55 protein-coding genes and 1 pseudogene are annotated in these 53,668 nt (G+C 70.9%); 31 read left to right on the top strand and 25 right to left on the bottom strand.

Annotated elements, in window-relative coordinates:
- Together AB0F81_RS02170 and AB0F81_RS02165 are read right to left on the bottom strand one after the other, a co-directional pair.
- A pseudogene (locus AB0F81_RS02170) lies at window positions 1-182 on the bottom strand (ATPase); the annotation flags it as partial.
- 590 nt (window positions 183-772) lie between these two features.
- Window positions 773-1,429 (bottom strand): response regulator transcription factor, encoded by a 657-nt coding sequence (locus tag AB0F81_RS02165; RefSeq protein WP_360189503.1) that lies wholly within the window; start codon window positions 1,427-1,429, stop codon window positions 773-775.
- Between the two features lie 227 nt (window positions 1,430-1,656).
- On the opposite strand from AB0F81_RS02165, the gene AB0F81_RS02160 reads away from it, so the two are divergent.
- From AB0F81_RS02160 to AB0F81_RS02140, 5 genes are all read left to right on the top strand, one after another.
- On the top strand, window positions 1,657-2,148 hold the full coding sequence (locus AB0F81_RS02160; protein WP_360189500.1) for a hypothetical protein: 492 nt from the start codon (window positions 1,657-1,659) through the stop codon (window positions 2,146-2,148).
- Between the two features lie 19 nt (window positions 2,149-2,167).
- Window positions 2,168-2,782 carry a 50S ribosomal protein L11 methyltransferase gene (locus AB0F81_RS02155; RefSeq protein WP_360189497.1) on the top strand — a complete coding sequence of 205 codons (615 nt, stop codon included), beginning with the start codon at window positions 2,168-2,170 and terminating at the stop codon, window positions 2,780-2,782.
- A 9-nt stretch (window positions 2,783-2,791) separates the two neighbouring features.
- Entirely contained in the window at window positions 2,792-3,265 is a 474-nt protein-coding gene (locus AB0F81_RS02150) for a MarR family transcriptional regulator (RefSeq protein ID WP_360189494.1), read from the top strand.
- Window positions 3,262-4,923, top strand: coding sequence for an MDR family MFS transporter (locus AB0F81_RS02145; protein WP_360189491.1), 1,662 nt, complete (start codon window positions 3,262-3,264; stop codon window positions 4,921-4,923). The genes AB0F81_RS02150 and AB0F81_RS02145 overlap by 4 nt, the downstream gene beginning before the upstream one ends.
- 84 nt (window positions 4,924-5,007) lie before the next feature.
- The gene (locus AB0F81_RS02140) at window positions 5,008-5,319 is read left to right on the top strand and encodes an antibiotic biosynthesis monooxygenase (protein WP_360189488.1); all 312 of its coding nucleotides are present in this window, start codon (window positions 5,008-5,010) and stop codon (window positions 5,317-5,319) included.
- A gap of 33 nt (window positions 5,320-5,352) precedes the next feature.
- Here AB0F81_RS02140 and AB0F81_RS02135 read toward each other — a convergent pair whose 3' ends face one another.
- Both AB0F81_RS02135 and AB0F81_RS02130 read right to left on the bottom strand, forming a co-directional pair.
- Window positions 5,353-6,171 carry a GAF and ANTAR domain-containing protein gene (locus tag AB0F81_RS02135; RefSeq protein WP_360189486.1) on the bottom strand — a complete coding sequence of 273 codons (819 nt, stop codon included), beginning with the start codon at window positions 6,169-6,171 and terminating at the stop codon, window positions 5,353-5,355.
- A gap of 49 nt (window positions 6,172-6,220) precedes the next feature.
- Entirely contained in the window at window positions 6,221-6,424 is a 204-nt protein-coding gene (locus AB0F81_RS02130) for a hypothetical protein (protein WP_360189483.1), read from the bottom strand.
- Window positions 6,425-6,711: 287 nt separating this feature from the next.
- Between AB0F81_RS02130 and AB0F81_RS02125 the strand changes: the two genes are divergently transcribed.
- On the top strand, window positions 6,712-6,909 hold the full coding sequence (locus AB0F81_RS02125; protein ID WP_360189480.1) for a hypothetical protein: 198 nt from the start codon (window positions 6,712-6,714) through the stop codon (window positions 6,907-6,909).
- A 7-nt stretch (window positions 6,910-6,916) separates the two neighbouring features.
- On the opposite strand, the gene AB0F81_RS02120 is transcribed toward AB0F81_RS02125, so the two are convergent.
- Both AB0F81_RS02120 and AB0F81_RS02115 read right to left on the bottom strand, forming a co-directional pair.
- Window positions 6,917-7,447: a DUF1360 domain-containing protein gene (locus AB0F81_RS02120; protein WP_360189477.1), complete on the bottom strand. Its 531-nt coding sequence runs from the start codon at window positions 7,445-7,447 to the stop codon at window positions 6,917-6,919.
- Between the two features lie 2 nt (window positions 7,448-7,449).
- Entirely contained in the window at window positions 7,450-7,701 is a 252-nt protein-coding gene (locus tag AB0F81_RS02115; protein WP_360189474.1) for a DUF6158 family protein, read from the bottom strand.
- An 85-nt stretch (window positions 7,702-7,786) separates the two neighbouring features.
- Here AB0F81_RS02115 and AB0F81_RS02110 point away from each other — a divergent pair, with 85 nt between their 5' ends.
- From AB0F81_RS02110 to AB0F81_RS02100, 3 genes are all read left to right on the top strand, one after another.
- Entirely contained in the window at window positions 7,787-8,218 is a 432-nt protein-coding gene (locus AB0F81_RS02110; protein WP_360189471.1) for a hypothetical protein, read from the top strand.
- 24 nt (window positions 8,219-8,242) lie between these two features.
- Complete coding sequence (locus AB0F81_RS02105) at window positions 8,243-8,566, top strand: DUF3817 domain-containing protein (protein ID WP_360189468.1); 324 nt, start codon at window positions 8,243-8,245, stop codon at window positions 8,564-8,566.
- Between the two features lie 350 nt (window positions 8,567-8,916).
- On the top strand, window positions 8,917-9,879 hold the full coding sequence (locus AB0F81_RS02100) for an NlpC/P60 family protein (protein ID WP_360189465.1): 963 nt from the start codon (window positions 8,917-8,919) through the stop codon (window positions 9,877-9,879).
- Window positions 9,880-9,933: 54 nt separating this feature from the next.
- Here AB0F81_RS02100 and AB0F81_RS02095 read toward each other — a convergent pair whose 3' ends face one another.
- Window positions 9,934-10,935, bottom strand: a complete 1,002-nt coding sequence (locus tag AB0F81_RS02095) for a sigma-70 family RNA polymerase sigma factor (protein ID WP_360189462.1) — start codon at window positions 10,933-10,935, stop codon at window positions 9,934-9,936.
- Between the two features lie 525 nt (window positions 10,936-11,460).
- Here AB0F81_RS02095 and AB0F81_RS02090 point away from each other — a divergent pair.
- Window positions 11,461-12,150, top strand: a complete 690-nt coding sequence (locus AB0F81_RS02090) for an SDR family NAD(P)-dependent oxidoreductase (protein WP_360189459.1) — start codon at window positions 11,461-11,463, stop codon at window positions 12,148-12,150.
- Here the strand turns inward: AB0F81_RS02090 and AB0F81_RS02085 are convergent.
- Window positions 12,135-12,824, bottom strand: coding sequence for an AAA family ATPase (locus AB0F81_RS02085; RefSeq protein ID WP_360189456.1), 690 nt, complete (start codon window positions 12,822-12,824; stop codon window positions 12,135-12,137). The genes AB0F81_RS02090 and AB0F81_RS02085 overlap by 16 nt on opposite strands.
- Before the next feature lie 140 nt (window positions 12,825-12,964).
- Here AB0F81_RS02085 and AB0F81_RS02080 point away from each other — a divergent pair, with 140 nt between their 5' ends.
- From AB0F81_RS02080 to AB0F81_RS02050, 7 genes are all read left to right on the top strand, one after another.
- Window positions 12,965-13,549 (top strand): nucleotidyltransferase, encoded by a 585-nt coding sequence (locus AB0F81_RS02080; RefSeq protein ID WP_360189453.1) that lies wholly within the window; start codon window positions 12,965-12,967, stop codon window positions 13,547-13,549.
- 1 nt (window position 13,550) lies between these two features.
- Entirely contained in the window at window positions 13,551-13,799 is a 249-nt protein-coding gene (locus AB0F81_RS02075) for a hypothetical protein (protein WP_360189450.1), read from the top strand.
- The gene (locus AB0F81_RS02070) at window positions 13,796-14,539 is read left to right on the top strand and encodes a metallophosphoesterase (protein WP_360189447.1); all 744 of its coding nucleotides are present in this window, start codon (window positions 13,796-13,798) and stop codon (window positions 14,537-14,539) included. The genes AB0F81_RS02075 and AB0F81_RS02070 overlap by 4 nt, the downstream gene beginning before the upstream one ends.
- A gap of 57 nt (window positions 14,540-14,596) precedes the next feature.
- Window positions 14,597-14,743: a GPGG-motif small membrane protein gene (locus AB0F81_RS02065; protein ID WP_360189444.1), complete on the top strand. Its 147-nt coding sequence runs from the start codon at window positions 14,597-14,599 to the stop codon at window positions 14,741-14,743.
- Between the two features lie 228 nt (window positions 14,744-14,971).
- Window positions 14,972-15,898 carry an MHYT domain-containing protein gene (locus tag AB0F81_RS02060; protein ID WP_360189441.1) on the top strand — a complete coding sequence of 309 codons (927 nt, stop codon included), beginning with the start codon at window positions 14,972-14,974 and terminating at the stop codon, window positions 15,896-15,898.
- Window positions 15,899-15,940: 42 nt separating this feature from the next.
- The gene (locus AB0F81_RS02055; protein WP_360189438.1) at window positions 15,941-16,660 is read left to right on the top strand and encodes an HD domain-containing protein; all 720 of its coding nucleotides are present in this window, start codon (window positions 15,941-15,943) and stop codon (window positions 16,658-16,660) included.
- A gap of 18 nt (window positions 16,661-16,678) precedes the next feature.
- A complete protein-coding gene (locus AB0F81_RS02050; RefSeq protein WP_360189435.1) occupies window positions 16,679-18,295 on the top strand; it encodes an alpha-amylase family glycosyl hydrolase in 1,617 nt (538 codons plus the stop codon).
- On the opposite strand, the gene AB0F81_RS02045 is transcribed toward AB0F81_RS02050, so the two are convergent.
- The 5 genes from AB0F81_RS02045 to xylA form a co-directional block, all read right to left on the bottom strand.
- Window positions 18,203-19,663 (bottom strand): MFS transporter, encoded by a 1,461-nt coding sequence (locus AB0F81_RS02045; protein WP_360189522.1) that lies wholly within the window; start codon window positions 19,661-19,663, stop codon window positions 18,203-18,205. The two genes, AB0F81_RS02050 and AB0F81_RS02045, sit on opposite strands and share 93 nt — an antisense overlap.
- A 91-nt stretch (window positions 19,664-19,754) precedes the next feature.
- Complete coding sequence (locus AB0F81_RS02040; RefSeq protein WP_360189432.1) at window positions 19,755-21,218, bottom strand: RICIN domain-containing protein; 1,464 nt, start codon at window positions 21,216-21,218, stop codon at window positions 19,755-19,757.
- A 2-nt stretch (window positions 21,219-21,220) separates the two neighbouring features.
- Window positions 21,221-22,651 carry a pectinesterase family protein gene (locus AB0F81_RS02035; RefSeq protein WP_360189429.1) on the bottom strand — a complete coding sequence of 477 codons (1,431 nt, stop codon included), beginning with the start codon at window positions 22,649-22,651 and terminating at the stop codon, window positions 21,221-21,223.
- 143 nt (window positions 22,652-22,794) lie between these two features.
- Complete coding sequence (gene xylB / locus AB0F81_RS02030; RefSeq protein ID WP_360189426.1) at window positions 22,795-24,195, bottom strand: xylulokinase; 1,401 nt, start codon at window positions 24,193-24,195, stop codon at window positions 22,795-22,797.
- A gap of 5 nt (window positions 24,196-24,200) precedes the next feature.
- A complete protein-coding gene (gene xylA / locus AB0F81_RS02025; protein WP_360189424.1) occupies window positions 24,201-25,385 on the bottom strand; it encodes a xylose isomerase in 1,185 nt (394 codons plus the stop codon).
- Between the two features lie 113 nt (window positions 25,386-25,498).
- Here xylA and AB0F81_RS02020 point away from each other — a divergent pair, with 113 nt between their 5' ends.
- A complete protein-coding gene (locus tag AB0F81_RS02020; RefSeq protein ID WP_360189422.1) occupies window positions 25,499-26,581 on the top strand; it encodes an ROK family transcriptional regulator in 1,083 nt (360 codons plus the stop codon).
- 59 nt (window positions 26,582-26,640) lie between these two features.
- Here AB0F81_RS02020 and AB0F81_RS02015 read toward each other — a convergent pair whose 3' ends face one another.
- Both AB0F81_RS02015 and AB0F81_RS02010 read right to left on the bottom strand, forming a co-directional pair.
- A complete protein-coding gene (locus AB0F81_RS02015) occupies window positions 26,641-28,350 on the bottom strand; it encodes a substrate-binding domain-containing protein (protein WP_360189419.1) in 1,710 nt (569 codons plus the stop codon).
- Between the two features lie 247 nt (window positions 28,351-28,597).
- Entirely contained in the window at window positions 28,598-29,656 is a 1,059-nt protein-coding gene (locus AB0F81_RS02010; RefSeq protein ID WP_360189416.1) for a lactonase family protein, read from the bottom strand.
- Between the two features lie 91 nt (window positions 29,657-29,747).
- On the opposite strand from AB0F81_RS02010, the gene AB0F81_RS02005 reads away from it, so the two are divergent.
- Both AB0F81_RS02005 and AB0F81_RS02000 read left to right on the top strand, forming a co-directional pair.
- Window positions 29,748-29,939 (top strand): hypothetical protein, encoded by a 192-nt coding sequence (locus AB0F81_RS02005; RefSeq protein WP_360189413.1) that lies wholly within the window; start codon window positions 29,748-29,750, stop codon window positions 29,937-29,939.
- Window positions 29,940-30,035: 96 nt separating this feature from the next.
- Window positions 30,036-31,097 carry a LacI family DNA-binding transcriptional regulator gene (locus AB0F81_RS02000; protein WP_360189410.1) on the top strand — a complete coding sequence of 354 codons (1,062 nt, stop codon included), beginning with the start codon at window positions 30,036-30,038 and terminating at the stop codon, window positions 31,095-31,097.
- 1 nt (window position 31,098) lies between these two features.
- On the opposite strand, the gene AB0F81_RS01995 is transcribed toward AB0F81_RS02000, so the two are convergent.
- From AB0F81_RS01995 to AB0F81_RS01980, 4 genes are read right to left on the bottom strand one after another with little or no spacing between them, the layout of a single operon-like run.
- Complete coding sequence (locus AB0F81_RS01995) at window positions 31,099-31,698, bottom strand: ATP/GTP-binding protein (protein WP_328466106.1); 600 nt, start codon at window positions 31,696-31,698, stop codon at window positions 31,099-31,101.
- The gene (locus AB0F81_RS01990) at window positions 31,679-32,065 is read right to left on the bottom strand and encodes a DUF742 domain-containing protein (RefSeq protein WP_360189406.1); all 387 of its coding nucleotides are present in this window, start codon (window positions 32,063-32,065) and stop codon (window positions 31,679-31,681) included. Before AB0F81_RS01990 ends, AB0F81_RS01995 begins: the two co-directional genes overlap by 20 nt.
- Window positions 32,055-32,477: a roadblock/LC7 domain-containing protein gene (locus AB0F81_RS01985; protein WP_196419524.1), complete on the bottom strand. Its 423-nt coding sequence runs from the start codon at window positions 32,475-32,477 to the stop codon at window positions 32,055-32,057. The genes AB0F81_RS01990 and AB0F81_RS01985 overlap by 11 nt, the downstream gene beginning before the upstream one ends.
- On the bottom strand, window positions 32,474-35,176 hold the full coding sequence (locus tag AB0F81_RS01980; protein WP_360189403.1) for a nitrate- and nitrite sensing domain-containing protein: 2,703 nt from the start codon (window positions 35,174-35,176) through the stop codon (window positions 32,474-32,476). Before AB0F81_RS01980 ends, AB0F81_RS01985 begins: the two co-directional genes overlap by 4 nt.
- A gap of 306 nt (window positions 35,177-35,482) precedes the next feature.
- Here AB0F81_RS01980 and AB0F81_RS01975 point away from each other — a divergent pair, with 306 nt between their 5' ends.
- Together AB0F81_RS01975 and AB0F81_RS01970 are read left to right on the top strand one after the other, a co-directional pair.
- Complete coding sequence (locus tag AB0F81_RS01975) at window positions 35,483-36,160, top strand: hypothetical protein (protein WP_360189400.1); 678 nt, start codon at window positions 35,483-35,485, stop codon at window positions 36,158-36,160.
- Between the two features lie 11 nt (window positions 36,161-36,171).
- Entirely contained in the window at window positions 36,172-37,065 is an 894-nt protein-coding gene (locus AB0F81_RS01970) for a hypothetical protein (protein ID WP_360189397.1), read from the top strand.
- A gap of 55 nt (window positions 37,066-37,120) precedes the next feature.
- Here AB0F81_RS01970 and AB0F81_RS01965 read toward each other — a convergent pair whose 3' ends face one another.
- Together AB0F81_RS01965 and AB0F81_RS01960 are read right to left on the bottom strand one after the other, a co-directional pair.
- Window positions 37,121-37,582 (bottom strand): hypothetical protein, encoded by a 462-nt coding sequence (locus AB0F81_RS01965; protein ID WP_360189394.1) that lies wholly within the window; start codon window positions 37,580-37,582, stop codon window positions 37,121-37,123.
- 160 nt (window positions 37,583-37,742) lie between these two features.
- Window positions 37,743-39,590: a M48 family metalloprotease gene (locus AB0F81_RS01960; RefSeq protein WP_360189391.1), complete on the bottom strand. Its 1,848-nt coding sequence runs from the start codon at window positions 39,588-39,590 to the stop codon at window positions 37,743-37,745.
- Window positions 39,591-39,679: 89 nt separating this feature from the next.
- Here AB0F81_RS01960 and AB0F81_RS01955 point away from each other — a divergent pair, with 89 nt between their 5' ends.
- Window positions 39,680-40,885 carry a cytochrome P450 gene (locus tag AB0F81_RS01955; RefSeq protein ID WP_360189388.1) on the top strand — a complete coding sequence of 402 codons (1,206 nt, stop codon included), beginning with the start codon at window positions 39,680-39,682 and terminating at the stop codon, window positions 40,883-40,885.
- Window positions 40,886-40,889: 4 nt separating this feature from the next.
- On the opposite strand, the gene AB0F81_RS01950 is transcribed toward AB0F81_RS01955, so the two are convergent.
- A complete protein-coding gene (locus AB0F81_RS01950) occupies window positions 40,890-42,305 on the bottom strand; it encodes a beta-N-acetylhexosaminidase (protein WP_360189385.1) in 1,416 nt (471 codons plus the stop codon).
- Between the two features lie 62 nt (window positions 42,306-42,367).
- Here AB0F81_RS01950 and AB0F81_RS01945 point away from each other — a divergent pair, with 62 nt between their 5' ends.
- From AB0F81_RS01945 to AB0F81_RS01930, 4 genes are all read left to right on the top strand, one after another.
- Window positions 42,368-42,916 carry a GNAT family N-acetyltransferase gene (locus AB0F81_RS01945; protein ID WP_360189382.1) on the top strand — a complete coding sequence of 183 codons (549 nt, stop codon included), beginning with the start codon at window positions 42,368-42,370 and terminating at the stop codon, window positions 42,914-42,916.
- Complete coding sequence (locus AB0F81_RS01940) at window positions 42,909-43,415, top strand: GNAT family N-acetyltransferase (RefSeq protein WP_360189379.1); 507 nt, start codon at window positions 42,909-42,911, stop codon at window positions 43,413-43,415. Before AB0F81_RS01945 ends, AB0F81_RS01940 begins: the two co-directional genes overlap by 8 nt.
- A gap of 62 nt (window positions 43,416-43,477) precedes the next feature.
- A complete protein-coding gene (locus AB0F81_RS01935) occupies window positions 43,478-44,086 on the top strand; it encodes an RNA polymerase sigma factor (protein WP_360189376.1) in 609 nt (202 codons plus the stop codon).
- A complete protein-coding gene (locus AB0F81_RS01930) occupies window positions 44,083-45,066 on the top strand; it encodes a hypothetical protein (RefSeq protein ID WP_360189374.1) in 984 nt (327 codons plus the stop codon). The genes AB0F81_RS01935 and AB0F81_RS01930 overlap by 4 nt, the downstream gene beginning before the upstream one ends.
- On the opposite strand, the gene AB0F81_RS01925 is transcribed toward AB0F81_RS01930, so the two are convergent.
- Together AB0F81_RS01925 and AB0F81_RS01920 are read right to left on the bottom strand one after the other, a co-directional pair.
- Window positions 45,050-45,625, bottom strand: a complete 576-nt coding sequence (locus AB0F81_RS01925) for an NADAR family protein (RefSeq protein ID WP_360189371.1) — start codon at window positions 45,623-45,625, stop codon at window positions 45,050-45,052. The genes AB0F81_RS01930 and AB0F81_RS01925 overlap by 17 nt on opposite strands.
- A gap of 152 nt (window positions 45,626-45,777) precedes the next feature.
- Window positions 45,778-46,731, bottom strand: coding sequence for a YafY family protein (locus AB0F81_RS01920; RefSeq protein WP_360189369.1), 954 nt, complete (start codon window positions 46,729-46,731; stop codon window positions 45,778-45,780).
- 65 nt (window positions 46,732-46,796) lie between these two features.
- Here AB0F81_RS01920 and AB0F81_RS01915 point away from each other — a divergent pair, with 65 nt between their 5' ends.
- The 4 genes from AB0F81_RS01915 (at window position 46,797) to AB0F81_RS01900 (ending at window position 52,442) form a co-directional block, all read left to right on the top strand.
- On the top strand, window positions 46,797-47,738 hold the full coding sequence (locus AB0F81_RS01915) for an ATP-binding cassette domain-containing protein (protein WP_360189519.1): 942 nt from the start codon (window positions 46,797-46,799) through the stop codon (window positions 47,736-47,738).
- Between the two features lie 2 nt (window positions 47,739-47,740).
- Window positions 47,741-48,487, top strand: a complete 747-nt coding sequence (locus AB0F81_RS01910; protein ID WP_360189366.1) for an ABC transporter permease — start codon at window positions 47,741-47,743, stop codon at window positions 48,485-48,487.
- A 42-nt stretch (window positions 48,488-48,529) separates the two neighbouring features.
- Window positions 48,530-49,615 (top strand): magnesium and cobalt transport protein CorA, encoded by a 1,086-nt coding sequence (locus AB0F81_RS01905; protein WP_360189363.1) that lies wholly within the window; start codon window positions 48,530-48,532, stop codon window positions 49,613-49,615.
- Window positions 49,616-49,856: 241 nt separating this feature from the next.
- Window positions 49,857-52,442 carry a lipopolysaccharide biosynthesis protein gene (locus AB0F81_RS01900; RefSeq protein WP_360189361.1) on the top strand — a complete coding sequence of 862 codons (2,586 nt, stop codon included), beginning with the start codon at window positions 49,857-49,859 and terminating at the stop codon, window positions 52,440-52,442.
- A gap of 307 nt (window positions 52,443-52,749) precedes the next feature.
- On the opposite strand, the gene AB0F81_RS01895 is transcribed toward AB0F81_RS01900, so the two are convergent.
- Window positions 52,750-53,436, bottom strand: a complete 687-nt coding sequence (locus tag AB0F81_RS01895; RefSeq protein WP_360189358.1) for a hypothetical protein — start codon at window positions 53,434-53,436, stop codon at window positions 52,750-52,752.
- Between the last annotated feature and the right edge of the window lie 232 nt (window positions 53,437-53,668).

Here is a 53,668-nt window from a genome sequence, read left to right as displayed (position 1 = left end):
GGGGCAGCGGCGGGCGCCTCCGAGGGCGGGGCCGGGGCGGCGAAACCCGCGTCCGGCCGGGCCGGCGGGCTCGCCCAGCCGTCCACACCCGTCACCCGGGGCGCGGCCGGCTCGAACGGAACCGGAATCCACGGCTCCGGCTGCGCGACGGCCGGCGAGGCCGGCGCCGGCGATCCGGTCACATTCGCTTCGGTACGAACGATGGGCAGCTCGGACGACGGGGAGGCGGCGGGCGAGCGCCTCCGCAGACCGGCCAGGCCGCCGCCGGGCTCGGAGGAGCGCTGCGGCAGCGGGGCCGGCCGAACACCCCCGATGGGCCCGTCACTGAACCCGAAGGAGATCCGCCCCGGACCGCCCGGTGACGCCGGCCCGAACTCCGGAGCCGCCGGTTCCGGCCTCGACCTCAACGGCGAAGGCGACGCAGACGCAGACGCAGGAGAAGGCGGGGCAGAAGAGGGGGACGCAGGAGAAGGCGAGGCAGGGGAAGGCGCCGCAGGAGAAGGCGAGGCGTCGGCGGACGGCGCGGTGATCTCCCCGGTCCCGAACCAGTCCACCGCCGGCTCGTTCGCCGGATCCGGGTTCTGCGCCCCGGGCCTGCGCCGGGGCAGCGCGCTGGCGCCCGGCTCCTCGTCCGTGCCCCCGGCCACCACCGGTTCGGACGTTGTACCGACAGCGGTTCGGTCCACTGCTTCCTCCCTGCCCCAGCGCCTCGGGTCGACGCCCCCGCAGGGAGTACGGATGGAACCGCCTGTCGGATGAGTGATCGGAAGGTTTACCGCGGGTCAGGACGCACAAGCCCGCGCCGCGTGGCGATCGCCACCGCCTCGAGCTGACTGTGCGCGCCCAATTTGGCCAGAACCGCTTTCTGATATCCCCGGCAGGTGTGCACGCTGATGCCCAGCCGGCGGGCCACCGCCCGGGCGTCCAGACCGGCCGCCATCAGCTGCAGCACCTCGTCCTCACGGGCGGTGAGACCGCCGCCGCGCGGTGCGCTCACCGGTGTGGTGCTGCGCAGCAGCCGGGCCAGGATGTCGGTGGAGACGGTCATCCCGCCGCCGTGAGCGGTGCGCAGCGCGTTCAGCACGTCACCGAGCGCGCCGTTCTTCGACAGGAACCCCGCGGCGCCGGCCGCGGTGGCGCGGCGCACCAGCGCCTGCTCCTCGCTGGCAGTGAGGATCACCACACGGGTGTCCGGTTGGCGCACCCGGATCAGCTCGGCGATGGCGATCCCGTCGGCATCGGACAGTTCCGGATCGAGCAATATCACGTCCGGCACGAGCTCGGCGGAGAGCTTGAGTGCCTCCGCCCCGGTCCGCGCATGGCCCACGCACCGCAGGTCCGGCTGCCCGGCGAGGGCATGTCCGAGCAGCTCAGCGAAGGTCTGGTGGCCGTCGACGACGAGCACTCTGATCGCCTCGTCGCTGTCCATACGTCACCTTCCTCTGTCGCCCGGCGGGCTCCGCGCAGTCTAAGGATTACCCGAAGGGAACCCCGACCTACCAACAGGCGGCCGTTGTGGCGCTGAGCCCGGCCGCGTCGGTACGGCCGACAGCAGGATGCCGCCAAGCGGCCGCGATGACCAGTCTTTTCGGTCGACCTTTACCCCCTCGCATTGGGGCTTGTCGCAGACGGCCGCCGGCAGCAGAGTTTTTGATCATGTACGACATCCAGCTCTTCGGCCGTATCGAGGTGCGCACCCGGGGCATCCAGCTCTCCGGGAACGACTTCGGCGGCGAGCGCCCGCGCCACCTGCTCGCACTGCTCGCGTTGCGGGGTGAGCGGTCGGCTGTGGAGCTGGCCGACACGCTGGGTGTTGCGCCGGCCACGGTGAAGGACGACCTGCGCGTGCTGCGGGAGCGGCTGGAGCCGGGCGCCCGGGAGCGCGACTCGGTCGTCGTCACCCACCGGGGCCGCTATCACCTGGCGCCGGAGCGGGTCCGGGTCGACGTCGCCACCTTCGACGCGCTGGTCCGCGCCGCCGCGGGCCGGCCGGCCGAGCGCGCCGCGCGCCCGCTCAGCGCCGCCGCTTTCCTCGCCTCCCGCCCGCTGCTGGAGGAGGAGACCGCGCCGTGGGCGGCCGAGGCCCGCGCCGAGTACCGTGCCAAGCTCGTGATGGCACACCTGGAAGCCGCCGCGCAGCCGATCTGATTTCCCGGACAATTTCCGGGTGCTGCCGACGACGACTCTCCAACCGGTCCCCCTCGCCCCGGAGCTCCAGCTCCATCTCGTCGACCGCCCGGTCGGGTTGTTCGACCTGACCGGCGGCGAGTTCCGCAGTGATGTGCCGCTGCCGTTCTGGGCTTTCGTCTGGGCCGGCGGGCAGGCTCTCGCCCGCCACCTGCTGGATCATCCGGAGCTGGTGGCCGGCCGCCGGGTACGCGACGTCGCCACCGGCTCCGGGGTGGCTGCGATCGCCGCCGCCCGCTGCGGCGCGGCCGAGGTGGAGGCGTCGGACATCGATCCGGCCGCGGTCGACGCCGCGCACCGCAACGCGGCCGCCAACGGCGTGACCCTGCGCGACCGGGTGTCCGACCCCGAGGTGGTACTCGCCGGTGACGTCTTCTACAGCCCCACGGTCGCCCCGGCGATGACGTCCCTGCTGCTCGCGGCCCGCAAACGGGGTGCCACCGTGCTGGTTGGCGACCCTGGCCGGGGGTATTTCCCGGAGCGACTGTTCGAGCTGGTCACCGAATATGTCGTGCCGGTGCCGGCCGTGCTGGAGGAGGCCGAGGCGCTGACCACCGGGGTCTGGAAAATGCGTTCACCACGCAACAAGTTGTAGGGTGCAACCATGCGGGAGCAGGACACCACCAGGCTGGCCGACGAGATCGTCCGGTTCATCAGGATGGGCACCCGTTTCCGGGGCATGCTGAAGACGGGCGAGCTGGGCGCCGAGTTCTCCGCGCTGATGCTGCTCCTCCCGCTGCGTTCGTCGGGCCCGATGCGGGTCACCGACCTCGCGGAGCTCAAGCAGGCCGACCCGTCGACGATCAGCCGGCAGGTCGCGCAGCTGGTGAAGGCCGGCCTGGCCCGGCGTGAGGCCGACCCGGAGGATGGCCGGGCCTCGCGCATCGCGGTCACCGAGACCGGCGAGGCCGCCTGCGAGCGGCTCCGCGCCGCCCGGGTGGCGCTGCTCGGCGAGGCGCTCAGCGACTGGCCGGCCGACCGGATCTCCGCCTTCGCCGGCCTGTTCGAGGAGTTCAACAGCTCGATCGAGGCGCTGCTGCGCACCGATCCCATCGCTTCCCCACGGGAGATTCCGTGAGCCATCCCGCCGCCGCACCGGCCGCGCCGCCGGTGGAGTTCACCCACCGCCAGATCCTGACGATCCTGGGCGGCCTGATGATGGGCATGTTCCTGGCCGCCCTCGATCAGACGATCATGGCGACCGCGACCCGTACGATCGCCGACGACCTGCACGGCTTCGACCTGCAGGCGTGGGCCACCACGGCGTTCCTGATCACCTCGACGATCTCCACGCCGCTCTACGGCAAGCTGTCCGACATCTACGGCCGGCGCCCGTTCTTCCTCTTCGCCATCGGTGTGTTCATCGTCGGCTCGTTCCTCTGCGGCCTGTCCGACACCATGTGGCAGCTCGCCGCGTTCCGGGCCGTCCAGGGCATCGGCGCCGGCGGCCTGATGTCGCTCGCGCTGGCGATCATCGGCGACATCGTCCCGCCCCGCGAGCGCGCCAAGTACCAGGGTTTCTTCCTCGCAGTCTTCGGCACCGCCAGCGTTCTCGGCCCGATCCTGGGCGGCTTCTTCGCCGGCGCCGACACGATCCTCTGGGTGGACGGCTGGCGCTGGGTGTTCTACCTCAACGTGCCGATCGGCATCGCCGCCATGGCCGTGGTCGCCAAGGTGCTGCACCTGCCGCACCACCGGGTCGATCACCGGATCGACTGGCCCGGCGCGCTCACCCTGATCCTCGCCCTGGTGCCGCTGCTCACCGTCGCCGAGCAGGGCCGGGACTGGGGCTGGGACTCCGGCCGGGCGATCGCCTGTTACGTCATCGGCGTGGTCGGCCTGATCGGGTTCATCCTCGCCGAGCGGGCGTACAAGGAGGAGGCGCTGCTGCCGCTGCGGCTGTTCGGCAACCGCACGGTCGCGGTCGGCTCGGCCTCCAGCACGATTCTCGGCATGGCGATGTTCGGCGGCCTGATGACCGTCCCGCTCTACCTGCAGATCGTGAAGGGTTCCTCGGCCACCATGGCCGGCCTGCAGATGATCCCGTTCGTGGTCGGCATCATGGCCGGCTCGATCGTCTCCGGCCAGCTGATCTCCCGCACCGGCCGCTACCGGATCTTCCCGATCGTCGGCAGCGTGCTGATGGTGCTCGCGCTGTTCCTGTTCTCGCTGGTCGGGGCGGACACCCCGCTGTGGCGCACGATGCTGGTCATGGTGCTGATGGGCCTCGGCCTGGGCAGCAACATGCAGCCGATGATCACCGCCGTGCAGAACGCGGTCTCCCCGCGCGAGATCGGCACCGCCACCGGCGCGGTGACGTTCTTCCGGTCGATGGGCGGCACGCTCGGCACCGCGGTCTTCCTGTCGGTGCTGTTCAACGTGCTGCCCGGCAACATCCGCGACGCCTTCACCAGCGCGCAGCAGACCCCCGAGTTCCAGGCCGCGCTGCAGGCCGATCCCGCCCAGCAGGAGCTGCTCAAGCACGCCACCAGCAGCGACGCGCTCAACGACACGTCGTTCCTGAACCAGCTGGCCGACGTGATCGCGCACCCGTTCAAGGTCGGGTTCTCCGACAGCGTGCACGTGGTCTACCTGATGGCCTTCGCCGTGATGCTGATCGGCCTGGTCGTGGTCCTCTTCCTGCCCGAGCTGCCGCTGGCGCAGCGCTCCGCGCAACAGGCGCGCGCCGAGGACGCCTTGCGCTCCCAGGACGGCGCCGGCCCGCAGGCCGGCTGAAACCCCCGTGGGGTACGGGTGAAGCACGCGCCCGTACCCCACGTCCGGGCGTGGGCTCTCAGCCGCGCGCAGTAGCGTGACCGCATGGCTGTTGTGAAGATCAACGCGATCGAGGTCCCCGAGGGCGCCGGCCCCGAGCTGGAGAAGCGTTTCGCCGCCCGGCACGGCGCCGTGGAGAACTCCCCCGGCTTCCTGGGCTTCGAGCTGCTGCGCCCCGTCGCCGGCGAGAACCGCTATTTCGTCTACACCCGCTGGGAGTCCGAGGAAGCCTTCCAGGCCTGGTCGAACGGCAGCGCCAAGGAGGCCCACGCCGGCGAGCGCAGCCGCCCGGTGGCCACCGGCGCCTCCCTGCTCGAGTTCGAGGTGGTCCAGCAGGTCCACAAACCCACCGCGTGAATTCACCCACCGTGGGCGACGCCCACGGTGGGTTCAGGCGTTGCGGGCGGCGGCGGCCACCAGGCGCTCGGCGACGGTGCGGCGGTCGAGGCCCAGACGCTGGGCGCTCTCCTGCAGGACGGCGTAGGCCTCCTGCACGCCGCACCCCCGCTGGGCGATGATCACGCCGACGGCCCGGTCCACCTCGGCGCCCTCGGTCAGGGCCTCGCGGCGGTGCAGCTCGCCGAGCAGCACCTCCGCCTGCCCGGCCACCGCCATCGCGGTGAGCAGCAGGTTCGGGTCCACGTCACCGGACCGGTCCAGATAGAGGCTGAGCGCGCCCACCGAGGAGCGCCGCACGTCCAGCGGGACCGCCACGACCGCACGGTGCCCGTCGGCCCGCGCCGCCGCGGCGAGGACCGGCCAGCGCTCGTCGCCCGCCAGGTCGCCGGAGGTCACCAGGGAACGGGTCCGCGCCGCCTCGAGCCCGGGACCGGTGCTCTCGGCGTACTGAACCTGGTCGAAGGTCTCCCCCGCCCGGCCGGCGGCGGCGCTGATCAGCGGCCCGCCCTCGCCGATGAGCGCGACCGAACAGCGGGCGACGCCCGGCAGCGCGCTCGCGCCGAAGGCGGCGAGCCGGTCCAGGGCCTGGGTGAGCCGGTCCGCGCCGAGCAGCTGAACGGTCAGCTCGTGCAGCAGCCCGGCCAGCTCGACCGGATGCGGCGCCGCGGTGGCGGGCGCCGGCCGTTTGACGCGACCGGGCCGGGTGGCCCGGCGGACGGCATCGGGCGTGATCGTGCTGTCGACGGGGGTGCGCCGGGTCAACCGGACGCCACGCTGGGCGGCCGGGACGCGACGTTGCGGGACGGACACGCGAGGGATATTGCCACGTCGATCATGAACTGTGGGCAGTGAGGTGCCCCTATCGAGCGGTTCTGTCCGGATAAACCGTCTCGTCCGAGCGACGTCGCTCGAGGAACGAGTCCGGAGCGGCGCCGGGATCGTCCTCCCGCTCGTCGGAGTCAGCGAGGATCGCCTCCGCCTGAGCCTTCGGGTCGGCGCTGCCTCCCGCCGTCTCCTCCGGCAGCAGGTCGGCGGCGCGCCGCTCGGTCCGATCGTCGGTCATGCGCGATCAATACCCGGGGAGCGAGCCAGGAAACAGCGCGCCGCTCCCCGGGCGAACCGGGGAGCGGCGCGGATGTAGATGCCGGTGTGCAGGTCGCCTCGCGGCGAGTGGCTCGACACGGCTCCAGCCGAACGGTATTCCGTGAAGGCTAAGGGTGAGGCCCGGGGACACTGGGCACACCGGCATCTGTTCACAACTGTCGGCAGGTTCGCAGGATTCCTGCAGTCTTTGTGACCTGGATTACAGGCCCGGTGTTTGCCCGCGGGCGGTCCGGGTAGAACCGCGCCGTGACCGATGACATCCGTGAGCTGGACCAGTTCCTGGACGACGCGTACGACGCCCAGGAACGACTGACCAGCGGTGACCTGCAACGGCGAGCGATCGCCGCGGACCTGCCGCCGGCCCTGCTGACCCGCGTCGACGCCCTGCCCGAGGGCGAGTACGCCCAGGACGAGGCCGCCGAGGCCCTGCGCACGCTCGGCTAGCCCTGGCTCATTCCTTGGCGATGCCCTCGGCTTTCTCCTTGGCGATCGAGTAGGCCATCTGGAGGAAGTCGGAGACGGCCGTCGCGGTGAGCGCGGTCGCCGCCAGCCGGGTCAGCCGGGGCGCCAGCACCAGGCCGCCGGTGAGCCCGGTGGCCACCCAGACGGCGAGGCAGAACGGGCAGGTGACCAGTTCGCCGATGCCGTGGCGAACGCTGCTGCCCTCGTCACGGACCTCCTCGTTGAGCTCGGCCGCGCCGGCCGGCTCCGCGTAGCGAGTGAACGGGGCACGCAGCGGGCTGGTCACGGCGTCCTTGGCGACCAACCGGCTGAGCTTGTGCGTGGCGATCGACAACAGCGCCACGTCGGCGATCGCCGGACGTTCCGGCAGTGGGCGCCCGCTCAACCGGGTGGCCACGGCGAGGGTGCCGGTGAGTGCGCCGAAGGCGCCCATCGCGGCGAGGTAGCCGTCGAGCGGGCGGTGCTCGTGCGGCGCGTATTGGCGGGCCACCCGGGACACCTTGGCACGCAGGAAGCCCATCCTCAGAAGTCCTGGGTGAGCCGGTGCGGGTCGACCTCACGGCCCGGGTACCGCGCCATGTATTCGGTCTCCAGCTCCGCGGTCCGCTTGAAGTGGTTCTCCAGTGCCGCGTCGGGCCCGTGCCGCAGGGTCTGCAGCCTGGTCCGGTAAAGGCTGCCGAGCTCGCGGAAGAGGTCCTCGTCGGCCAGACCCGCCGGGTCGATGCCGGTGTCGAAGACCACCGCCGCGCCGTCCTCGAAGCGCGCGTCCGTCATCGTGCACCTCCTTGTTTCGCTGTCGCTGACCACGACGGTTGCCCGTGCGGACCGATGCCAAACCCGCGCCGGTACGCTCGTGGGCATGAGAGGGCTGTGGACCCCGGCATGGATAGCCCGGCATTTCATCGCGCTGGTGCTGACCGCGGGGTGCCTCGGCCTGGGCTGGTGGCAGTTCAGCCGCGCCGCCGACGGCAACGCGGTCAGCTGGGGTTACATGTTCCAGTGGCCGGTCTTCGGCGGCTTCGTGGTCTTCATCTGGTTCCGGGAGGTCCAGGTGGCCCGGCGCCGGGCCCGCGGCGAGTCCACGACCACGGTGGCCGAGGAGGCGCCGGCCGCGCCCCGTCCCGCCGGCGCCCCGGTCACGCTGGGCCGCCCGGTGCGGGTGACGGCGCCGGCCGCGGCGGCGCAGGACAACCCCGATCCGGCCCTCGACGCCTACAACGACTATCTGTCCTGGCTGGCCGCCCACCCCGGGGCCCGGCCGGCCGACTACCCCGGCCGCATCCCCCAGTAACAGACGAGCAAGGAGACACCCGCCGTGCAGGGAGCCCTCACCCGCTACCGGATCATCGCCTGGATCGTCGGCGTGGTCCTCATCCTTCTCGTGGTGATCGGCATGCCACTGAAGTACCTCGCCGACAACGCCACAGTGGTCGAGCTGGTCGGCCCGTTCCACGGCTTCCTCTACATGGTGTACCTGGTGCTCACCTTCGATCTGGCGCGGCGGGCCAAGTGGCCGTTCAGCCGGATGCTGCTGGTGATGCTGGCCGGCACCATTCCGTTCTTCTCTTTCTGGGCGGAGCGCCGCGTCACGCACCACTGGCTGCCGAACTCCGCATACGAACCGGCACTGAGCGAATAGTCCGATATACCGGAGCGAAATAACGCTCAGCGGTGGCGGAATGACAGCCCGTTATCGGGATTATTCCCGCAACACCGACTATTGGTAGAAATCACTCGGCGAGGTCTTGATTTCTTTTCTTCCGTCGATAGGTTAATGCGGTTGGTCCGGTCCGCAGCCACAAACCCTCGGGTGGCGCCGGCCAACGCCGCCGAATCATCCGCGCCGGCCGCCGCCCTTCCCCGGGACGGCGGCCGACGTGACGGGAACCGGGATTCCAGCGGGAGGGCCTTCTTCCCGCCCGCAGCACCGCTGGGCCCAGGCGTCAGCATCCCCGGTGGGCGGCCAAGCGGAAGAAAGGCCCCTGACCAGTGCCACACCCCCGTACCCGGCTCCGGGCGCTCGTGGTCGCGCTGACGGCGTTTGCGATCACCATGTCGGGAGCGACGGCCGTGCACGCGGCCCCGTCCAAGACCGAGCTGAAGAAGAAGATCGACGCTGCTTCGGAGAAGCTCGAGGACGTCACCGAGTCGTACAACAAGATGCGGCTCGACCTGAAGGCGACCAAGGCGGACGCGACCAAGCTGGAAGCCTCGCTGAAGCCGACCCAGGCCGCCCTCAAGGCCGCCACCGCAAAGGTGAAGACCATCGCCGCCACCTCGTACATGCAGGGCAAGGTGGGCCCGATGAACGTCCTGGCGAGCGGCGACGAGAACGACCTGCTGCAGCGGATGGCCTTCCTGGACCAGATCGCCCAGGCGAACCAGCAGGACATCGACGCCTTCACCGAGACCACCGAGACGTACGCCGAGCGCAAGGCGGCCCTCAAGGTCACCCAGGACAAGCAGACCGCTCAGGTCCAGGAGCTGGCTGACCGCAAGAAGAAGATCGAGGCCGACCTCGAGGACCTGTACGACATGCGCGAGCAGCTCAACGGCAGTCCCACCGAGGACACCGGGGGCTACACCGGCAAGATCCCGGACGTGCCCGGCTCGGCGGGTAAGGCCGTCACCTTCGCCTTCAACCAGATCGGCAAGCCGTACGGCTTCGGCGACGACGGCCCGGGCTCGTACGACTGCTCGGGTCTGACCTCGGCCGCCTGGCGCGCCGCGGGCAAGTCACTGCCGCACAACGCCGCCGCGCAGTACAGCGCCACGGCCCGGATCAGCCGGTCCGACCTGCAACCGGGCGACCTGGTGTTCTACCGGTCCAACCAGCACGTCGGCATCTACGTCGGTGGCGGCAAGATCATCGACGCGCCGTCGGCCGGCCGGGACGTGCTGCACCGCACGATCGACATCATGACCCCCAACGGCTACGGCCGGGTCAAGTAACGAGCACAGCAAAAGGCCGGTGCCCCGATCGGGGCACCGGCCTTTTGTTGTCTGTCAGGCGGCCTGCAGGCCCTCGGCCCGGGCCAGCTCGCGGAGCCGGCCGAGCGCCTGGATCTCCAGCTGCCGGATCCGCTCCCGGCTGAGCGAGAAGCGCGAGGCCACCTCGGTCAGCGAGTGCTCGCGGCCGTCCTCGAGCCCGTAGCGGGCGCGCATGATGCCGGCCGACCGGTCGTCCAGGTGGTTCAGCAGACCCTCGATGCGCTGGCGCTCCAGGGCGTTGAGCACGATCTCCTCGGGCGACGGGGCGTCGCTGTCGGCGACCAGGTCACCGAGGTTGGTGTCGCCGTCGTCACCGACCGGCGTGTCCAGCGACACGGTGTCCTGCGCCCAGCGGGTGAGCTCGTTGACCCGCTCCACGGTGACACCCAGCGCCTTGGCGATCTGCTCCGGCTCCGGGTCGCCGCCCAGCTCACGGACGAGCTGGCGGGTGACGTTACGCATCCGGTTGACGTCCTCGACCAGGTGCACGGGCAGTCGCACCGTGCGCTCCTGCTGGGCGATGGCCCGGCTGATCGCCTGGCGCACCCACCACGTGGCGTACGTCGAGAACTTGTAGCCGCGCTCGTAGTCGAACTTCTCGACCGCGCGGACCAGACCGGTGTTGCCTTCCTGAATGAGGTCCAGCATCGGCATCCCGGACCGCACGTAACGCCGTGCGATCGAGACGACCAGACGAAGGTTGGCCCTGATGAACAGGTCCTTCGCGCGCTGGCCCTCGGTGACGAGCCGCTCCAGTTCCTCCCGGCTGACGCCGCGGCGAACCTCGCCCTGATCGAGCAGGTGCTCGGCGTAGAGGCCCGCCTCGATTGCCTTGGAGAGTTCGACCTCCCGCGCGGCGTCCAACAGCGGCGTGCGAGAGATCTCGTGCAGGTAGACTCCGACGAGGTCGCGCTCTTCGGCGACCTGGTCGGTACGCATCACGGTGTTCTTCTCCACGTTGCCCACGGTCCCCTCATTGCCGTCACTAACCCTGTTACGGGCATTACCTGCGTCCATCAGCCCTCTCCCGTAACGTCCGCAGCTCGTGCATTGCGGTTGCTGACATCTACACAACAAATTGCTGGCTGCACTGATTCCAGCTGGTGGGTCGAAAGTGTCACGAATGCCTGGGTCTTACCTGAGAGCCCAGTGCGCGGTCCCTGAGTGCGGTCTCTCGGCGCCCGTCCCGTAGACAGGCGGTACCCTCGGCGCGTCTCATAACACCATCGGCCTCTCATCGTCACAGCGACGGGCATCACCTGGGCTCCGCGACGCTCGTCACCCCCGTGTACGGGTTTCACGCCTGCGGGGTTCATGTGCAGCATCGGCCGCCCGATGACGGGCCTGAAACAAACGCCACCGCGAAATCCCGCACTCTGCGGGTGAGAGCGGGACCACCGGTCACAATGCGCCACGCCGAGCCTCAGTTCACTCGCCCACACGGGTGACGTCCCGGGAGGCTCGAACATTCCCAGGTGACACACGGTTCCCACCGGCAAGTGAGGAAAAGCACATCCCCGTGGGTGTGACAAGCTGCTCCGCATGACGGATTCGCGTACGGCTCTGGTGACCGGTGGCACGGGTGGTCTGGGTGGGGCGACGATCGCCGCGTTCCTCGCCGCCGGGTGGCGTGTGGTGGCCCCGGCACGGCCCGGGACGACCGGGCGGCTGCCGGCCGGCGCGATCCCGGTGGAGGCCGACCTGACCGTCGAGGCGGACGTGCAAGCCGTGGTCGCGGCGGCGGCGAGCGTCCCGGAGGCGCCGCTGCGAGCGGTCGTCAACCTGGTCGGCGGGTACGCGGGCGGCGGCCTGATCGCCGACACCCCGGTCGCGGAGTTCGAGGCGATGCTCACCACCAACCTGCGCCCGACCTACCTGACCACGGCCGCCGCGCTGCCGCACCTGGTGGCCGCCGGTGGCGGCTCGGTGGTCTGCGTCTCGTCGCGGGCCGCGCTCTCCCCGTTCCCCGGCGCGGCCGGGTACGTGACCGCCAAGGCGGCGGTGATCGCGTTCGCCGAGGCGGTCGCGGTGGAGTACCGCAAGCAGAACGTCCGCTCCAACATCGTGCTGCCCAGCGTGATCGACACCCCGGGCAACCGCGCCGCGCAGCCGGACGCCGACCGGAGCCGCTGGGTCAGCCCCGAGCAGATCGCCCCGGTCGTGCTCTTCCTGGCCTCGGACGCGTCGGCGCCGACCAGCGGCGCCCAGATCCCGGTTTACGGGCAGGCCTGAGCGGGTCGCGGCTCGGCTCGCGGGGCCGGGACGGCCGCGGGCCCGGCCAGCCCGGCCAGGGCCGCCCGGATCGCGGCGCTCACCTGGTCCGGCGTGCCGTTGGCGTCGACCACCACGAACGTCGGGTACTCCGGCAGCGACTCGTAGGCCTTCACGGCGGCCCGCAGGTAGTCCATCGACTCGTGGTCGTAGCCGCGGCGCTCGATCCGCTCGTGGGCGACCTCAGGGTCGACGGCGAGCAGGATCGTCACGTCCGGTCTCGGGAAGAGCCGGTAGGCCAGCCGGGCCCGGCGCTCGGCGGCCGGGCGGGCGCCGCGGGCCCGCAGGCTGGCATATTGGCAGACCGCGTACCGGTCCATCACCGCGATGTCACGCCACAGCGCGCGGCGCAGCAGGGTGCGCGCGATCGCCAGCCAGCGCAGCACCGACTCGATGCAGAGCATGGCGCGCCGGCCCACCAGCTGCTCGGCGTCCTCCCTGCCGAAGAGCCCGGCGACCCGGCCGACCCAGTGCCGGCCACCGGCGTTGCGACGGTAGACGGCGGGCAGCCCGGCAGCCGCCAGTTCGGCGGCCAGCCGGTGCGCCTGAGTCGTCTTGCCGGAGCCGTCGGCGCCGACCAGGGCAATGGTCCGTAGGCGGCGGCCGGCCGGAGGGGACTTCGCGAGGAGAGCCATACCAACCGACGGTAGCCCGGGGCTGCACATTCCGTTCCGCGCCGCGACCGAACCTTCCCGTACCAGAATGGGGCGAGGGGTTCAAGGTGTGGCGACTCCGGGTAGTCGTTCACGGACCGGACACGGGACAGGAGGTCGCCATGCCACACCGGGTGGACGAAGGTTTGGCCGTCACATTGAAGCGCGTGGCGTCGACGCTGAAGGCAGCCGACATACCGTTCGCGCTGGGCGGGAGCTTCGCGGTGTACGCGCGTGGCGGCTACTCCAGCGATCACGACGTGGACTTCCTCATTCGCGAACAGGACAAGGACCGGGCGCTGCAGGAACTCGCCGCGGTGGGGTTCTCCACCGAGCAGCCCCCCGAGGACTGGCTGGTGAAGGTCTTCGAAGAGGGCCGGATGGTGGACCTGATCTACCGCCCGGTGGAGTCGCCGGTGACCAACGAGACGCTGCACGACACCGACCAGATCTCGGTCGAGGCGATCTACATGCCGGTGCTCTCCGCCAGTCAACTGATGATTCACAAGCTGCTCAGCTACAGCCAGCACTACTGCGACTTCGCCACCGGGCTGCCGGTCGCCCGCTCACTGCGTGAGCAGATCGACTGGGAGCGGGTGCGCCGGGAGACCCGCAAGTCCCCGTACGCGGAGGCGTTCCTGGTGCTGCTGGACCGGCTGGACGTCGTCCCGTTCCCGGGCGAGCGGGAATTGAAGGTAGGGGGATGAGATGACCCACCAGATCGACCTGGAGGCCGAGATCCAACGGCTGCTCACCGAGCACGACCGGATCGCCGAGCAGGGCATCACGGTGCACCTCCGGGAGAACCTCGTGGTGCTCGGCGGGGAGGTGGAGAGCGCCCAGCGGCGCGACGAGATCTGCCGCCAGATCACCAGCCGGTACCCCGAGATCGAGATCACCTGTGACATCGGCATCACCCGGGCGCAGGCGCCCAGCGAGGTGGAGGAGATTTCATGATCCGGATCGCTGCCGTGGGCGACGTCCACGTGGACAAGGACGTGGTGGGCCGGTACCGGCCGGCCCTGGAACAACTGCCCGACCGGGCCGACGCGCTGCTCGTCGCCGGCGACCTGACTCGGCACGGCACGGTCGAGGAGGCCACCTGCTTCGCCAAGGAGTTCGGCGGGCTGGCGGTGCCGGTGGTGGTGGTGCTCGGCAACCACGACCACCAGAGCGACCTGGAGCAGGACGTCGCACGGGTGCTCACCGACGCCGGGATCACCGTGCTGGAGTGCTCGGCGACCGTACTGGAGATCAACGGCCACCGGCTCGGCATCGCCGGCGCCAAGGGGTTCGGCGGCGGCTTCGCCGGCGCCTGCGCGAGCAACTTCGGCGAGCGCGAGATGAAGAACTTCGTCGGTACGACCGAGGACATCTCCGCCCGTCTCGGCGAGGCTCTGCGCTCGGTGGAGTGCGACGCGCTGGTCGCGCTGACCCACTACTCCCCGGTGCCGGAGACGCTGGTCGGCGAGCCGCTGGAGATCTACCCGTTCCTGGGCTGTTACCAGCTCGGGCAGGCGATCGACTCGGCGCCGACCGCGCTGGCGCTGCACGGGCACGCGCACCACGGCTCGGAACGCGGGCGGACCCCGGGCGGGGTGCCGGTCCGCAACGTCGCGCACCCGGTCATCAAGCAGGCGTACAACGTGTATCAGCTGCTCTCCGAGTCGGTCGACACCGAACTGGCGCACGCCTGACCCGGACGGGTGGGATCACAGGTTTTCGATTTCGCGGGCTCGGGTAACTCCGATCGCATGGAACTTCTGCTTCTGATTCTCGCCGCAGTCCTGGTCATCGCCGGTATCCTCGCGCTGTTCCGGCGGCAGATCCTGTGGGGCGTCGTGCTGATCATCGTCGGCCTTCTGGTCGGCCCGGGTGGCGTCAGCATCTTCAACGTTTGACGTCGCGTGAAGAACGGTTTCCTGTCCCCCTGACCCTCCGACCCACGACCCGGAACCGGGGTCGCCGCCGCGGCGTCCGCATCGGACGCAGCGACGGTGGCCCCGGTTCCTTTTTCGCCGGTGGCGCCGAAACCCGAAGGGGGCAGCGCCGCACACGACGTGCGATGCACAACCGCTGATTTCTGACTCAATCCCCGCGAACTCTTCCCGACTTTCGCGAGGTCATCAGTGGCTCACGTGCATCACTTCACCTACGGGGTCTACAACCCGATAGCCGCCTATCTACTGGCGTTCCTCGGGTCGTTCCTCGGGCTGCTCTGCGCCGGACGAGCGCGCGACGCGCACAGCCGCAGCCGGCGCAACCGGTGGCTGGTGATCGCCGCCTTCGCGATCGGCGGCGGCGGCATCTGGCTCATGCACTTCTCGGCGATGCTCGGTTTCGACGTGCCGGACAGCCCGGTGCGCTACGACCTCGCGCGCACCCTGCTCAGCCTCGTCTTCGCGGTGCTGACCGTCGGCTTGGGCCTGATGATCGTCGGGCACGGCGCCCGCAGCACCGCCAAGACCCTCGCGGCCGGGACGCTGACCGGCACCGGGGTGATCGCCATGCACTTCACCGGCATGGAGGGCATGCGCCTGCCGGCCACCATCCACTACAACCCGGCGCTGGTCGCCGCCTCGGCGGTGATCGCGATCGCGGCGAGCACGGTGGCGCTGTGGTTCGCCATGTCGGTGCGCGGCTGGCTGCGGATCAGCGCCGCCGCGGCGGTGATGGCCCTGGCCGTCTGCGGCATGCACTACACCGGGATGGCGGCCATGTCGATCGAGCTGGACCCGAACGCCCCGGCGCCGGGCGGGATCCGCCCGCTGACCATGCTGGTGCCGATCACGCTGATCACCGCGGCCACCATCATCGGGGTGGCGCTCAGCGCCCTGCAGGCGATGACCGAGGAGGAGTTCACCGACGGCGCCGGCAACCCGAAACGCGGCGTGCACGCCGACACTGTGCAGCCGTGGTCGCTCAAGCAGGCGTCGATCGGCTCGGTACGCCTGACCCCCGCCGCCCGCGCCGTGATGACCAACCGCCCGCGGCCCTCGCCCCGCCCGTCGCCGGCACCCGCTCCGGCGGCGCCACCCGCGACATCCGGTAGCTGATCGAAACCCACGACGGGGCGGGATCCGGTATATCTGATCGGCATGGCACCACGGTTGCTGCTCTCGATGCCCCTGCACGCGATCACGGAGGTGTACGGCGAGGAAGGACTACGCGAACGGTTCGCCCTGGAGCTGGAGTCCTTCCCCGCCGAGGAGCGCAAGCAACTCGTCGAGGCGCTTGATCTGGCCTCGGCACTGCACGCCGACGACCGGCGGGTGCGCGAGCCCTATCTCAACCACCTGCTGCGGGTGGCGATTCGCATCATCCGCTACTACGGCGTGCGTGACCCCGACGTGCTGACCGCGGCGCTGCTGCACGACGCCGTCGAGGACCACCCGGCCGAGCTGGGCGGCGGCGCGCCGGACGAGAGCTACACGCAGCTCACCGAGGCGGCCCTGGTCGAGCTGGCCCGCCGGTTCAACCCCCGGGTCGCCGAGCTGGTCCGCTCGGTCACCAACCCGGACTACGACCCGGAACGGGACCGGCACGAGCAGTACCGCGAACACGTCGCGGAGAGCCTGGAACGGGACCCGTGGGCCCGCGTGATCAAGATCTCGGACTTCACCGACAACGGGGTCGGGGTCATCCACACCTCGATCGACAAGGCGTACCGGTCCGCGACGAAGTATCGCCCGCTCGTGCCCAAACTGCGGGAACTGGTGGGCCGCCCGGACACCCCGCTCTCCACCCAGGCCAAGGAGCACATCCTGGACCAGCTCGACCTCGCCGAGGAGCGTTTCGCGGCCATCCTCGACGACTAGCGCCATACGCTGGGGGTCATGCCCTCCACCGACGCATGGTGGCGCGACGCCGTCATCTACCAGATCTATCCACGCTCGTTCGCCGACGCTGACGGCGACGGCATGGGCGACCTGCCCGGCATCACCGCCCGCCTGCCCCAGCTCCGCGACCTCGGCGTCGACGCCGTGTGGCTGTCGCCGTTCTATCCCAGCCCGCAGCACGACGCCGGCTACGACGTGGCCGACTACCGCGGCGTCGACCCGCGGTTCGGCTCGCTCGGCGACGCCGACAAGCTGATCGCCACCGCCCACGACCTCGGCCTGAAGATCATCGTGGATCTGGTGCCGAACCACACGTCCAGCGAGCACGCCTGGTTCCAGGCCGCGCTGCGCGCGGCGCCCGGCAGCCCGGAGCGGGAGCGCTACATCTTCCGCGACGGCAAGGACGACGAGCCGCCGAACTCGTGGCAGAGCGTCTTCGGCGGCTCCGCCTGGGAGCGCCTGCCCGACGGCCAGTGGTACCTGCACCTCTTCGACGTCTCGCAGCCCGACCTCAACTGGGACCATCCCGAGGTCCGCGCCGAGTTCCTCGACATCCTGCGGTTCTGGCTGGACCGCGGCGTCGACGGGTTCCGGGTCGACGTGGCCCACGGCCTGATCAAGGACGCCGAACTGACCGACTGGAGCGCGCCCTCGGTGATCCTGGGCGGCCTGGAATCGGTCGGCCCGCCGCCACCGATGTGGGACCAGGAGGGCGTGCACGAGATCTACCGGCAGTGGCGTGCCGTCCTCGACGAGTACGAGGGCGGCCGCATCCTGGTGGCCGAGGCCTGGGTGCAGCCGGAGGAGCGGCTCGCCCGGTATGTGCGGCCCGACGAGATGCACCAGGCGTTCAACTTCCCGTACCTGGAGGCGCCCTGGAAGCCGGCCGAGCTGCGGGAGGTGATCGACTCCTCGCTGGCCGCGAACGCCACGGTCGGCGCGACCACCACCTGGGTGCTGTCGAACCACGACGTGGTGCGGCACGCGTCCCGGCTGGGCTTCCCGGTCGGCGAGGGCCGCAAGCCCGGCATCGGCGCCGAGGACCCGCAGCCGGACACCGCCCTCGGCCTGCGCCGGGCCCGGGCGGCGACGCTTCTCATGCTGGGGCTGCCCGGGTCGGCGTACCTCTACCAGGGCGAGGAGCTCGGGCTGCCGGAGCACACCACGCTGCCGGACGAGTTCCGCGAGGACCCGGCGTGGGAGCGGTCCGGGCACACCGAGCGGGGCCGCGACGGCTGCCGGGTGCCGATCCCGTGGGAGGCCGACGCGCCGTCGTACGGTTTCGGCCCGTCCGACGCCAGCTGGCTGCCGCAGCCGGCGATCTGGGCGGAGTACGCGCTGGACCGGCAGGTGGGCGTGCCCGGCTCGACCTACGAGCTGTACCGCTCGGCGCTGCGCACCCGGCGCGAGCACGCGCTCGGCGCCGGAACCCTGAGCTGGCAGGAGAGCGAGCCGCAGGTGCTGGCCTTCCGCAACGACGGCATCGTGGTGCTCGCCAACTTCGGGGCCGAGGCGGTGGAGCTACCGGCCGGCGCCCGGGTCCTGCTGAGCAGTGAGCCGCTGGACGCCGACGGGCGTGTCCCCACCGACGTCACCGTCTGGGCGATGCTCTGAGGCCACGGCCAGCAGGGCGGTGTGCGTGTCGGCCATGTCCTTCGCCACCGTCCTGCTGGCCAGCCAGTACATGATCCCGGTCGGCACGAAGAACAGCACGAAACCGGCGAGCCCGACCGCGTAGTTCAGCGGCGGCGGATAGGCGCCGGACAGGCCCCGGAAGGCCACCCCGACCAGCGCGTTGCCGCCGGCCCGGCCGACCCCGTTGACCAGGTTGCCGAGGCTGTAGACGGTGCCGCGGTGCTGCGGCGGGTTCACGTCGGCGATCATCGCGAACCAGTTCGGCGAGTTCGCCGAGGTCAGCATCAGCGCGAAGACCGCGGTGGCCAGGCAGGCCGCGACGGTCGGCTCGGTCACCACGTTCGCCAGCACGCCGCGGATCACCGCGCCGGTGCCGGCGCCGTCGGGCACGGTGATCTTCATCGGCACGAAGAACAGCACCACATAGAACGGTACGGCTGCCAGCACGCCGACCGCCGCGACCAGCGCCCGCCCCCGCGGGGTACGGCGCTGCAACCGGTCCCCCGCGAGGCCGCCGAGGATCGACAGGGCCGCCCCGAGCTGGAAGATCGTCGCGAAGACGCTGCCGATCAGCACCGCCGTGCCGGCCGAGTAGCCCTGGTCCTCGGCTCGGGCCCGGAACAGGATCGGCAGCCAGACCAGCGAGCCGAAGGCGATCTGCGCGGTGCCGCCCTGCAGGATCAGCCAGACGTTGGTGCGCCGCTTGAGGATCACCGGGATGTCCTGGTGGCGGATCCGCTCGTCGTACTCGACCCCGGCCAGTTCGGGCTGGCTGTCGCCGCGCGGCACGTTGTAGGTGAACAGGTAGGCCAGCGTGGCGAGCACCCCGGCTGCCGCGGTGATCAGGAACGGCCGCCGCCAGTCGGCGTGGCCGAGGAGGCCGCCGACCAGGGTGCCGGCGAGCGTGCCGACGCCCTGCGACAGGCCCCAGAAGCTCATCACCAGGCCGCGCCGCCTCGGCGAGATCAGGTCGCTGACCACGGCGAAGCTGACCGACGCCACCCCGCCGAGGCCGAAGGCCGCCAGCACCTGCGCGGCGAGGAACGACGGATAGCTGCTGGCGAGACCGGACCACGCGGTGCCGATCACCCAGATCACGGTGCCGGCCACCAGCACCGGCTTGCGGTCGGTGCGGTCGCCGACGTACGCGAAGCCGATCGCCGCCACGGCGCTGATCAGGAACATGGCGGTGGTGGCGAGGGCGATGTGTCCCTCGCCGACCCCGAGGTCATCGGCGATGCTGCCGTAGAGCGGCGGCACGATGCCGATCGCCACGTTGTCGAGGGCGGCCAGGATCACGAACACCACCACGCTGTAGACGCGGTGCGCGGTCCCGCCGTTGCCCATCACGCGGTAGAGGCTAGACGACGGGCGGGCGGCGCTGCCCCCAGACAGCGCCGCCCTTCTTACCCCGTTCCCCGAAGGGTCGTTCGCCGGCTCAGTTGCCGATGGTGGCCTGCGGGCCGGCGTACTTGGCGAGCAGGGCGGGAACGTCCGCCGCCGCATCGAGGGTGTACGAGTAGAAGCTCTTCGGGTCGAACGCGGATCCGTTGGTCTGCTGCTTGCCCGTCGAGTTCTTCACGATGCTGCCGCTCTGCTTGAGCTGGGCGGCCGACGTGTCGTTGTAGTACGGGTTCGCGACCTTGTCGAAGTAGCTGTTCTCCAGAACCATCTTGGTGCCGCCGCGCGACAGGTTGCCGTACGCGGTGATGTTCTGCAGGTAGTTGTTGTAGAGGTGGGCGTAGGCCACGTTGTCGGTGCTGGGATTGCGCTGGTTGGTGTTCTTGATCCAGTTGTGGTGGATCGTCATCCGCGCGGTGACGTTCTCGGTCCAGCCGATGCCGAAGGCCTTGTTGCCGGTGTCCAGGACGTTCCAGGACACGGTCAGGTAGCTGGTGTCCTTCCGGCTGTCGATCATGCCGTCGTTCATCCGCGTGATCTTGCAGTGGTCGATCCAGATGTGGTCGGCGGTGTCCATCTGGATGCCGTCGTAGTCGAAGTCCTTGTCGTCCGGGTCGTCCTCGGTCATCTGGGTGTCCCGGATGGTGAGGTTGCGGATGATGACGTTCTTGACGCCCGCACCCAGGAAGAAGCCGCCGCCGACGATCTCGCCGGTGGTGCCGGCGCCGACGATGGTCTTGTTCGACTTGACCTTGAGCTCGGTGCCCTTCGGGGTGATCGTGATCGCCCCGGCCACCTTGATCACGTAGGGCTCGGTCGCGGTGACGTACTTGGTCAGGTCGGCGAGGTTCTTCACGGTGACCGTGGCGCCGGCCGCGCCGCCGGTGGTGCCGCCACCGGTCGAGGCGAACCCGTCCGGCGTGCTCGGCCAGGTCCGGTCGGTGCTGCCGCCGCCGCTGCCGCTCGCCGGGGTGAAGGCCCACTGCTTGTTGCTGTTGGCGGTGCAGGTCTCCTGGATGATCGCCGCGCCGTTCGCGGTCGAGGCGCCCTGGTCCGAGATGCACAGGCCGCTGTTCACGTTGATGATCTGGAACGTGTCGGTGCCCGACGCGGCCAGCTTCCACTGCTGATTGGTCTGACTTCCGGCACAACCCCACTGCTGCAACTGCTGACCCGAGGTCTTCGACCCGGACGGCACATCGACACACTTACCGCTGTTCACGTTCTGCAGCAGGAAGTTGCTGCCCGACGCCACCAGCTTGAACTGCTGCCACGTCGCGTTCGCCGTACAACCCCACTGCTGCAGCAGGGCACCGTTGTCCTTCGACGCGGCCGGCACATCGATGCACTTACCGCTCTTCTTCACGACGAGCTGATACGTGTTACCGGCCGTCGGCGCGGTCGCCGCGTTGGACGGGAGCACCGAGTAACCGACGATCGCGGCCGGGACGGCCAGCACGGTGGCCGCCAGGGCGGCACGCTTCTTCTTCGACATAGCCATGATCAACCCACCGGGTTCCAGTTGTCCGAGCCCGCGAGGTACTTCTGCGGGGTGTAGTTGGCGGCCTGCGAGTCACTGAGCTGCGGCCGGTTGCTGTTGGTGGTCGCGCCGGAGCCGGTGTTCCGGTACTCCAGGAACCGGGCGTTCTTCCACGAGTTGGACGACATGTCGGTCCACGGCTGAGCCGTCTTGATGGTGGCGCTCAGGCTGGTCTCGCGGTAAAGCACCTGCGCGTTCGGGCCCCACGGGCGGCCGAGCTGGGTGGTGTTGTTCGTCGCGCCGGTCACCGTGCACTGGTAGAACAGGAAGCCGTACGCGTTGGCCGCGTCGGTCCGGGCCGCGGTGATCGGTCCGCCGGTGCTGCGCTTCTGGTAGACCTTGGTCGCGTTGAAGACCGCGGTCCCGCCGCCGAAGATGAAGTCGACGGTGCCCTCCACGTAGGAGTTCTTGACGTACGAGCGGCCGCTGTTGACCAGCAGGGTGTCCTGGGCGCCGAGGAACCGGACGTTGTCGAAGACCAGTTTGTCGGCGTTGAGGTTCGCCGCCACCGCCTGGCTGCCCTCGCCGTAGTCGTTGGCGATCGTCAGGTTGGTGGCGTTGAGCTCCTTGCCGTTGGCGAAGAGCGTCGCGCTGCCCGAGGTGCCGTAACCGCCGGCCGAGCTGTGGTTGTTGACGATCACCACGTCGTCGGACGAGTCACCGCCGCCCTTGAGCGTGACGTACGGCTTGTTCGACGGGATGGTGACGATCTCCCGGTAGGTGCCGGGCTTGATGGTGATGGTCCGCCGGCTGGTGTTGTTCGCCGGGACCGCGTCGATCGCCGCCTGCACGGTCCGGTAGGTCCCGGTGCCGTCGGCGGCGACCGTGAAGGAGCCGGTCGTGCCACCGGAGACCGGGGTGAAGGCCCACTGCTTGTTGCTGTTGGCGGTGCAGGTCTCCTGGATGATCGCCGCGCCGTTCGCGGTCGAGGCGCCCTGGTCCGAGATGCACAGGCCGCTGTTCACGTTGATGATCTGGAACGTGTCGGTGCCCGACGCGGCCAGCCTCCACTGCTGATTGGTCTGACTTCCGGCACAACCCCACTGCTGCAACTGCTGACCCGAGGTCTTCGACCCGGACGGCACATCGACACACTTACCGCTGTTCACGTTCTGCAGCAGGAAGTTGCCGCCCGACGCCACCAGCTTGAACTGCTGCCACGTCGCGTTCGCCGTACAACCCCACTGCTGCAGCAGGGCACCGTTGTCCTTCGACGCGGCCGGCACATCGATGCACTTACCGCTCTTCTTCACGACAAGCTGATAGGTGTTACCGGCCGTCGGCGCGGTCGCCGCGCTCGACGGCAGCATCGAGTAACCGACGAGTCCGGCCGGCACGACGAGCGCGGCCACCAGGCCGAGCAACGTCCGCTTGCGAGATCTTCTCTCTGCCACTGCGGTCCTTCCTACATGCGGGGATGCCGGCCAGGGGGTGGGCCGGAGTTCCTGTGCGTGTAGGTAGATGCCGCCGCGGCGGAGCGACAACAAGAAGTGGGAAAGAATTTCGGGGACGACCCCAGCGGGCCGTCCCCGAACACTCAGCGAACTCGGTCGAGCACCGCCTGCTGGGCGGCCGCGTACTGCTCCCGGATCAGCGGGACGCTGCTGTCCTCGTACAACGAGGGGTTTTCGGCCGACCAGGTGGGCGCGACGTCACCGCCCAGGGTGACCCATGCGGCCTGGCGGGCCGCACCGTCGGCCACATACTCCCCCGGCGGGGGAACCAGCACCGGCTTGCCGAAGAGCGCGGGCGCGATGCGGCGGACCGCCTCGCTGCGCGCCCCGCCGCCGACCAGCACGATCCGGTTGGCCGTCGCCCCGGTCGCGACCAGCGCGTCCAGACCGTCGGCGAGCGCGCAGAGCATGCCCTCGACGGCGGCCCGGGCCAGGTGGGCCGGGTCCGAGGTCTTCAGGGTGAGCCCGTGGATCGCGCCGGTGGCGTCCGGGCGGTTCGGGGTGCGCTCACCCTCCAGGTACGGCACCAGGACCAGCCCGTCCGCACCCGCCGGAGCGGTGAGCGCGAGCCGGGACAGCTCCTCGTGGTCGACGCCGAGCAGCTTCGCCGCCGCGTCGAGGACCCGGGCCGCGTTCAGCGTCACCACGATCGGCAGGAAGCGCCCGGTCGTGTCGGCGAAGCCGGCGACCGTGCCGCTCGGGTCGATCGGCGCCACGTCGGAGGAGACGAAAACCGTTCCGGACGTGCCGATCGAGACGATCACGTCGCCGGGCAGCGCGCCGGTGCCGAGGGCGGCCGCCGCGTTGTCACCGGCACCCGGGCCCAGCGGCGCGCCGTTGGGCAGCCGGCCGGCGATGCCGGTCGGGCCCAGCACCTCGGGCACCATCAGGGGCCGCCCGAAACCGAGTTCCAGCAGGTCCTGCCGGTACTCGTTGGTTTTCGCCGACCAGTAGAGGGTGCCGCTGGCGTCGCTGCGATCGGTCTTGATGTCCGCGATGTCGGTGAATCCCGACAGCTTCCAGGTCAGCCAGTCGTGCGGCAGGCAGACGGCAGCGACGCGGTCGGCGAGCGCGGGTTCGTTGCGGGCCAGCCAGCGCAGCTTCGTCAGCGTGAAGCTGGCGACCGGCACGATGCCGACCGCGTCCGCCCACTTGTCCCCGCCGCCGAGCTCCTCGATCAGGTCGGCGGCCGCGCCGGCGCTGCGCGTGTCGTTCCACAGCAGCGCCGGGCGGACCACCTCACCGTTCTCGTCGAGCACGACCATGCCGTGCTGCTGTCCGGCGACCGAGGCGGCGGCCACGTCGTCCAGGCCGCCGGCCTCCTCGATCGCCGACTGCAGCGCGGCCCACCAGGCATCCGGATGCACCTCGGTGCCGTCCGGATGACTCGCCCGGCCCTGCCGGACCAGCGCGCCGGTCTCGGCGTCGCGGATCACGACCTTGCAGGACTGGGTCGAGCTGTCGATCCCGGCTACCAGTGCCATGGGCTTTACCGGGCCCCGAGCAGGTGCTCGATCGCGAGCTGGTTCAGCCGGACGAAGCCGTAGCCCTGGGCACCGGCGGCGTCGGCGTCGTAGTCCTCGAAGGCGCTGCGGTCGGCGAGCAGGTCGGCGTAGGTCTCGCCCGGGTTGAGGGTCGGCGTGCCGAGCTCGGCGACCTTGGAGGCGGCCAGCGCCTCCTGCACCTCGGGGTCGGCGCGGAACGCCTTGGCCCGCTCCTTGAGCACCAGGTACATCCGGATGTTGGCCTTGGCCGACTCCCAGACGCCGTCGTAGTCCTCGGTGCGGGACGGCTTGTAGTCGAAGTGCCGGGGGCCGTCGTAGGCCGGGCCGCCGTCCGGGCCGTTCTCCAGCAGGTCGACCAGGGAGAACGCGCTGAGCAGGTCGCCGTGGCCGAAGACCAGGTCCTGGTCGTACTTCGGGCCGTGCTGACCGTTGAGGTCGATGTGGAAGAGCTTCTTGTGCCACAGCGCCTGGGCGATGCCCTGGGTGAAGTTGAGCCCGGCCATCTGCTCGTGGCCGACCTCGGGGTTGATGCCGAACAGCTCGGGCCGCTCCAGCTCCTGGGTGAAGGCGATGGCGTGGCCGGCGGTCGGGAGCAGGATGTCGCCGCGGGGCTCGTTCGGCTTCGGCTCGATGGCGAAGCGGAAGCCGTAGCCCCGGTCCTCGGAGTACTGCGCGAGCAGGTTGAGCGCCTCACGGTAACGGTCGAGCGCGGCCTTCACGTCCTTGGCCGAGTCGTACTCCGCGCCCTCGCGGCCGCCCCAGAGGACCAGGGTCTTCGCGCCGAGCTCGGCGCCGAGGTCCATCTGGCGCAGCACCTTGCGCAGCGCGTAACGCCGCACCGAGCGGTCGTTGCTGGTGAAGCCGCCGTCCTTGAACACCGGGTGGGTGAACAGGTTGGTGGTCACCATCGGGACGATCAGGCCGGTCTCGTCGAGCGCCTTCTTGAAGCCGGCGATGATGCCGTCGCGGGTCTGCGCGTCAGCGCCGAACGGCACCAGGTCGTCGTCGTGGAACGTGATGCCGTAGGCACCGATCTCGGCGAGCTTGTGCACCGCCTCGACCGGGTCGAGGGCAGTGCGGGTGGCGTCACCGAACGGGTCACGGGCCTGCCAGCCGACGGTCCAGAGGCCGAAGGAGAACTTGTCGTCACGGGTGGGCTGGAGTGCCACGGTTACCTCCACGAAACATGGCGGATTTGTTTATTGGTTGAATTATTTGGCCCGCGTGTGGCACTGTCAAGGGCGTGTTGAGCGGCCCCACGACGCCAGTGCGCCAGGCCAGCGTGCGAGCCCATAATCTCGCGCTGGTCCTGCACACCGTGGCGAACAGCGCAGATCGGCCATCTCGGGCGGCGATTGCCGCCGCCACCGGGCTCACCCGGGCCACCGTCTCCGCCCTCGTCGACGATCTGGTCGCCGGCGGGCTGCTGACCGAACTCGACCCGCCCCCGCGCACCGGCGCCGGCCGGCCCGCCGTCGGGCTCGCGCTCACCTCGGCCGGCCCGGCCGGGCTGGGCCTGGAGATCAACGTCGACTATCTGGCCGCCTGCGTGGTCGACCTGACCGGCGCGGTCCGGCAGCGCTTCGTGGAGCACGCCGACCAGCGGCCGGCCGGCGCCGAGGGCTCCCTCGCTGCGCTCGGCGCGCTCGCCGCCCGGGCCCGGCTCGCCGCCGAGGCCGACGGGCTGATCATCGCCGGCGCCGCGCTCGCCGTCCCCGGCCTGGTCACCGCCGACGGCCTGATCCGGGTGGCGCCCAACCTCGGCTGGCAGGACGTGGACGCCCCGGCGCTGCTGCGCGAGGTTCCCGAGCTGGCCGACCTGCCGATCACCGTGGACAACGAGGCCAACCTGGCCGCTCTCGGCGAGCTGCGGGTCACCGGCGGCGACCCGACGTATCTGTACGTGTCGGGCGAGATCGGCATCGGCGCCGGCCTGATCCTCGACGGCGACCTCTACCGGGGCGTGCGCGGCTGGAGCGGCGAGATCGGGCACCTGACCGTCTTCCCGGACGGCCGGCCCTGCCGCTGCGGCGCGCACGGCTGCCTGGAGCAGTACGCGGGGCAGGAGTCCCTCGCCACCGACGAGCCCCTGGCCGCCCAGGCCCTCGGGATCGCGCTGTCCGCCGTGGTCAACCTGCTGGACGTGCCGGCGATCGTGCTCGGCGGCGCCTACGCCCCGTTCTTCCCCCGGCTGCGCCCGGGGATCGAGGCCGAGCTCCACCGCCGGGTGCTCACCGCCGGGCTCGCCCCGGTGACGCTGCGCCCGGCCACCCTCGGCGCGGACGCCGCCATGCGCGGCGCAGCCGACACCGTCATCCGCTCGGTGCGCGACGACCCGGCCGCCTGGCTGCGCCGGGCCGGCTGACGCAGAACGGCCCCCGTCCTCTCGCGAGAACGGGGGCCGCCTGGTGTGTCTGTGACGGGTTACTTCGTGGCGGTGCGCTGACCGATCGCCTGGGCGAAGATCTGGGTGATCTTCGTCGGGTCCTCGGCGAAGAACGAACCAGCGCCTTCCACCGCACCCTCGATGGCCTGCAGCTCTTCCTTGCTGACCTTGTCGCCGATGCCGATCAGCACGAGCCGGACCGGCTTCTTCGGGTCGTACTCCTTCTTCAGAGCAGCGAGCAACTGTGCCCGGGTGAGGCCGTTCGCGTTGTCGTCCTCGCCGTCGGTGAAGAGGATGACCGAGTTGATCCGGCCGCCCTGGTAACCGTCCTTCACGTGCTTGTACGCGGCCAGCACCGTGTTGTAGAGGCCGGTGCCGCCACCCTCGACCGGGTCCAGCCTGTTGATCGACTGGTCCAGGCGGTCCCGCGCGACGGTCAACGGCTGGATGCGCTCCAGCTGCTTGTAGGGCAGCTCGCCGTCCAGGTTGGTGGCGAACCGCCAGACACCGACCTGCCAGTCGTCACCGAAGAGCGCGAGACCGGAGCGGGCCGCCTGCTGGGTGACCTTCGCCTTGCTCAGGCCGTTGGCGGTCGGCACCGGTTCGGACATCGAACCGGAGACGTCGAAGACCGCCAGTGCCCGGCCGGGCAGGGTGGTCGCGATCCAGCTACCGACGACACTGCTGAGCGCGGCGCCGTCCACACCGGAGGCGGCGGTCCCGCCGCTGCCCGGCTTGCCGGCCGACGGGGTGATCGCCGGCGAGGCCTGCGGGGCGCCGAGCGGCGCCTTGAAGGTCGAACCGTACGTCCCGTCCGCGGCACGCAGGCCGGCATTGCCGAGCGCTTCCTTGGCCGCGCTGCTGGTCAGCTGGTCGAGCAAGCCCTGCGCGGCGGCCGCCTTCTGCTGGTCCACCACCTGCGGCATGATCGAGTACGGGTAGTCGAGCGCCGTCGGGCTCGGGTCCACGTAGAGAGCGCTGAGCCGCACCGCGGGCTGCTTGGCGTTGTACGTCACCACCGCCTCCTCGGAGAGCGGCGCGGCGCTGAGGCCACCGGCCAGCTCGTCCTCGGTGGCCGCCTTCGGGAAGCGCTCCAGCAGCTCCTGGCGGACCTTCGAGTCACGCTCGGCGAGCGTCCGCAGCGCCTGGACCCGCCGCTCGGCGCCACCCTCACCGCTGGCGGTCGCCGCCTGGCTGATCGCGAGCAGGCTCACCAGCCCGGACGCGTCGCGGGACGGGTCGACGATGCCGACCTGCAGCGGCGTCTCGGAGTTGAACTGCGCGAGCAGCGTGTTCCAGGACAGCTTCTTGCCCGCCCAGCCGACCTTCTGCGCGATCGGCTCGGGCATGGCGACCACGAGCGGGCTCTGCGCGATCGGGACGATCTTGGATGGGTTGAAGCCGGAGGCGTCGTTGCGCAGGCGCAGCAGCCAGGTCGACGAGTCCGGGATCCAGACGTCGGGCACCTGCACCGACTCGAATCCGGTACCCAGGCCGACGAGGGTCGCCGAGTGCTCGCGCGAGACCGCGCCGGCCACGGTGGCCGCGCTCTGATCGGCGACGTCGACGGCAATACAGGTCCCACCGACCTCGGCGCCGTTCTGGCTCCACTGGTCGGCGACCTGCTTGACCGCCGGCGCGATCTCGGGCGCAGCGGCTACGGACAGTCGCACCGATCCGGTACAACCGGAGTCGGCGAACTGTTGATAGGTGAGCCACGCGCCGGAAATAACGACGACTATCGCCATCGCACCTCCGACGACGCCGGCTCCCTTCGAGTTGAAGTTCCTACGATGGCGGCCAGACACGCGCTCCATAGTGCGCATCTCCGAAGCTGAATGCCATATACGTTCGGACGAAAGTTACTCAGATTGGCTTTTCCCGATCTAGGGAACACCCAGCGTAGTTACTCGGTCTCGAACGGTGGCGACGCCAGCGCCGGAGACGCCGGATTTAACCGCAAAGATCACGGACGTCCCGTCTGACCGATCTTGCCTATGGCCTGATCATCGACGAGCTCCACCGGAGCAGGCAGGTGGGACTCGGCTCACCGGTCGGCTCGCCCTGCGAACCGGGAATTCCGGTCTCGGGATCGACCCGGAATATGGTTACGTTGTGTGAGCGCTCATTGGCTACGTAGAGGTGATCGCCGATGAGAGTCATATGCCTCGGCCACGTGCCACCGGTGGGCACTTCGGCAATCAGCGTCGCCGTTTCGCCGTCCCAGGAGAAGGCGGAAACGGTGTCCGGTCCCCGGTTCGCCACATAGACGAAACGGCCGTCGCGCCGGACCGTCACCTCCGACGGGTGCACCGGCCCGGGCAGCGTGCTGGACGCGACCTCGCCCCGAGGCTCCAACCGCGGGCCGCCGGCCGGCCGGTACCAGGACAGGTTCGCAGCGAGCTCGCCGGCCAGGATCAGGGCCCCGTCGCCCGACCACACCAGATGGCGCGGGCCGGTGCCGGGTTTCGCCTCGACCGCCGGCTCCGCCGGGCCCAGCCGGCCGGAGATCGGGTCCAGCCGGGACCGCCACACCCGATCGGAGCCGAGGTCGGAGATGAGCACGTCGGCGCCGTTCGGCTCGGGGACGACCTGGTGGGCGTGCGGCCCCTCCTGGCGCTCGGCGTCCGGCCCGGAGCCGGTCAGCGTGAGCAGATCGCTGCGGACGCCCGGCACACCGTCGGCGTCCAGCGGGAAGACGGTGACCGACCCGCTGCTGTAGTTGGCCACGACCAGGTGCCGGCCGTCCCCGGTGACGGCCAGGTGGCACGGGTCGGCGCCGCCGGTCGGCTGCACGGCCAGCGGGATGAGCGAGCAGTCCGGCGCGACCGCGAAGGCGGTGATCGTGCCCTCGTGCAGCTCGTTCACCGCGTAGAGCACCGGGAGCGTGGGGTGCTGCGCCAGGAACGAGGGTGACGGGGTGCGTGCCGCGAGGCCGAGCCGGGTCAGCTCCCCGGTGGCCGGGTCACGGCGCAACAGCGTGATGCCGTCGCCCTCGCCTCCCTTGTCTCCCGTGTAGCAGCCGACGAAGACGTATTCAGCACTGGAACCCATGAGGCTGATCCTACGGGGAGCGGCGTTTCTTGACCGGTACAGAAGACGCGGGTTACTGTACCGGTACAGAGAAGGAGCCGAGGAGGATGCCATGGAACTGCCCGCCGCGTACCTCCGCGGGGTCCAGGACGTGACCCGCGAGGTCCACAGTGCCCGGCCGGACGCCCCGGTCGTCGTCGAGACGGAACGCGCGGGCCGTACCCCGCGCCTGCGGTTGTCGCTGTCGCGCGTGCTCTACCGGGCGGCCGTGGCGGTCGCTCCCGCCGGGCACCGCCCGGCCTAGACATCACTGGATCCGCCGGGATCGCCTCCCACCACCGTCCGGTGGGAGGCGATCCCGGCGCTACGGTGTGGGGCAGCGGAAAGGAACGGTGATCCGGTGCCCAGGGTGACCTTGCAGACCATCGCCGACCGGGTCGGCGTGAGCCGGATGACGGTGTCCAACGCTTTCTCCCGCCCCGATCAGCTCTCCCCCGCACTGCGCGAGCGGATCCTCTCCGCCGCCCAGGACCTCGGCTACGTCGGGCCCGACCCGACCGCCCGGGCCCTCGCCAGGGGCACCACCGGCGCGGTCGGCATCCTGCTCACCGACTCGCTGCGCTACGCCTTCACCGACCTGGTGGCCGGCGGCTTCCTCGGTGCGATCGCCGAGGAGCTCGCGCCCACCGGCCTCGCCATCACGCTGCTCACCTCGTCCGGTTCGGACCTGCTGGTGCCGGCCCGGGACGTGGCGATCGACGGGGCCCTGGTCTACTCCTGCGACCCCACCTCACCGGCCGTGTCCTGGCTGCGCCGGCGCAAACTCCCGATGGTCTTCGTCGACCAGGACCCGGCCGACGACGTGGCCTCGGTCAACATCGCCGACCGGGAGGGCGCCCGGGCGGCCGCCCAGCATCTGCTCGACCTCGGTCACCGCCGGATCGCCATCGCGATGAACGGCCAGCACGGGCAGTACGGCTTCATCACCGACGCGGACGACCTCATCGAGGGACACGCCTCCCACCAGCGGCGGCTCGGCTGGTTCGACGCGCTGAAACCCGCGGGGGTCGAGCCGGTGGTGATCCGTCACCCCATCGAGCGGACCCAGGACGTACGCCGGGACGCCCGCGCCCTGCTGGAGCGGGCCGACCGCCCGACCGCCGTCCTGTGCTTCTCCGACGGCACCGCGGTCGGCGTGCTCCAGGCCGCCGACGACCTGGGGTTGCGGGTGCCGGACGACCTGTCGGTGGTCGGCTTCGACGACGGCCCCCTGGCGGCGCAGCTGCACCCGCCGCTGACCACCGTGCATCAGGACGTCGAGGAGAAGGGCCGGGTCGCGGCGGCCGCGCTCACCGAGGCGATCCGGCGGGCCCGCACCGGCGAGCCCGCGGGGCCGGTGCCGCACGTCCGGCTCCCGGCCACCCTGGTGGTGCGCGGCAGCACCGGGCCGGCGCCGGCCTGAGTCAGCGGCGGCCGGCGGAGGTCAGCTGACGCCGGGCCACATACTCCACCAGCTCGATCAGCACGTTGCGGGCCGCCACCTGGTCACGGGCGTCGAAGAGGACCACCGGCACGCCCGGGTCCAGGTCGAGGGCACGGGCCACCGCCTCCGGCGCGAACCGGTTCTGGGTGTCGAAGCAGTTCACCGCCACCACGAACGGCGTGCCCCGCTGCTCGAAGTAGTCGATCGACGGGAAGCAGTCGGCCAGCCGGCGGGTGTCGGCCAGCACCACCGCACCGAGCGCACCCTGCGACAGCTCGTCCCAGAGGAACCAGAACCGGTCCTGGCCGGGCGTGCCGAACAGGTAGAGCTGCAGATCCTCGGTGATGGTGATCCGGCCGAAGTCCATGGTCACCGTCGTGGTGGTCTTGCCCTCCACACCGGAGACGTCATCCGCACCCTCGGCGCCGGTGAGGATCTCCTCGGTCTGGAGTGGCCGGATCTCACTGACGGATCCGACCATCGTCGTCTTGCCCGCGCCGAACCCACCAGCGATGAGGATCTTGAGTGCGACCGGGATGCGCGACGAGCCGCCGTTGCGGTCAGAGCGCACGGAGTCCATTGACAACCGCCTTGAGTACGTCGACGTCGTGCGGCTGCGTGGCCGCCGGAGGTTCGTACAGCGAGATGAGCCCCGCGGTTCGGAGATCACCCAGGAGCACCCGGACCACGCCGATGGAGAGGTCCAGTTGGGACGCCAATTCAACCACGGAGATCGGCTCCCACGCGGCAGCCACGATGGCGTGGTGCTCAGGTTGCAACTGCGGCCCGAGGGGCATGTCGGGGACGGTGGCCACGACGAACGCGACCAGGTCGAAGTCGCCGTCGGACGGGGCGACCCGGCCCTGGGTCATCGCGTACGGCCGGACCACCGGCCCGGCGTCGTTGTCCAGCCAGTCGTGGTTCACCCGCGGCTGCTCAGAGGGCATCGGACGGTGCGAGGACCGTCCGCTCCGGCGCGCTCATGATCTGTCCGACCCGGGTCACCAGCATCGCCATCTCGTAGGCGATCAGGCCCAGGTCGGCGTCGGCGGAGGCGAGCACGGCCAGGCAGGCGCCCTGCCCGGCGGCCGTGACGAAGAGGAAGGCCTCCTCCATCTCCACCACCGTCTGGCGGACCTGACCGGCCCGGAAGTGCCGGCTCGCGCCCTTGGCCAGGCTCTGGAACCCGGCCGCCATGGCCGAGAGGTGCTCGGCGTCCTCCCGGCTCATCGCCGCGGAACAGCCCAGCATGAGCCCGTCGGCCGAGAGGACCACCGCCTGCTGCGCGGTTGGCACCCGTTCGACGAGGTCGTCGAGGAGCCAGGTGAGGTTCGCGCTCTGCTTCGTCGTTGCCACTATGCGTCCTTCTCCAGCCTGAGGTTCTCGCCGGGACCCGCGGCGCGGTCGCCGGCCGCGCCCGCATCGGTCCCGGATGGTGCGTTGTCCCGTGCCGTCGCGACATCGACGAGGGCCGGGAAGCTGACGGTAGCCGCAGCGGACCTTTCGTCCCCGAGCGGGATCTCGGGCGCCTCACCGGTCGCCGCCCGGGAGGCGTCGACCCGGCCCCGGTTCGTGCCCATCTGCAGGGCGCTCATCAGTGAGCGGACCTGCTCCGGCGAGCGGGCCGGAGCGGTCGCCTCCGGCTGCACGGTCGGCTGCCGCAACTGCGGGGCGAGGCTCGCCTGGCGGACCCGCCGCGGCAGCCCGTCGAGCACACCGCTGTCCGGCTCGTCGTCAGTGATCGGCTCGGCGGCCGGCGCCTTCTCCGGCATCGGCAGCGTGGGGGCCGAGGCCGCGGGCGCCGAGTTCCGCGGGACCGCACGCGGCGCCGGGATCGCGTCGAGCGGCGCCGGCTCGGCGGAGTGCGCGCCCTTGCGGCGGGCCCGCCGGCGCTGGACCAGGCCCTCGGCGCTCAGCTCGGCAGCGACCACGCTCGGCGACGGGCCGCTGATCTCACCGGTGGCCCGGTGCAGCCCGGTCCCGTCGGACACCCGCTCCGGGGTCATCGCCCCGTCGTCGCCGCGCCGTCCGGCCACCGTGACCTGTTGCAGCTTCTCGGTGCCGGACCACTGCAGCGCGGCCAGCGAGTTCCGGGCCGGGTCGTCGCTGCCGGAACCCACCAGCGGGCTGTTCAGGCCGCGGTCGGGCGAGCCGCCGGGGCCGGCCGGCAGGACCGGGCCGGGCGCGGCGGTCACCAGGTCGCCCGGGATCAGCACGATGGCGGTCACGCCGCCGTAACCGGAGGTCCGCAGCGACACCCGGATCTGGTGCCGGTTCGCCAGCTGCGCCACCACGAACAGGCCGAGCCGGGCGCTGTCGGTCGGGTCGAAGTCCGGCGGCTCGGCGAGCCGCCGGTTCGCCTCCTCGATCGCCTCCGGGGTCATGCCGAGGCCGCGGTCCTCGATCTCGATCGCATAGCCGTTCGGCAGCACCTGGCCGACGACCTGGACCCGGGTGTGCGGCGGGGAGAACGACGCAGCGTTCTCGATCAGCTCGGCGAGCAGGTGGATCACGTCACCGACGGCCCGGCCGACCAGCGCGGACGAGTTCACCGAGCGGATGTCGACCCGCTTGTACTCCTCCACCTCACTGATCGCGCCACGGACGACGTCGATCACCGGCACCGGGTTGCGCCAGCCTCGGCCGGGCGCCGCGCCGGCCAGGATGACCAGGTCCTCGGCGTGCCGCCGCATCCGGGTGGCGAGGTGGTCGACCCGGTACAGGTCCTCCAGCTCCTGCGGCTCGGTCTCCCGGCGCTCCATCCGGTCCAGCAGGGAGAGCTGACGGTGCAGCAGCGTCTGGCTACGGCGGGCGATGTTGAGGAACACCTCGTTGATGCCGCGCCGGACGTTCGCCTCCTCGACGGCGGACTGCACGGCCGTACGCTGAACGTCGTTGAACGCGTGACCGAGCTGGCCGATCTCGTCCAGGCCGTACTCCAGCGGGGGTGTCTCGACGTCGACGTCGACGGCCTCGCCGCGCTGCAGGCGCCGGACCACCGAGGGCAGCCGCTCGGAGGCCATCTCCAGCGCCTCGCGCCGCAGCCGGATGAGGCGGCCGACGATCGAGCGGCCGAACCGCACCGAGACCAGCACCGAGAGCACCAGGGCGAGCAGGCCGAGCAGGCCGGCGACGGCCAGCCAGAGCAGCACGCTCGCGGCCAGCGGGGTGGCGTCCTCGGCGATCTGCTCGACGGCCCGCAGCTGGAAGGCGGTCAGGTCCTGGGTCGCCTGGTCGTAGACCGGCTGCCACTGGGCGCCCGAGATCGGTGTCGGACCGCCGATGTAGCTGTCCCCGATCAGCACGCTCTGCATCCGGGTGAGTTCCAGCAGGGTCGGGCTCATCAGCAGCTTGGCGAAGTCGCCCTGCACCTCGACCGGCATGTCGGCGACGCCCGCCTCGAGCAGGTACCGCGAGGTGCTCAGACTCTCCATCAGGGAGCGGCGCGACTCGGCGTCGATGCGCCCGGCCGCGGCGGCCGCCGCCATCAGCGCGTCGGCCCGGCTCAGGTACTCCTGGCCGCGGAAGGCGCTGATCACGCCGCGGACCTCCCGGTCGACGCGCTCGCTGAAGAACACCGCGGCGGTCCGGGAGACGTCGAACCCGAGGTCGACGACGTCGTTGAAATAGCCCATCTGGCTGAGCACGTCCAGGTCACGGGTGTCGATCCGGGCGCGGATCTGCGACAGGTCGGTGAGCCTGGTGTCCAGTTCGGCCACCTCGGCACGGACCGTGTCGTTCAGGTCGGCGCCGGCGACGGCCGCGCGGAAAGTCGTGATCGCCTTATCGGTCGCCGCGCGCTGCTGTGCCAGATCGTCCGCCTTCGCGCCGCGAATGGCCAGGTAGGCGGCGGAAAAGTGCCGTTCGCGCTGAACCTGCATGATCAATTGCAGCCCCGGGTCACCGAGCCGGTGCACGGCCTCGCGGGCCTCCAGCAGGTTGAGAGCCGGACCCGAAGTCACCACCGTGGCGAAGATCCAGAGCGCGAGCAGTGCCGAGAGCGGCACCGCGACCATCGCGATGATCTTCGAACGGATCGACCAGTTGTGACTTCTCATCAGGCTCCGCCCGAGGGGTTCGGTAGGAAACGATCAACGCCTGGCCGGCCGCGACGGGGCGATCAGAAAGGGACGGCCGTCACGCCTGACTCATGCGCTCCGGCAGAATACGTAATGACGTCCGTCTCAGCTAGTTCCGCGCTGTAACGGATGCTGGGCATCCATACCGTTTGTCCTGGCAGATTGGCATCCGATCTTTTTACGGACAGGTCGGCCATGCGACACCCGTATCACCGTGACTGTGCGTGATGGGATTGGTGTCCGGTACGAAGTGGGAATACCTCCTGAGGAAGAAGGAGGAACCTGATGTCCGCCACCGTCACCATCGTCCTGATCGTCGTCGTCCTACTAGTCGTGGCAGCGATCGCCTTCGGTGTCCGGGCCGCGCGGCGCCGCAAGCTCCAGCAGACCTTCGGCCCCGAGTACGACCGGGTGGTCGCCGACACCGGCAACCGCACCGAAGCGGAGCGCGAGCTGCTCGAGCGCACCAAGCGGCACGCGCAGCTGGAGCTGAAGCCCCTGTCGCCGGAGTCCCGTTCGAAGTACTCGGCCGCCTGGGAAGAGGTGCAGATCCGCTTCGTGGACAACCCCAAGGAGGCGGTCGGGACCGCTGACGAGCTGGTCACCCGGCTGATCGCCGAGCGCGGCTACCCGACCGGGGACTACGACGAGCGCATCGCCAACCTCTCCGTGGAGCACGCCGCCACCCTGGAGCACTACCGTGCCGCGCACGACATCAGCCGGCGCAGCAGGAACAACGAGGCCGAGACCGAGGATCTGCGGCAGGCCCTGGTCCACTACCGCGCGCTCTTCGCCGACCTGCTCGGTGAGGACCCGGTCGCGCACACCAGCCCGGCGCCGACCGCCGAGAGTACGGCCGAGGACACCACGCCGCCGGCGCCTCGCCGTAGCGTGACCGACACTGAGGACACTGCCACCGACCCCGGCGTCGCGCGCACCCGCCCCGACGCCACCAGCCGCTGAGGAGCTCCACGATGCGCTTCTTCTCCAACGAGGCCAAGGACAACGCCGAGGAGCGGGACCCCGCCGACTCGACCGTGCAGTCGGAACCGGTGGCGGTGCCGCCGCAGCGGGCCGGTTCGCCGTGGCAGCACGCCCCGGCCGAGGCGGCCGACGACCCTGACCGGCCGCCGGTGCACGAGCCGGCGCCGCAGCCGACCGCGTTCGGCGCGTCCACTGTGGGTGGTGCGGTCGCGGCCTCGGCCGCCGCCGGCCCGCACGACACCGCGTCGCCGGCCACCGACCGCACCACCGACGCCGCGTCGGGGGTGGCCGACGACCGGACCGTGCCGCTGAACAGCACCCCCACCGCCGACCGGACCGACGACGTCGACAAGACCGTGCCGCTCGGCTCCACCACGGCCGAGAAGCCCGGCACGGCGGACGACGAGGTCGCGTGGACCGGGTCGGCCACGCACCCGGAGACGCACAAGGACAAGGACGACTCCCCGGTCGACCTCGCCCTGGAGGATCACGGCACGTTCGACGACCCGAAGGTCGCGGACGAGGTTCGCACCGAGGCCGAGACCCCGGCCGAGTCCGATAAGGATCGCGAAGGCGCCGAGCGCGCCGAGCGCGCCGACGAGGCCGCGGCCATGGCGGCACCGGCCGGGCCGGCGCCGTTCTTCCCCACCGCCGACACTCAGGCCCTGCGGGAACGCTGGCGTGACGTGCAGCTGCGTTTCGTCGACGACCCGAAGGGCGCCACCGCGGAGGCCGCCGGCCTGGTGGACGAGGCGGTCGACAAGCTCACCTCCGCGCTGCGTGACCAGCGGGGCTCGCTCTCCAAGGGCACCGAGGACACCGAGGCGCTGCGGGTGGAGCTGCGCAGTTACCGGGACATCCTGGACCGGCTGCTCGGCCTCTGACCGCACCGGTCGACAACGGAAAGGGAGCCCGGTGGGCTCCCTTTTTCCTTGCCGGTCAGCTCTGCGGCGGCTCAGACGGACCGGGGTCCTCGGGCGGCGCGCTGGACGACTCGGTGGGCGGGGTCGCCGGTTCGCTGGTGGACAGCTCGACGGACGGCGAGGCCGACGGCGAGACGGACGGCGGTGCGGAGGACGCCGGGACGGACGGGCTCGCCGACGCGGACCGCGAAACCCGCACCGGCGGGTCGGCCGGCGCGGAACGGGTGGGCTTCGTCGTACGCGAAATGATCGCTGGAACCGTGTGCCGCGCTGCCGGCTCGGTGGTCTCCGGCGCCGCGCCCGCACCGACCCCGCCGAAGTCGACCTCGGCACCGGTGTCCGGGAACTGCTCGCCGACCGTGGACGGCCGCTCGCCGGGCGCGACGTTCACCGCGCCCAGCTGGGCGCCGAGCCAGAGTGCGGGGCCGACCCCGATGGCGACGATGGCCCCGAACAGCGTCAGTGGACCTCGTTCCATGAGTGCCCTCCCCCGCTACGAGACGATCGTCGCGCGCCTCCGGGACTGCTGCTACCCATTTCGGATGGCACCGAAGCCAACAACCGCTGAGGTTATTGTGACCCAAAGTGACGTAACGGTTGCTCATCCGTCGTGGATGAGACTGCGGGCCGCGCGGCGCTCAGCGGGTTCCGGCCAGGAAGGCCACCGCGTCCTCCCACGCTGACCAGCCACCGGGCAGTTCCTCGGTGTCGAAAGCCGGCCGCAGGGTGACGCTTCCACCGTCCCGCAGGTCGAGCACCCAGCCCCGGCGGCGGCCGGAGAGCGCGGTGATCGACGCCACGTCGGCGAAGGGCAGGAACCGGCTCCCCTCGACCGGCGCGGTCGCGAACCGGGCCAGTCGGCGGCGGGCCTCGGCCGTCCGGCCGCGGGGCAGACCGGGCACCAGGTGCAGGCCCAGGTCGGTGATCAGCAGATCGGTGCGCTCGCCGTCGGCGGTGAGGTTGACCAGACCGCCGAGTGCCTGGGCGCGGGCCGGCGCGACGGCGCCGGCGGGTGCGGCCAGGTCGACGCCGATCTTCTCCAGATACTCCCGGACCGAGGCGACCGTGGCCGGGTCCGCGGCGGCCGCGGCCAGTTCGGCGAGGTTCAGGTACGCGCCGTCGGCACCGACCACCTCGGCCGCCCCGGTCCAGCTGTGCCGCCACCGGACGACCCCGCTGCGCAACGCGGCGAGAGCGAGCATCAGGCCGAGCAGGTCGACGATGCGTGCGGTGGTCTCCTCCGGCGTGCCACCCGGGAAGATCGTGCCGGCCGCCTCGCGCAGCCGGCCGTCGCCGGCGAGGTCCAGGACCTGCTCCGGACCGGACACGGCAGAGCCCACCGCCCGGGAGACGGTGGCCAGTGCGGCCTCGGCCTCGCGTTCCATCTCGGCGGTGCGCGCCAGGCTGAGGAACTCGTCCCAGGAGACGACGGTGCGCTCGCCCGGCGGGAACGCCACGTCCTGCAGTGCACGGCCCAGTTTCGGCAGGTCGGGCACGAGGTCGGGGGTGTCCTCGGCCGGTTCCGCCGGCTCGGTCGATGCGGTTGGCTCGGCCGGTTCCGCGGGTGTCAGGGCGGCCAGCCGCTCGGCCAGCGGCGGATGGGTGTCCCACGGCCCGGACGGCTCCGGCTCCTGCGCCCGCAGCCGCGACAGGTCGGCGGACCGGGCGGCCAGCACCCGCAGCAGCCCGCCGAAGACGTCGTCCGGGACGTATCCGGCCTGCCAGCCCGGCCCGACGTACTCGGCGTGGAAGAGCCGCTGCATCCCGGCGAGGGCGGGCAGGTCACGCAGGGCCGCGACGGTCGGCCCCACCCCGGCGTGCTCGGCGGCGATCCGGTCGGCGGCCAGCTCGTGCTCCCGGCTGAACGGCGCGTCGATCCGCCGGTACCAGCCGGCATAGGCGCGCAACAGCGCGCCCGCCGGGTTGCGCCGGGAGATCCGCGGCACCATCCGGCCGACGGCGACCCGGCCGCGGTACGCGAGCGGCGCCCACCGGCCGGACCGGGACGATCCGTGCGCCAGCTCGTGGGTGAGCACCGCGCGCAGCCGGTCCTGGTCCCACGCGATCAGCAGCGGCAGACCGAGGTAGAGATCGCGGGCGCCGCCGAGCAGGCCGAGCAGCCGGGTACGTTCGCCGAGCACCACGGTGGCATCCGCGACCACCGTGATCGAGTCCGGCGGGCGTACCCCGGCGGCCGTGGCGGCCCGGTCGGCGAGCTCCCACAGCCGGGGCGCGTCGTCGCGGGTCACCGCCACCCCGGCCGGCACCCGGCGGCGGGTGTGCAGGGCGCGCCAGGTCGCGTACCCGGCCGCACCGAACGTGGCGATGCTCAGCGGCACCCCGGCACGCAGCGCGACCTCGCTCGGCAGCAGCGTCAACACCGTCCACAGAACCAGCAGCACCACGGCCAGCTGCAGCCCCGCCACGAGCAGGAAACCGGCCAGGCCCGCGGCCGATGCCCTGGCCGCACGTGCACCGTTGCTCAAGCCGTACTCCTCCCGCACATCGGCCCCAGCCTAGGGGCCGAAACCCGGCGCGACCGTTTCGCGCCCGCGCAGCGGGATATACGAGCGATATGGCCGACCTCGATCAGACCTTCGCCGTCGCCCTCAAGGGGTACGCGTGGCTGCCGGATCTGCGCCGCCGCGCCCGTGGCGGCCCGGTGCTGACCCGCGTCATGGGACAGCCGGCGATCGGCATCAGCGGACCGTCCGCGGCGCAGTTCTTCTACGGCGCCGGGAACCTGGAGCGGCACACCGCGCTGCCCGGTCTGGTGGTGCACACCCTCTTCGGCGCGGGTGCCGTGCACACCCTGGACGGCGCGGCGCACCGGCACCGCAAGGCGCTGTTCACCGGTCTGCTGCTCGGCGACGGCATCGACACGCTGGCGAAACTCGCCGGTGAGGCGTTCGACGAGGCGTCTGCCGGGTGGCCCCGCGACACACCGCTCGTGCTCTTCGACGAGGTGGCGCGGATCATCGCGCGGGCGGTGACGCGCTGGGCCGGCGTACCGCTGAGCGACCGCGAGGTGACCACGCTGGCCCGGGATCTGGTGGCGATGGTGGACGGCTTCGCCACCGCCGGCCCGCGCGCGGCGCGGGCTCTGGCCGCGCGGCGGCGGCAGGAGCACCGGCTTTCAAAGATCATTGCAGAGGTACGCCGGAAGCCGCCGTCCGAGAGTCCGCTGTCGGTCGTCGCGCACCACACCGACGAACAGGGCCTGCTGGATCCGCGGACCGCCGCCGTGGAACTGCTCAACATCATCCGGCCGACCACGGCGGTGGCGTGGTTCGTGGCGTTCGCGGCGCACGCGCTCGACCGGTGGCCGCGGCACGGATTCCGGCTGCGTGACGGCGACGACGAGTACACCCGGGCGTTCGTGCACGAGGTGCGCCGGTTCTACCCGTTCGCGCCGTTCCTCGGTGGCCGGGCGGTTCGCGACCTGTTCTTCCAGGGCGAGCCGATCCCGGCCGGGACGATGGTGCTGCTCGACGTCTACGGTCAGCACCACGATCCGGATCTGTGGGAGGAGCCGTACGCGTTCCGCCCGGAACGTTTCCTGGGCCGCGAGATCGGCGACTTCGACCTGATCCCGCAGGGTGGTGGTGATCCGCGGACCGGCCATCGGTGCCCGGGCGAGAAGATCACCATCGCGGTGCTGGGGACGCTGGTGCAGCGGCTGGCCGCTCTGGACTACTACCTGCCGCCGCAGAACACCGACATCGACCTGAGCCGGGTCCCCGCCCTCCCCCGCTCCCGCATCCGGATAGTCCTCCCCTGACGCCTCAGACGGTGCGGCCGGGCCAGTCGATCTCGGGTGAGCGGTGGTAGGCGACGCCGGCGGCGTCCCAGCGCGGCCCGAAGGCGGCGAGCCGGGCGCGGAACGACTCCCAGTCCCGGCTGCCCTGCGGCGACCAGGCCACCTCGGCCACGGCCGGCAGGCGGGGGAAGGTCAGGTACTGCACGTCGGCCACACTGCGCAGCGTCTCCGACCAGAGCGGCGCCTCCACCCCGATCAGCGACTTCTCGTCCACGCCGGGCAGCCGGTCCGCCGGATCCCAGTCGTAGGCCCGCTCGACGCTCAGATGCCCGGCCCAATCCAGGCCGAGCCGGGTGTCCGCGTCGTACTTCATGTCGAGGTAGGTGCGGTCGGCGGGCGCCATGATGATCTGCCGGCCGGCCGCGGCGGCGCGGGCCACGTTCGGCTCGTCGCCCTCGATACGCCAGTACTGGACGACCGCGGTCTCCGGCAGCTCGGCCGCGGCGATCTCGTGCCAGCCGATCGCCCGCTTGCCGTACTTGCCGGGCAGCGGCAGCACCCGCGTGAGGAAGGTGCGGTAGTCCTCCGGCGGCGTGGACAGGCACTCGTCGCCACCGATATGCAGGTAGGGCCCGGGAGTCAGGTCGGCGACCGTCCTGATCACGTCCTCGACGAAGGCGTAGGTCTCCTCCATGCCGGCGACCAGCGAGCTGTACCCCACCTCGGCGTCGGTGCGCGGCGCCACCGGCTGCCCGTCGGCGGTCAGTTCCGGGTACGCCACCTGCGCGGCGTTCACGTGCCCCGGCATGTCGATCTCCGGCACGACGGTGACGAACCGGTCGGTGGCGTACGCGACCACGTCCGCGTACTCGGCCAGGGTGAGGAACCCCGGCCCGGACCCGTCGACACCCGTGCCCGCGCCACCACTGACCTCGGTGAGCCGCGGCCAGGCCGGGATCTCCAGACGCCAGCCCTGGTCGTCGGTGAGATGCAGGTGCAGGTGATTGATCTTGAACTGGACGAGCAGGTCGATGTGCGCCTTGATCTCGGCGGCCGTGAAGAAGTGCCGGGCCAGGTCGAGCATCGCCCCGCGGTAGGAGAACCGCGGCTCGTCCTCGATCACCCCGCCCGGCAGCTCGTCACCGAGCTGGCGCAGCGTCTGGACACCCCAGAACAGCCCCTGCGGAGAACCACCGGAGAGCGTGACCGAATCGGCCGCGATCTCCAGCCGGTAGCCCTCGGCCGGCAGGGCCTCGTCCAGCCGGAGCCGGATCGGTCCGTCCGCGGCGAGCGGCAGGCCGAGGTGGGCGGCGACACCCGTGGTGCCGGGAGCCGCGTTCACCGCCGTACCGGGAGTGATCGTGAAATTTGCGGCCGGAACCGGCCGCACCGAGGCCGGCAGGGGGATCACATCGCTGAGCTGCTTCGTCTGAGCGCGCACTCTGAACACTCTAAACTGTTTCTCCATGACGATCACCGTGCTGGCCCGGCGGCGGAAGACCTATGCCAACCCATGAAACCCGACAGGGCCGGATAGGCGACGAGACGTCGCTGCACGACCTGGCGGCGCGGACCTTCGGGCTGGCCTGCCCGCCGGGGACGGCACAAACGGACATCGACGCCTTCATCGCCACCCACCTGTCCGTGCCGAGTTTCGCCCGCTACCTCGCCGACCCGGACCGGATCATCGTCATCGTGTCCGCGGATGATCAGCCGGCCGGCTATTCGATGCTGGTGCGCGGGCCGATCACCGACCCGGACGTCGCCGCCGTGGTGGACGAGAAGACCAGCATCGAGCTGAGCAAGTTCTATCTGCTGCCGGAACGGCACGGCAGCGGTCTCGCCCACGCGCTGATGACCGCGACGCTGGACGCGGCCGCCCGGACCGGCGCCGAGACCTGCTGGCTCGGCGTGAACCAGAGGAACGTGCGGGCGGCGAAGTTCTACGCGAAGCACGGGTTCGAGATCACCGGAGTGAAACGGTTCCTGGTCGGCACCGAGTGGCACGACGACCATATCCGGCAAAGGGCCCTATCCTCCGCGCATGGTTGAGGTTCGCGCCGCCCGGGACGACGACGTCGAGATCATCTGCGACATCTGCGCCCGCGCCTATCACGCCGCGTACACCGGGCTGGTCAGCAGCGACTATCTGGACCGGATGCTCGCCGAGTTCTACCGGCCCGAACGGGTCGGCAAGGCGATCGCCGCCGCGCCGCCGGACTGGCTCGGCTACCAGGTGGCCGAGGAGGACGGGCGGGTGCTCGGCTTCGCCGCCGGCGGCATCGTCGCACCCGGTTCCGGTGAGCTGTTCACCCTCTACCTGGAGCCGGGCCTGCGCGGCCGTGGCCTGGGCACCCTGCTGCTGGACCGGGTCACCGCGCAGCTGCGCGATCTCGGCGCCACCGAGATGTGGGTGGCCGCGCTCGACGGCAACGAGCAGGGCATCCCGTTCTACGAGGCGCGCGGCTTCACCCGGGAACGCCGGCGCAAGGCCTACGGCACGACCGACGCCGAGGACTACTGGTCCTGGCTGCTGCGCCGCCCGATCTGAACCGTGAACCCGATCCACGGCATCGGGCATCAACAGGTGTGAACGACCTACGCTCGCAACCGATGCACATCTCCGACGACGTGCTGATCAAGGAGTCGGTGCGGGAGCCGGAACGATTCGCGCCGCTCTTCGACCGGCATGCCGCGGCGATCCATCGCTACCTGGCCCGCCGGATCGGCCCGCCCGCGGACGACCTGCTCGCCGAGACCTTCCTCATCGCGTTCCGAAGACGCGCCGCCTATCAGCCGATCGGGCTGGAGGTCCGCGCCTGGCTCTTCGGCATCGCCACCAACGTGCTGCATCGCCACGTCCGCGAGGAGGAGCGGCGCTACCGGGCGCTGGCCCGCGCCGCCGGCGAGCGACCGGACGTGCACGCCGACGACGGCGCCGAGGACCGGGTGGACGCCCGGGCGGTTCGAGCCGACCTGGCCGCGGCCTTGGCACAGCTCAAGGCCCGCGACCGCGACGCGCTGCTGCTTCTGGCCTATGCCCAGCTTTCGTACGCGGAGATCGCCGCGACCCTGGACATCCCGGTGGGCACCGTCCGTTCCCGGATCAACCGGGCCCGCCGGGTGACCCGCGCCGCCCTCGACCTGCCGGCCCGCGACCTCCCGGCGATCCGCGCCGCCCTCGACCTGCCGGCCCGCGACCTCCCGGAGGAGGAGAAGTGAACGACATCGACCTGCTGGACGCCCACGGGCCGCAGGGGCCGGAGCTCTCCGGCGAGGCCTGGAGCGCCGCCCGCGCGAGACTGGTCGCCGAGATCGCCGAGCCGGCGCCCGCCTCCCGCCCGCGCCGCCGCTGGATCTCGCTGCTCGTCCGGCTGACCGCCGTGGGGCTGGCCGGCGTCGCGGCCGTCGCCGTCACCATCGCGGCCCTGCCCGATTCCCGGTTCTCCGGCCCGGTCCCGGATGCCCGGACGGCCGTCGCCGGCCCGCGCCCGATCCGGCTGGTCGCCGCGACGGCGCCGCAGTTCCCGTTCACGCTGCCCGGCTTCGGCAAGCCGGTCTACACCGCGGATCCCGGCGGCCCGGTGATGGCCGTCTTCGGCGACACCGACACCTCGGACACCGTCGTCCTGCTCGCTGAACCGGAGGAACCGGGCGGCCGGCGCAACTCCGAAGTGGACGGCCGTCCGGCGCGGATCTCCGACTACGAGGAGAACGGCACGGTGACCACCACCCAGCTCACCTGGGAACGCCGCCCCGGGCAGTGGGTGACCCTGGTCGGCAACGGCCGCTACGCCGGCGAGTCCGAGGTGCTGCGTCTCGCCCGCACCGTGGTGGACGACCCGCAGGTGGTCGGCTTCAAGCTCACGCTCGGCCTCGCACCGGATGGCTGGGTGCTCGGCGGCTTCAAGGGCGACGACCGACTCGTCTCGATCATCTCGTACCAGGAGCCCGGCACCGGCCGTGAGCTGCACGTCGTCTGGTACGGCCCGGGCCAGCGCGAGGACGCCGGCTGGGAGGGTTTCGAGGCCGAGTACCCGGTGACGGTGAACAAGCGGAAGGCAAGGCTGGTCCAGGCCACCGAGCGGTGGATCCTGGTCGGCACGTTCACCGACGGATCCACCTATCAGCTCATGGCGCCGCGCGACTTCAGCCGCGCTCAGGTGCTGGAACTCGCCGGCTCCGTCAGGATGCACCCGTAGCTGCCCGGCGGGACAGCTCCGCGCGCGCCTTCATCAGCGCGAAGCCCAGCAGGTTCAGCCCGCGCCAGGCGGCCGGTTCGGCGGCGCGGGGATCGGTCGCGGTCAGGCCGATCCCCCAGATCCGGTCGAGCGGGCTCGCCTCGACGAGCACCCGGTTTCCGGTGGTCAGCAGGTAGTCCCGCAGCTGTGGATGCTGACCGAACTTGGCGAGGCTGCCCTCGACCACGATCGCGAAGCGCTCCCGCTTCCAGATCTCCTCGTCGAACCCGGCTGCCCGGCCGCCGAGGCGTTTCGCCTCGCCCGGGTGGCCGGCCGCCAGGATTCTCGCCGCGGTCGTCTCGTCGCCGAAGAGGCGGGCCTTGCGCCACATCATGTAGTGCTCGGCCGACCGGAAGGTCACGCCGTCGACGGTGAACTCAGCCGGCAGCCACTGGCTCAGGCAGCCTGCGTCGACGCGGGCGCCCGGCTCCTCGGAGTGCTTCCAGAAGTAGAGGAACTTCGCCGGGCGCTCGGCGGCGAGCAGGTCGGCCACGCTGAGCGGCGTCGGGATCTCTGGCACCCGCGCAGTATCCGGTGTCCGGGCGAGCCACGGGAATCAATTGAATTTTATATAAGCAGAGGCTTAAACGTGACGCGAAAGTGTCGCACCCGGCCGGTACCTTCATTCGTGCGGACCGGCGCCACGGGGGCGCCGGTCCGTCCAAACAAGGCTCAGGCCGCGCCTCTGACCAGGGCTTCTCCGGTCGCACGCACCTGATCGCGCAGCTCCGGCGGCGACTCCACAGTGAACGGTGCGGCGAGCACGCCGAGCAGCATCACCGGCCAGCCCAGGTCGTCGACGCTCATCCGCAGGCGGCACGAGCCGTCCGGCTGCTCCTCCACCGTCGCCCACTGGCCGGCGAAGGAGCGGACCACCTCGGCCGTCGACTCGATGCGCACCGACACGTCGTAACGGTTGGGGATCGTCGCGAGCCGGCCCCGCAGCCAGGCCACCGGGTCGCCACCGGGCAGGTCGCGGGGGCGGAAACGCGCGCCGGTCAGCGCGGGCCCGGTCAGCCGGTCCACCCGGAAACTGCGCCAGTCACCGCGGTCCAGGTCCCAGGCCACCAGATACCAGCGGCGGCCGAGCGAGACCAGCCGGTGCGGCTCGACGTGCCGGCGCATCGTCTCGCCCTCGCGCGGGGTGTAGTCGAAGCGCAGCCGCTCCTCACCCCGGCACGCCATCGCGATCGTGGTCAGCGACACCGCGTCCAGTGTGGGGCCGCCGCCGAAGACGCCGGGGGCGGTGACCGCCTGCAGCGCGTCGATCCGGCGGCGCAGACGGGGCGGGAGCAGCTGGATCACTTTCGCGAGCGCCCGTACCGAAGTCTCCTCGAAACCGGCGACGGCGCCGGCGGCGGCGCTGCGCAGGCCGACCGCGATGGCGACCGCCTCCTCGTCGTCGAGCAGCAGGGGCGGCACCGCCGCGCCGGCCTGCAGCTGATAGCCGCCCGCGACGCCGCGGGCGGCGTCGACCGGATAGCCGAGCTCCCGCAGGCGGTCCACGTCACGCCGCAGCGTGCGAGGGCTCACCTCCAGGCGGTCGGCGAGCTCGGCACCGGGCCAGTAGCGATGGGTCTGCAGCAACGAGAGAAGTCGCAGCATCCGAGCACTTGTGTTCGCCATGAATCCAGACTCCATCGCAATGCGGTCAGAAAGTGGCCGCTTCGAACTCTAGCGTCATGGACATGATGATTGAGACGCGAGAGCTGACGAAGCACTTCAAGGACGTTCGCGCCGTCGACGGCATCGATCTGACCGTGGAGCGGGGCGAGCTGGTGGCGCTGCTGGGGCCGAACGGGGCCGGCAAGTCCACGACATTGCGGATGCTCACCACACTCATCCCGCCGACCTCCGGCAGCGCCTCGGTCGCCGGCTTCGACGTGGTGCGGCAGCAGCGCGAGGTGCGCCTGCGGATCGGCTACATCGGACAGGGCAACGGCGCCGGCCACAGCCAGCGCGGCCGCGACGAGCTGGTCAGCCAGGGCCGGGCGTACGGGATGCGGGTCCGCCCGGCGCGGGAGCGGGCGAACGAGCTGATCGACTCTCTCGGGCTCGGCGACGTCGCCGACCGCACCGTCTCCACCCTCTCCGGCGGTCAGCGCCGCCGGCTCGACATCGCGATGGGCCTGATCCACTCGCCGGAGCTGCTCTTCCTCGACGAGCCCTCCACCGGGCTCGACCCGCAGAACCGGGCCAACCTGCAGGAGCACATCGTGCGGCTGCGCGCCTCGCGGGAGACCACGATCGTGCTCACCACGCACTACCTGGACGAGGCCGACTCGATGGCCGAGCGGGTGATCGTGATCGACCACGGCCGGATCATCGCCGACGACACCCCTCAGCGGCTCAAGGCGAAGCACGTCGGCGACCACGTGATCCTCGGATTCACGGTGGAGCACGACGCGATCGCCGCGGCCCGCACGCTGAACGCCGAACGGCACGGCACCGCGGTGCGGGTCACCGCCGAGGACGGCCCGCAACTGGCCCCGAAGCTGCTCGACGACCTGAGCGCGGCCGGCCTGGCCGCCTCCTCGATCGAGGTCACCCGCCCCACCCTCGATGACGTCTTCCTGACCCTGACCGGCCGCAGCCTCCGCGAGGGCCGCGCCGACGAGACCGTGGAGGTCTGATCATGACTTCGCTCGTCACCGACACCCAGGTCGTCTTCAGCCGGGAACTGCGGCCGGTCATCCGGGACCCGTTCTCGGTGATCTTCTCGATGATCCAGCCGCTGTTCTTCCTGGCGCTGTTCGCACCCCTGCTACCCGACACCGGGGACGGTTCGGCGCTCCAGTGGTTCGTACCCGGGATCATCGTGATGTCCTGCCTCTTCGGCTCCTCGATGACCGGCTCGAACCTGCTCTTCGAGATGCAGACCGGCTCGCACGAACGGATGCTGGTCACCCCGCTGCGGCGGCCCGCGCTGCTGATCGGGCGCGCGCTCAAGGAGATCGTGCCCATGGTCGCGCAGGCCGCGCTGATCGTCGTCGTCTGCATCCCGTTCGGCTTCGAGCTGCACCTGGGCGGCGCGGTGCTCGGGCTGCTGATCCTGGCCGGGTTCTGCATCGGTCTCGGCGCGCTCTCCTACACCCTCGCGCTCGCCTCGAAGAACAAGGAATGGCTGTTCTGGACCGTGCAGCAGACGCTGCTCTTCCCGCTGCTCCTGCTCGCCGGGGTCCTGCTGCCGATCGACAACGGCCCCGGCTGGTTGCGCACGCTCTCCCACTTCAACCCCATGACGTACGTGGTGAACGCCGAGCGAGCCCTGTTCTCCGGCGAGGTGATGGCTCGCAGCACGGTCGAGGGCCTGATCGCCGCCGCCGGCATGGCCGCGCTCGGCCTGTTCATCGGTGTCCGCGCGATGCAGCGCTCGGACTGATCGCATACCTTTCTCTCGCGTGACACGACGTGGGAGGGGGCGATGGTGGGTCCGCGTCTGCCCAGTGCCATCAGCCGGCTGTTGGAGAACCTCACCCGGCCGGAGGCCCCGCCTCCGGCCGGCCGGCACGGCAACCCGGACGCGGTCGTCGACTGCGCCGTCTACACCAACGGGGCTCGCCGCGGCGCGGGACAGATGCCCTACCCGGAGGCCGCCCGGCTCGCCCGCCGGCGCGGCTCCTTCGTCTGGCTGGGCCTGCACGAGCCGGACCGGGCCACGATGGCCGCGGTCGCCGACGTCTTCGGCCTGCACGAGTTGCTCGTCGAACAGGCCGTCTCCGGCGGGCACCGGCCCGGCGTGGAGACGCTGGGCGAGGTGACCCGGCTGGTCCTGCGCACCGCCCGCTACGTCGAGCACGACCAGCTCACCGCCACCTCGGAGGTGGTCGAGACCGGCGACGTCACGGTGCTGATCGGCCCGTGGTTCGCGATCACCGTGCGGCACGGCCCGGTCGGCCCGCTCTGGGCGGTCCGCCGTGAGCTGGAGCAGCGCCCGGAGGTGCTGCGGTTAGGCCCCTGGTCGGTGGCCTACGCGGTCGGCAGCCGGATGGTCGACAGCTACCTGGAGGTCTCCGAGCACGTGCAGCACGACCTCGAACGGATCGAGGAGGAGACCTTCGCCACCGTGCGGTCGGCCGAGTTCGCCCACATCTACCAGCTGAAACGGGAGCTGGTGGAGTTCAAGCGGGCGGTGCTGCCGCTGGCCGAGCCGCTGAGCCGGCTGCTGGAGATGCGCGAGTTGCCGGCCGGGCTGCGGCCGTACCTGGCGGACGTGCGGGGGCGGCTGGCGCGGGCGGCGGACCGGGTGGCCGGCTTCGACGACCTGCTGAACTCGGTCCTGCAGGCCCGGCTCGCCCAGATCTCGGTGGATCAGAACCACGACATGCGCAAGATCGCCTCGTGGGCCGCGATCGCCGCGGTGCCGACCGTGATCGCCGGGATCTTCGGGATGAACTTCGAGGTGATGCCGGGGCTCCGCTCGCCCTACGGCTTCGCCGCGACGATCATCGCCATGGTCCTGATCGGTGGTGTCCTGCACTGGCGATTCCAGCGTGCCGGATGGTTATGACCGTCACACAGCGTTATAGCGACGTAAGTCACAGTCTGGCGACGCGCGAGGATCAAGGGTGACAACCCCGCCACAGACCCCCAGCATGGTGGGGTTGATCAACCTAACGGATCCTGTCAACCACCGATACGGCTAGTTTCCACACCGGACGGTCGGCGAAGCTCAGGCGTCCAACCCTAGCCCGCGAACACGGCGAGTTACTAAGTTCTCAGACTGCGTCGATCTTTGGGGGAATGACAGAGTGACAGCAACCGACGCCGCACCGCAGCACGCGGAGTCGACGGGTGAACGCGGCATTCTCGCGGCCTTGAAGGGGCACGTCGACCTCTTCCTGAACGCCGGGTCGCTGATGGCGACCACACTTCTCACCTCGGCGTTCGGCTTCGCGTACTGGTGGGTCGCGGCCCAGCTGGCGACGACCGAGGCCGTCGGCCAGGCATCCGCCGCCGTGTCCGCGATGACCCTGATCGGCACCATCGGCATGTTCGGCATGGGCACCATGCTGATCGCCGAGCTGCCGTCGATCAGCCGCGGCAAGTGGGACCTGATCTCCACCTGTCTGCTGACCGCGGGCACCGCGGCCACCGTGGGCGGCCTGATCTACGTCGCGCTCGCCCATCTGTGGATCCCCAGCCTGCAGGACGCGCTCGGCGGCAACGTCGCGACCGTGCTGCTGGTCGTCGGCATCGCGCTGAACGCCATGACCCTGGTCCTCGACGAGGCCATGGTCGGTCTGCTGCAGGGCCCCCTTCAGCTGATGCGCAACGCCTGGTTCTCGGTGATCAAGCTGGTCCTGCTGGTCCTGGTGGCGCTGCTGCCGGGCGTGCTGACCGGCGGCCTGATCCTGCTGACCTGGGTGGCCGGCATCGTCGCGTCGACGGTGATCCTGCACCGCACGCTCCGCCGCCGCGACATGATCGACTCGCTGCGTCCGCGGGCGAGCCTGCTGCGCGGCCGCGGCAAGGCGACCTTCGACCACAACCTGCTGAACCTGGCGACCTACCTGCCCCGCGCCGCGCTGCCGCTGGTCGTGACCGCGGTGCTCTCGGCCGAGGCGAACGCGGCCTTCTACACCGCGTTCATGGTGCTGTCGTTCCTGGCGATGGTGCCCGGCAATGTGGCGCTCACCCTTTTCGCGGTGACCGCCGGCGACAAGGCCGCGCTGCGCAGCAAGGTCCGCGTCGGCCTGCTCATCTGCCTCGTCATCGGCCTTCCGGCCTCGCTGTTCGTCTACGTCTTCTCCGACTTCATCATGTCGCTGTTCGGCGCCGAGTACGCGACGACCGCCGGCACCGCGCTGGCGATCCTGGCGCTGTCCTACATCCCGTTCGTCTTTCACCACTTCTTCCTGGCCATCGCCCGGGTGCAGAACAAGCTCCGCGGCGCCGGGATCTTCGCGGTCTTCGCCGGGGTGGCGGAGCTGCTCGCCGCCTGGTGGGGCGGCAGCAAGGGTGACCTGAACGACCTGGTGACCGCCGTGGTCGTGGTGATGGCGATCGAGATGGTGCTGGTCGCGCCGATGGTTCTGAAGGTCGTCTTCGCCCCCGTCGTCGACATGTCCGCGGTAGCAGAGGGAGTTAACGTCATGTCCACCACCAGCCTGACCCTGCGCGAGCGCGCATGGCTGCCGCTGGAGTACATCCGCACGGTCGGCCCGCTCACCGGGGTCAACGCCGAACGGGTACGCAACGCGCTGATCGGCCTGCACACCGCCGACCCGACCCACCGTGCGGTCTCCCGGCTCGACCGGTCCGGTGCCAAGTGGCAGCACATGGACGGCGCCTCCTTCGAGCGGTACGTGCACGACGCGGTCACCGATCTCGGCCCCGGCCCGGTCGACTTCGACGCGATGACCCGGCAGCTGCAGTCCGAGCCGCGCGGGCACCACCCGGTGCGGATCCTGGTCGGCGGCGGCTACTTCGCGCTCAAGGTCTCGCACGCGTACGGCGACGCCGGCCCGGTGAACACGCTGGTGCGGGAGATCGTCCGGGCCGCGTACGAGCAGCGGGCGGCCCGCATCGCCCCGTCCGAGCGGCACCGCACCGCGCTGGTCAAGGCCTGGTGGAAGCAGTTCGGCCTGCACCCCGACCGGTGGAAGACCGGCCTCAGCTTCGCCCGCCCGCCGCACAACGACGAGGTGCCGACCCGGCCCTGGCAGGACAGCCTGACCGTGCGCACGGCGCGATCGGCGCGGGTGCTCGGCCAGATGCGGGCCTGGCGCGACGAGTACGCGCCGGGCGTGACCACCTCGGCGATCACCTTCGCGGCGTTCACCGCGGCGCTGATCGAGATGGGCTACAAGCCGGACATGCGCGGCGGCACCTTCCTCGCCGACGCCCGCCGGTACCTGGACAAGGGCGTCAGCATCGACAGCAACTTCTGCCAGGGGCCGTTCCTGAGCCCGCCGAGCCTGACCGACCCGATGGCGATCCACAAGACGCTGAAGGCGGAGCTCGCCACCGGCCGGATCCTCACCATGATGCTGCTGCGCGAGGGCAAGATCATGCTGACCGGGGCGCCCGGCATGCCGGACCCGTACCCCACCGAGGTGCCGATCGAGCCGCAGCCGCGGCTCACCTTCAGCAACCAGGGCCGGCACGACGTGCTCGGCGACCTGCCGTGGGCGGTCGAGCCGGCCGGGCGGGTCAACCAGAGCGTGCCGACGCTCAACGGGCCGGAGGGCATCACACTGACCACCAGCGAGATGAACGGGGTCCTGCACCTGGAGGCGACGTTCCACGCCACCACCTACGACCCGGCGCTGATCGCCCGGGCCCTCGACGTGGTCTGTTACGACCCGGCCGGGCTCATCATGGCGCACCGCTGAAAAAGGACCAGCGCCCGGCCGGACTGCCCCCCGGCCGGCCGGGCGCTACCCCTCGCGATCAGCAGGGAATACGGCATTCGGGACTTTTCATAATGTGACACGCGGCCGGCGAAATGCCAGCCGCGTGTCGCTTTTGCGCTATGTGAGCTGATGGCCCTTGTGTGCCGTTCCGCGTGCCTTACTTCCCATTGTTACCGCGGCGATCAGGGCCGGCGTTGCCGCCGGGCTCCCCTGCTCGCCTTTCCGGACTTGTCCCAGCCCAGCGAGCCACCCTGGACCTGTCCGAGCCCAGCAGGCCGCCCTGGACTCATCCCTGTCCAGCAGGCTGCCCAGGGCCGCCCGGCTGAGCCTGACCCGGCTGAGCCTGGCCGCCCGGCTGCGCCTGACCGGTGGGCTTGCCCTGGCCACCACCGGAGTGCTGGCCAGGGCCGCCCTGCCCAGGACCGCGGTGACCCCCGCCCGGGCCACTGTGCTGTCCCGGACCGCCCGGACCGCCATGTCCCGGACCGCCGGGACCGCCCTGGCCGGGCCCGCCCGGGTGACCGTGTCCGGGGCCGCCCGGACCGCCGTTGCCACCCGGCCAGGTGTTGCGCAGCACCGGCAGTGCCAGCACCGCCGTGCGCGTCATGGTGCGCGACCGCCACCCGCATTCGTCGTAGGAGATGGTCGCCCACAGTCGCACCACCCCGGTGCGCTGCAGATACGGGGTGACGCGAATCCTCGTGTAGTCCGTGCGTCCCGGCCGCAGCGTCTCACCACGGGACAGCGACGCGCTGCGCCGGAAACCCGGGTAGTCGACCTTCACCCGGTCACCCCGCACCCGGACCTCGACGTCGCAGACGCGCCGGTCCGTACGCCAGTGGATGTTGACCCAGTTGCCGGTGTTGGCGCGAACCTGCTGGAGCCAGCTGGAGACCGGCTGGGGGCCTCGCGGGGCTGCTGCGGCGGGAGCCGCCGTCGTCACCGCGGCGATGCCGGCGGCCGCGGTGGCCATGGCAACGAACGCTCCGATTCGCCGACTCTTCTGCATGGGGATTCCCTCCAGTGCCTGATGTGTCCGTCGCCGCGTTGGGCGCCTCCGACAAAACGGACAATATGGCAATTGCTCTGCAGGGACTGCGTTTTCAACGGCGTTTCGGACGAAGAACCCGTTCTTGTACAAAATGTTTAGAACGCCTCAACCGAAAAGATGATGTTGGGCAGGCGACTAGGTCTCCGGAAACGGG

The sequence above is a fragment of the Actinoplanes sp. NPDC024001 genome, from assembly GCF_040638955.1.
Classification (GTDB): domain Bacteria; phylum Actinomycetota; class Actinomycetes; order Mycobacteriales; family Micromonosporaceae; genus Actinoplanes.
The sequence above is the reverse complement of the archived record's forward strand: the minus strand, read 5'-3'. Positions and strand labels throughout refer to the sequence as shown.

Excerpts from the sequence above, each read along its gene's own strand:
- AB0F81_RS02160 (WP_360189500.1), top strand. The coding sequence starts at position 1,657 with ATGTACGACATCCAGCTCTTCGGCCGTATCGAGGTGCGCACCCGGGGC.
- AB0F81_RS02085 (WP_360189456.1), bottom strand. The coding sequence starts at position 12,824 with ATGGCTCTCCTCGCGAAGTCCCCTCCGGCCGGCCGCCGCCTACGGACC.
- AB0F81_RS01990 (WP_360189406.1), bottom strand. The coding sequence starts at position 32,065 with ATGCCCTCTGAGCAGCCGCGGGTGAACCACGACTGGCTGGACAACGAC.
- AB0F81_RS02015 (WP_360189419.1), bottom strand. The coding sequence starts at position 28,350 with ATGGCGATAGTCGTCGTTATTTCCGGCGCGTGGCTCACCTATCAACAG.
- AB0F81_RS02010 (WP_360189416.1), bottom strand. The coding sequence starts at position 29,656 with ATGGGTTCCAGTGCTGAATACGTCTTCGTCGGCTGCTACACGGGAGAC.
- AB0F81_RS02005 (WP_360189413.1), top strand. The coding sequence starts at position 29,748 with ATGGAACTGCCCGCCGCGTACCTCCGCGGGGTCCAGGACGTGACCCGC.
- AB0F81_RS02110 (WP_360189471.1), top strand. The coding sequence starts at position 7,787 with ATGAGAGGGCTGTGGACCCCGGCATGGATAGCCCGGCATTTCATCGCG.
- AB0F81_RS01895 (WP_360189358.1), bottom strand. The coding sequence starts at position 53,436 with ATGGCCACCGCGGCCGCCGGCATCGCCGCGGTGACGACGGCGGCTCCC.
- AB0F81_RS02050 (WP_360189435.1), top strand. The coding sequence starts at position 16,679 with ATGCCCTCCACCGACGCATGGTGGCGCGACGCCGTCATCTACCAGATC.
- AB0F81_RS02040 (WP_360189432.1), bottom strand. The coding sequence starts at position 21,218 with ATGGCTATGTCGAAGAAGAAGCGTGCCGCCCTGGCGGCCACCGTGCTG.
- AB0F81_RS02120 (WP_360189477.1), bottom strand. The coding sequence starts at position 7,447 with ATGGGCTTCCTGCGTGCCAAGGTGTCCCGGGTGGCCCGCCAATACGCG.
- AB0F81_RS01995 (WP_328466106.1), bottom strand. The coding sequence starts at position 31,698 with ATGGACTCCGTGCGCTCTGACCGCAACGGCGGCTCGTCGCGCATCCCG.
- AB0F81_RS01935 (WP_360189376.1), top strand. The coding sequence starts at position 43,478 with ATGCACATCTCCGACGACGTGCTGATCAAGGAGTCGGTGCGGGAGCCG.
- AB0F81_RS01945 (WP_360189382.1), top strand. The coding sequence starts at position 42,368 with ATGCCAACCCATGAAACCCGACAGGGCCGGATAGGCGACGAGACGTCG.
- AB0F81_RS01910 (WP_360189366.1), top strand. The coding sequence starts at position 47,741 with ATGACTTCGCTCGTCACCGACACCCAGGTCGTCTTCAGCCGGGAACTG.
- AB0F81_RS01905 (WP_360189363.1), top strand. The coding sequence starts at position 48,530 with ATGGTGGGTCCGCGTCTGCCCAGTGCCATCAGCCGGCTGTTGGAGAAC.
- AB0F81_RS02090 (WP_360189459.1), top strand. The coding sequence starts at position 11,461 with ATGACGGATTCGCGTACGGCTCTGGTGACCGGTGGCACGGGTGGTCTG.
- AB0F81_RS01955 (WP_360189388.1), top strand. The coding sequence starts at position 39,680 with ATGGCCGACCTCGATCAGACCTTCGCCGTCGCCCTCAAGGGGTACGCG.
- AB0F81_RS01940 (WP_360189379.1), top strand. The coding sequence starts at position 42,909 with ATGGTTGAGGTTCGCGCCGCCCGGGACGACGACGTCGAGATCATCTGC.
- AB0F81_RS02140 (WP_360189488.1), top strand. The coding sequence starts at position 5,008 with ATGGCTGTTGTGAAGATCAACGCGATCGAGGTCCCCGAGGGCGCCGGC.
- AB0F81_RS01975 (WP_360189400.1), top strand. The coding sequence starts at position 35,483 with ATGTCCGCCACCGTCACCATCGTCCTGATCGTCGTCGTCCTACTAGTC.
- AB0F81_RS02080 (WP_360189453.1), top strand. The coding sequence starts at position 12,965 with ATGCCACACCGGGTGGACGAAGGTTTGGCCGTCACATTGAAGCGCGTG.
- AB0F81_RS01980 (WP_360189403.1), bottom strand. The coding sequence starts at position 35,176 with ATGAGAAGTCACAACTGGTCGATCCGTTCGAAGATCATCGCGATGGTC.
- AB0F81_RS02130 (WP_360189483.1), bottom strand. The coding sequence starts at position 6,424 with ATGACCGACGATCGGACCGAGCGGCGCGCCGCCGACCTGCTGCCGGAG.
- AB0F81_RS02065 (WP_360189444.1), top strand. The coding sequence starts at position 14,597 with ATGGAACTTCTGCTTCTGATTCTCGCCGCAGTCCTGGTCATCGCCGGT.
- AB0F81_RS02095 (WP_360189462.1), bottom strand. The coding sequence starts at position 10,935 with ATGGACGCAGGTAATGCCCGTAACAGGGTTAGTGACGGCAATGAGGGG.
- AB0F81_RS02150 (WP_360189494.1), top strand. The coding sequence starts at position 2,792 with ATGCGGGAGCAGGACACCACCAGGCTGGCCGACGAGATCGTCCGGTTC.
- AB0F81_RS02165 (WP_360189503.1), bottom strand. The coding sequence starts at position 1,429 with ATGGACAGCGACGAGGCGATCAGAGTGCTCGTCGTCGACGGCCACCAG.
- AB0F81_RS01965 (WP_360189394.1), bottom strand. The coding sequence starts at position 37,582 with ATGGAACGAGGTCCACTGACGCTGTTCGGGGCCATCGTCGCCATCGGG.
- AB0F81_RS02045 (WP_360189522.1), bottom strand. The coding sequence starts at position 19,663 with ATGGGCAACGGCGGGACCGCGCACCGCGTCTACAGCGTGGTGGTGTTC.
- AB0F81_RS02070 (WP_360189447.1), top strand. The coding sequence starts at position 13,796 with ATGATCCGGATCGCTGCCGTGGGCGACGTCCACGTGGACAAGGACGTG.
- AB0F81_RS02075 (WP_360189450.1), top strand. The coding sequence starts at position 13,551 with ATGACCCACCAGATCGACCTGGAGGCCGAGATCCAACGGCTGCTCACC.
- AB0F81_RS01915 (WP_360189519.1), top strand. The coding sequence starts at position 46,797 with ATGATTGAGACGCGAGAGCTGACGAAGCACTTCAAGGACGTTCGCGCC.
- AB0F81_RS02055 (WP_360189438.1), top strand. The coding sequence starts at position 15,941 with ATGGCACCACGGTTGCTGCTCTCGATGCCCCTGCACGCGATCACGGAG.
- AB0F81_RS01920 (WP_360189369.1), bottom strand. The coding sequence starts at position 46,731 with ATGGCGAACACAAGTGCTCGGATGCTGCGACTTCTCTCGTTGCTGCAG.
- xylB (WP_360189426.1), bottom strand. The coding sequence starts at position 24,195 with ATGGCACTGGTAGCCGGGATCGACAGCTCGACCCAGTCCTGCAAGGTC.
- AB0F81_RS01970 (WP_360189397.1), top strand. The coding sequence starts at position 36,172 with ATGCGCTTCTTCTCCAACGAGGCCAAGGACAACGCCGAGGAGCGGGAC.
- AB0F81_RS02115 (WP_360189474.1), bottom strand. The coding sequence starts at position 7,701 with ATGACGGACGCGCGCTTCGAGGACGGCGCGGCGGTGGTCTTCGACACC.